We start from the raw sequence: 55,649 nt of genomic DNA on the forward strand, positions 1-55,649 counted from the left end.
CGTTCACCGTGTACGTCACCGACTCCGCGGGTGACGAACGCCGTCTGGGCCACCGCACCGCCCTCAGCCAGGGCGAACAGCGCGTGGTCGCCTACCTGGTGCTGTTCGCGGGGGCGGCCGCCCACTTCGACGCCCTCGCGGTCCGGGCGCCCTGGGCGCCTCGCCTGATCCTGTTGGACGACGCCTTCGCCAAGGTCGACGAACCCACCCACGGCAGGCTCCTCGGTCTCTTGGTCGAACTCGACCTCGACTTCGTGCTGACCTCCGAACGGGTCTGGGGCTGCTTCGCGAGCGTGCCCAGCCTCAACATCTACGAATGCCTGCGCGACCCCAACGTGCCCGGAATCGCGACCCTGCACTTCACCTGGGACGGCAGCCGGAGGAAACTGGTGGGGGTGTGATCCACGCCTCGTGTTGTAGGCATCACCAGCGGGCTTGATCCTTTCCTGCCCTAGTCTGCTGACGCAGGTTCTGAAACGGAGCGGGGTGGCGAAGGTGACTCGGGGACCCGAGGCGGGCGCGAACGGAGGACCGGACGGCCGGGGGGTCGCCCCCGGGGCCGACGACCCCACCACGAAGGGACTCCTGGAGGCGTTGGCGCGCTCCGGGGTGCCCTCACGGGTCCGATCCTGGGTCAACGCCGCCCTGTGGGGCGAGGACGCCCTGGAGGCCCTCCTGCGGGGCGAGCACTTCCCCGAGGCCGTTCCCGAGCCCCCGAGCGGTCCGCCGCCCGGTTCGATGCGTCGCGCCTACCTCACCGGCATCCGGGTCCAGGGTTTCCGCGGCATCGGTCGCCCGGCCGAACTCACCTTCCCGGCCGGCCCCGGACTCACCGTGATCGTCGGCCGCAACGGGTCCGGCAAGTCCAGCTTCGCCGAGGCCGCCGAAGCCGCCCTGACCGGTCGCAACCCCCGTTGGGACGCCATGCCCACGGGATGGCGAGACGGTTGGCGCAACCTGCACTACGACGAGCGCACAGAGGCCAGCGTCGACATCCACATCGCGGGGGACCACGGACCCACCCGGATCAGTCGCCGCTGGACCGGTGAGAGCGTTCGCTCCGCACGCGGCGAGGTCGTGCACCCCAACGGCGAGGTGTCGCCGCTGCGCACCCTCGACTGGGGCGAGAACCTGGTCCGCTACCGGCCCTTCCTGTCCTACGACGAACTCGGCCGTACCGTCACCGGTCGCGCCGCCGAGCTCTACGACACCCTCACCGCGCTCCTGGGCATCACCGGGCTCGCGGAGGCGGAGCGTCGCCTCGCCAAGGTCTGCGACGGCCTCGTCCGCCGCCGAGACCATCCCTCGCGCGCCCTGAGGCCGCTCCTGGAGGCGCTCGGCGCCTCCGCCGACCCTCGGGCGGCCCAGAGCGTACGGCTGCTCTCCGCGCCCGACATGGACCTGGACGCCCTGCGTCGACTGGCCGCCGACGACGGTCCCAGCGACCCGTCCCAACACGTCGTCATGCGCAGGCTGCGCCGGCTCAGCGTCCCCGAACGCGCCATCATGAGCGACGTCGTCAACGAGCTGCGGGGCGCCTCCATGGAACTGGCCATGGCGGCCGGTACCAAGGGCGACCACGCCCACGGGGTGGTCGAGCTCCTCGAACAGGCGTTGGAACACCACAAGCGCCATCCCACCGAGACCACCTGCCCCACCTGTGCCACCACCGGGGCGCTGGGGGCCGACTGGGTGCGGCGCGCCAACGCCCAACTGCGCGCGCTACGCCCCCAGGCCGCGATCACCTCGGCCGCCTACGAACGCGCCGACGTCGCCCGCGACCAGGCCCGGTTCCTGCTCTCCCCGATGCCCGGATGGCTCCCTCCGGAGAGCGAACTCGGTCAGCTGTGGTCGCTGTGGGAGTCCGGTTCCGACATCGAGGACCTCGCCGAACTCGCCGATCACATCGAGGACGTGGGCCGCAGGCTCCGCGCGGCGGCGGTCAGCGCGCGCCGGGACGCGTCCGAACGCCTGGAGGACCCCACCGACGGGTGGTCGGACCTCGCCGAACGGCTCTCCGCATGGTTGGACGACGCCCAGGACGCCATCAAGGCGAGCGAGTCCCTCTCGTACGCGGAGGCCGCGCTCGGACAGCTCACCGAGTACGCCCGGACGGTGCGCGCCGAACGGCTCGGTCCGGTCGCGGCCCAGGCCGAACAGGTCTGGTTCCGGTTGCGCCAGGAACGCCACATCGACCTGCAGGGCATGCGGCTCATCGGCCGTGGGGCCCGTCGCAGGGTCGAGGTGGACGTGTCCGTCGACGGGGTGGAGGACCAGACCAGCGCGCCCGGGCTGCTCAGCCAGGGCGAGTTCCAGGCACTGGCGCTGTCCATCTGCCTGCCGCGCACCCTCGTCGAGGGCAACCCGTTCGGGTTCCTGCTGCTGGACGACCCGGTCCAGGCCATGGACACCGAGACCGTGGAGGGGCTCGCCTCCGTTCTGGCCGAGGTGGGCCGACACCGGCAGCTCATCGTCTTCACCCACGACACCCGATTGTCGGACGCACTGCGCCGACTGGGGCTGGCCGCGGACATCCGCACGATCAACCGCGACGCCATGTCCAACGTCTGGCTTGCCGAGAACGGTGCCTGAGGGGCGCCGGGGCCCCTCGCGCGCGTGCACGGCGTCACATTCGGGCCGTTTTTCGAGGCTTGGAACAGGCTCTCGGGAAACCCGAGAAACCTGATCTGACCAGGGGTTACGTGATCCAGGTGCGGCCTCGGGCAAGCCGAGGGGAGGGGTCCCGGGCCTTCGATTTGGCAGACCACCCCTCAATCCCTGTATAGTCATGACCAGCGCAAGGGGGCAACACCCCCGGGGCGGACGAGAGAAAGTCCCACAGCGTGCCCCTTTAGCTCAGTCGGCAGAGCGTCTCCATGGTAAGGAGAAGGTCTACGGTTCGATTCCGTAAAGGGGCTCCACCACTTGATGAGGTTCCGGTCCACTCAGGTGGGCGGCCGGTGGAACTTCGCCGGCCGAAACAGGAGACATCCACGATAGGATGTCTCTGTTGTCTGATCGGGGCGGGGTAGCTCAGTCGGTAGAGCAAGCGGCTCATAATCGCTGTGTCGTCGGTTCAAGTCCGGCCCCCGCTACCAACCCACTGACCCCTGAGCGTCAAACTCAGGGGTCGTCGTGGGTCTCAGCAGTTTTTCACTGCGTCAAGGTAATGTCTCCAGCGAGAAAGGCACTCCGAAGTGGCTGCCACAGACGTGAGGCCGAAGATCACCCTGGCCTGCCAGGAGTGCAATCACCGGAACTACATCACGCGCAAGAACCGTCGGAACACCCCCGACCGTCTGACGATCAAGAAGTTCTGCCCGAACTGCCGCAAGCACAACGACCACCGCGAGACCCGCTAGGTCCCGCAAGAGGGTCGTCGTCCCAGGCAGGGAACGACAGCTTCTCGTAGACTCCAGCCCGGTGAGCCAATCGCTCACCGGGCTGTTCGTTGTCCAGGGGTCCTCTCCGCGACGGCGGCCGAGCCCCGACGTTTCCACATCCGAGAGGCAGAGCGTGGCGATCAACCCTGACTACCTCGGCCGGGAGTACCCCGCCCCCGAGACCTACGAGGTGACCCGCGGCAAGATCCGCGAGTTCGCCGAGGCCATCAACGACCTCAACCCGGTCTACCTGGACCGCGAGTCCGCGAAGGCCATGGGCCACCCCGACGTCATCGCCCCGCCCACCTTCCCGGTGATCCTGGGCATGGCCGGTTCCGCGCTGGCCATCGCCGACCCCGACCTGGGCGTCGATTTCTCCCGGGTCGTCCACGGCGACCAGAGCTTCCACTACGAGCGCCCGCTGTACGCCGGTGACGTCCTGAACACCGTCACCCGCATCACCGACATCAAGGCCCTGGGCGGCAACGAGCTGCTCACCCTGGAGACGGTGGCCACGGCGGCCGACGGCGAACACGTGGTGACGGCGGGCATGATGCTCGTCGTCCGGGGATCCTAGGAAGCGGGGATACGAGGATGAGCAGGCTCAAGTACGACGAGGTCGAGACCGGCGCGCTGCTGCCGGAGCGGACCTTCCCGGTCCGCCGCCTGGACCTGGTCCGCTACGCCGGTGCCTCCGGTGACTTCAACCTCATTCACTGGAACGAACGCTTCGCCAAGTCCGTCGGCCTGCCCGACGTGATCGCGCACGGCATGTTCACCATGGCCGAGGCCGGTCGGGTCATCACCGACTGGGCGGGGGACCCCGGCGGCGTCGTCGACTACTCGGTACGCTTCTCCGCGCCCGTGGTCGTCCCCGACGACGATGACGGCGCCGAGATCACCGTCGGCGGCAAGGTCAAGTCCAAGAACGACGACGGAACCGTCACCGTTGCGCTGACCGCCCGGTCCGGTGGCGCCAAGGTCCTCGCCAAGGCCACCGCCGTCGTCCGTCTCGCCTGACCCTCCAGAGAACGAAGAGGTACCACGCCCGTGTCCACGATGCTCGCCGACCACACCACGCTCGGTCTGGGTGGTCCAGCCAAGGCCTTTCACCCCGCAGCCACGACCGACGAACTGGTCCGCCTGGTCACCGACGCGGAGCGGGCCGGTGAACGGGTGCTCGTCCTGGGCGGCGGCAGTAACCTGGTGATCGCCGACGACGGCTTCCCCGGAACCGTGATCCTGGTCGCCTCCCAGGGGGTCACCCTGACCGAGGCCGGGACCGACCCGGAGACCGGTGAGACCGTCGTCCTGCTGCGCGCGGACGCGGGCGTGGACTGGGACCCCCTGGTCGAACGGGCCGTCGCCGAGGGCCTCAACGGCATCGAGTTCCTCTCCGGCATCCCCGGTCGGGTCGGCTCCACCCCCATCCAGAACGTCGGCGCCTACGGCCAGGACGTCGGCCAGACCATCCGTGAGGTGCTGGTCCTGGACCGCGCCACCGGTGACCTGGTGACCATGTCCAACGCCGACTGCGGGTTCACCTACCGGGACAGTTCCTTCAAGGGCCACGACCGCTACGTGGTGTGCGAGGTGGTCTTCGAACTGCGTCGCGCACCGCTCAGCCGTCCCGTGCGCTACGCCGAGGTCGCCCGCACCATGGGCGTCGAAGCGGGGGAGCGGGTGCCGCTGGAGAAGGCCAGGGAGGTCGTCCTGGGTCTGCGTCGGGGCAAGGGCATGGTGCTGGACCCGGCCGACCCGGACACCCGCAGCGCCGGTTCGTTCTTCACCAACCCGATCCTGTCGCCGGAACGGTACGCGGCCTTCCGTGAGCGCGCCCTCGAACGCCTGGGATCGGACGCCGAGATCCCCGGGCACCCCGACGACGAGGGCAACGTGAAGCTCTCCGCCGCCTGGCTGATCGACCGGGCCGGATTCACCAAGGGCTACGGCGACGGTCCCGCGCGGATCTCCGGCAAGCACACCCTCGCCCTGACCAACCCCGGTGGTGCGAGCACGGCCGACCTGCTCGACCTGGCCCGCGAGGTGCGCGCCGGGGTCGAGGCCGCCTTCGGGGTGCGCCTGGTCAACGAGCCGGTCATGGTCGGTGTGAGCCTGTAGGTCCGGCACCGCGCCCGATACGGCCTGGAGCGACGCTCCGAAGAAAGGAGTTGGGCGTTCCCAACTCACTTTTCCACCTCGCCGAATTGAACAATTCGCTGAATCAACGAATTGCCGATAAAAAAAGCCGCTGGTAATGTCGGCCGTGTCGAAGGGGAGTAGTCCCCAATGCGCGCGGTCGACATACTGGACCTTCCGTCCCGGCCGCGTGAGCCCAGCTCAGGCGGGCGGACGAGACCTTTGACCCGGTAGGAATCGACCGGGTTGAAGGGGCGTTCTCCGCCTCCTTCTGCCCAACCAGGACAGTTGGAGTAGCATGTCGGCTTTTCTCGCCGCTCTCGGTTTCAGCACGGTGGCCATCTTCATCGCGGAAATGGGTGACAAGACCCAGTTGGTCGCGATGTCCCTGGCCTCGCGCCACCGCGTCCTCACGGTCATCCTCGGCATCACCGCCGCCACCGCCGTGGTCCACCTGGGCAGCGTCTTCATCGCGGAGGTCCTCGGTGCGACCCTGCCCACCGACTGGCTCACCCTCGCCGCCGGTCTGGCCTTCCTCTTCTTCGGTCTGTGGACCCTGCGCGGCGACGAGATGACCGCCAAGGACGAGGAACGCGCCGCCTCCCGCCGGATCCGCTCCGCCTTCATGACCGTGGCCCTGATCTTCTTCGTCGCCGAACTCGGGGACAAGACCATGCTCGCCACCATCACCGTCGGCACCCAGCACCACTGGCTCCCGGTGTGGATCGGCTCCACGGTCGGCATGGTCGCCGCCGACGGGATCGCGATCGCCATCGGCGCCGTCCTCGGCAAGAAGCTGCCCGAGAGGGCGATCAGGATCGGCGCCGCGGTGCTGTTCTTCGTCGCCGGCGCCGCCATGCTCGCCCAGGGCGCTTGGGCCCTCCTCGCCTGACCCCGGCCATGGGCCCAAGCGCCGGCGGAGGAACCAGGGGAGCTAAACGGCGGGCGGAGCCGCCAGCCAGTCGTCCACGCCCGAGAGCATCTCCTTCTTCAACGAGTCCGGGGCGCCCGAACCACGGATCGACATGCGGGCCAGATCGGCGAGCTCGGGGTCGCCGAACCCGAACACCTCGCGGGCGATCCGGTACTGCTCCAGTAGACGGGGGCCGAACAACAGGGGGTCGTCGGTGCCCAGGGCGATCGGCACCCCCGCGTCGTAGAGCCTGCGCAGCGGCAGGTGGTCCACCTTCTCCACCACGCCCAGACCCACGTTGGAGGTCGGGCACACCTCCAGGGTGACCTCCTGGGTGGCGATCCGCTCCACCAGATACGGGTCTTCGATGGCCCGGACCCCGTGGCCGATGCGGTCGGCGTCCAGCTCGTCCAGGCACTCGCGCACGCTGAGCGGGCCGTTCAGCTCGCCACCGTGCGGGGCCGACAGCAGGCCGGCGCGCTTGGCGATCCGGAAGGCGGCCTCGAAGTCGCGCGCGCGACCGCGGCGCTCGTCGTTGTTGAGCCCGAACGAGACCACGCCCCTGCCCGCGTACTGGCGAGCGAGCCGGGCCAGGGCACGGGCGTCCAACGGATGCCGGGTGCGGTTGGCCGCCACCATGATCCCGATGCCCACACCGGTGGCCTCCGAGGCGACGCGGGCCGCGTCCAGGATGAGTTCCAGGGTGGCGGTGAGCCCGTCGAAGCGGGAAGCGTAGCCGCTGGGGTCGACCTGGATCTCCAGCCAGCCCGAACCGGCCTCCCGTTCGTCCTCGGCGGCTTCGAGCAACAGGCGGTACATGTCCTCTGGCCGCTGTAGGACCGAACGGGCGATGTCGTACAGGCGCTGGAAGCGGAACCAGCCGCGTTCGTCTGTGGCCCGCAGTTTGGGCGGCCACTCCTCGGCCAGGGCCTGGGGCAGGTGCACGCCCCGCCGCTCGGCCATCTCCACGAGTGTGTCGTGGCGCATGGACCCGGTGAAGTGCAGGTGCAGGTGGGCCTTGGGCAGCCGGTCCAACCGGCGGGCGCTGGTCGGTGTCTCCATGTCCCAAGCCTGCCGTATGAATCACACCGCGCGCACCGGGAACGGCGACAACCGCGCGACCCGCCCCGCACACGAGGGAGCCCCGGACCACCCGGTCCGGGGCTCCCTCGTCACATCCGCGTTCGCTACTCGGCCTCGGCCAGCAGGTTCTGCACGCGGGTCACGCCCTCGACGAGGTCCTCGTCGCTGAGCGCGTACGACAGACGCAGGTAGCCGGGGGTGCCGAAGGCCTCACCCGGGACCACCGCGACCTCGGCCTCCTCCAGGATGAGCTCGGCCAGCTCGGTGGAGGTCTTCGGGGCCCTGCCGCGGATCTTCTTGCCGAGCACGCCCTTCACCGACGGGTACGCGTAGAACGCGCCCTCGGGTTCCGGGCAGACCACGCCGTCGATCTCGTTGAGCATCCGCACGATGGTCCGGCGACGACGGTCGAACGCCTTCCGCATCTCGTCGACGGCGGTCAGGTCGCCGGAGAGGGCGGCCACGGCGGCGGCCTGCGACACGTTCGCGACGTTGGAGGTGGCGTGCGACTGCAGGTTGCTCGCGGCCTTGACCACGTCCTTGGGACCGATGATCCACCCCACGCGCCAGCCGGTCATCGCGTACGTCTTGGCGACCCCGTTGACGATGATGGTGCGGTCGGCGATCTCGGGGACCTCGACGGGCAGCGACGAGAACTCGGCGTCACCGTAGACCAGGTGCTCGTAGATCTCGTCGGTCAGCACCCACAGGCCCTGCTCGTTCGCCCACCGGCCGATGGCGCGGACCTGCTCGCGCGGGTAGACGGCGCCGGTCGGGTTGGACGGGGACACGAACACCAGCACCTTGGTGCGGTCGGTGCGGGCCGCCTCCAACTGTTCGATCGAGGCCAGGTAGCCGGTGCTCTCGTCGGTGACGACGTAGACGGGCACACCGCCCGCGAGCTTGATCGACTCCGGGTAGGTCGTCCAGTACGGGGCGATCACGATGACCTCGTCGCCCGGGTCCAGCAGGGCGGCGAAGGCCTCGTAGATGGCCTGCTTGCCACCGTTGGTGACCAGGATCTGGGCCGGATCGACCTTGTAGCCGGAGTCGCGCTCGGTCTTCTCGGCGATGGCCTTCTTCAGCTCGGGGAGGCCACCGGCCGGGGTGTAGCGGTGGAAGCGGGGCTCGCGGGCGGCGGCCACCGCGGCTTCCACGATGTAGTCGGGGGTCGGGAAGTCCGGTTCCCCCGCGCCGAATCCGATGACGGGTCGGCCATCGGCCTTCATGGCCTTGGCCTTGGCGTCCACCGCGAGGGTGGCGGACTCGGAAATGGCGCTGATACGTGCAGAGACACGGGGTCGATCAGTCATGTTCCCATGGTGTCATGCGCTCATCCACGACGTCGGGGGGAAGGTCACTTCCTCGGGCGGGGAAGGTCACCTCGGGTGTCCGGACCGGCGGAACCGGTTTGGTCGTGGGCCTCGGATAGGCGTACACTCGTTCGCGTCGGCCGGTTCGTTACGCAGGCGTCACACCTTCGAGGTTGTGCGACGACTCTCAGGACCGGCTATGGTGGGCAACGCAGTTTCCGCTAAGGGCAGTGGCTCAATTGGCAGAGCACCGGTCTCCAAAACCGGCGGTTGGGGGTTCGAGTCCCTCCTGCCCTGCAAGTCCGAGCGCGGATCGGGGTGGCGACCACGGTCGTCACCCCGCCGCGAGGGCAACGGAACTACAGGGGAATCAAGCAGCCCGCGACTCTAAGGACCCCAGGTGACTCAGACTGACGCCGACGCCAAGCCCGAGAAGGAGCCCAAGCGTCGTACCGGTCCGGTGACGTTCACCAAGCAGGTCGTCGACGAGCTGCGCAAGGTCCGCTGGCCCACGCGCAAGGAACTGACCACTTACACCATCGTCGTTCTGGTGTTCGTCGTGTTGGTCCTGGCCTACGTCTCCCTTCTCGACTTCGCCTTCGGTGAGGCCGTCACCTGGCTCTACAGCACCTTCGGTCGGCCCAGCGTCTAAGGCACGACCCATCCTCACAGGGACAAGGGCGCGTCAACTCCGCCCTGGAAGCCCTTCCTCGTCCGCGCGTTGGTCCCGCGTCGCCCTGAGAGACCGTAAGCTGGCAGAACTGGGTTCGACGCACGGCCTGTTCGGTGTGCGTCGCACGCACTAGCGAATCCGACGAGAGAAAGAGCAGCCGTGTCCGAGTCCCCACTGACCTCTGACGACTTCCCCGAAGAGGAGCCGGATCAGTCGTCGGCGGAAGAGACCGGCCTGGCGGGCGAGCCGACCCAGGACGCCGATGGCGACGTCCCGGGGTTCGCCGATGAGGCCGATGAGGTCGCTGAAGCCGACGAGAGTGCCGAAGAGGCCGAAGCCGAGCCCGAGTTGCCCCGCCTCGACCCCGTCGAGGAGTTCAAGAACGAACTCGTCCTGCTGCCCGGCGACTGGTACGTCGTGCACACCTACGCCGGCTACGAGAAGCGCGTCAAGGCGAACGTCGAGAGCCGTACCCAGTCCCTCAACATGGAGGAGTACATCTTCCAGGTCGAGGTGCCCGAGCACGAGGTCACCGAGGTCAAGAGCGGCAAGCGCCAGCAGGTCACCGAGAAGGTCCTGCCCGGCTACGTGCTCGTCCGCATGGACCTGACCGACGAGTCCTGGTCGGCCATTCGCAACACCCCGGGCGTCACCGGTTTCGTGGGCCTGTCCAACAAGCCCGCCCCGCTGAGCCTGACCGAGGTCGCCAAGCTCCTGGCCCCCGAGCCGGAGGTGGAGCCGGAATCCTCCCCGCAGGCCAAGACCGCGGGCGGCGAGGCCCGCTCCGACGTCGCCTACGAGGTCGGAGAATCCGTCACCGTCATGGAGGGTCCGTTCGCGACCCTGCCCGCCACCGTCAGCGAGATCAACGGCGACACCCAGAAGCTCAAGGTGCTCGTGTCGATCTTCGGTCGTGAGACCCCGGTGGAACTCTCCTTCAACCAGGTCGCCAAGATCTGACGTCGTGGGGTACATTCCACGACCAGCCCGGAGCACTGTCCGGGCGACGTAGACTTGGTGGGTCCACCCTCGACGAGGGCGGACCCACCGTCGCGTGTCACAGCAGGCCCAGCGGCCCGACGAACACGCGCCCGGCCCTTCCGGTCCCGACGGGCCGTGGCCCCCGCCTCGCGCGGGGAAGCCTCCTTCGGCAGCGGCACGAACGTGGCCCTTCGGCCCGAACGTGCCGTCAGGGAGGCAGGGGCCGGTACACAACGCAGATCAGGCAAAGGACCCGATATGCCTCCGAAGAAGAAACTCGCCGCACTCGTCAAGGTGCAGCTGCCCGCCGGTCAGGCGACCCCGGCGCCCCCCGTCGGTACCGCTCTCGGTCCGCACGGCGTCAACATCATGGACTTCTGCAAGCAGTACAACGCTGCTACGGAGGCCCAGCGCGGCAACGTCATCCCCGTAGAGATCTCCATCTACGAGGACCGTTCCTTCAGCTTCGTCACCAAGACGCCTCCGGCGCCCAAGCTGATCCTGAAGGCCGCCGGAATGGACAAGGCGTCCGGTGAGCCGGGCCGCAGCACCAGCGGTTCCATCACCGCCGACCAGGTCCGTGAGATCGCGCAGACCAAGCTGCCCGACCTCAACACCGACGACATCGAGGCCGCGACCAAGATCGTCACCGGTACCGCCCGTTCCATGGGCATCGAGGTCAAGTAGCTCCCGACCAGGGGTTGCTCGACGGCAAGAACCACAGTGGCAGGGCCATGCGCCGGCCCAAGGACCACACGTTCCCGTAGGAGAACAGAGTGAAGCGCAGCAAGAACCACCGCAAAGCCGCCAACCTGGTGGACCGCGACCGGCTTTACAGCCCCGCCGAGGCCGTGAAGCTGGCCAAGGAGACCAGCAACATCAAGTTCGACGCCACCGTCGAGGTGGCCCTGCGCCTGGGCGTCGACCCGCGCAAGGCCGACCAGATGGTCCGCGGCACCGTGAACCTGCCGAACGGCACCGGCAAGACCGCTCGGGTCCTGGTCTTCGCGACCGGTGAGCGTGCCGAGCAGGCTCGGGCCGCCGGCGCCGACATCGTCGGCGACGACGAGCTCGTCCAGAAGGTCCAGAACGGCTTCCTCGACTTCGACGCCGTCGTGGCCACCCCGGACCTCATGGGCAAGGTCGGTCGTCTCGGCCGTGTCCTGGGCCCCCGTGGCCTCATGCCCAACCCGAAGACGGGCACCGTCACCCCGGACGTGGCCAAGGCCGTGACCGACATCAAGGGCGGCAAGATCGAGTTCCGCGTGGACCGCCACGGGAACCTGCACTTCATCATCGGCAAGACCTCGTTCGACGAGCCCAAGCTGCTCGAGAACTACCAGGCCGCGATCGATGAGGTGAACCGCCTCAAGCCGTCCGCAGCCAAGGGCCGCTACATCAAGAAGGCCGTGGTCTCCACCACGATGGGCCCGAGCATCCCGCTCGACGCCTAAAGCCTTCCCGGGCCTTGTGTGAAGCATGAGAACGGCCCCCGCTCCTTCGGGAGACGGGGGCCGTTCCGTGTCTTGGTGGGGGAGTGGATCAGCCGATCTGCTCCTCGGCGGGAATCTCGAAGGAGGTCGACCCGATCTCGGAGAACTCCATCGTGACGTCGGCCTGGTCGTCGGAGAAGTCGATGCGCATCGGGAAGCCGTCATCGCTGACCGCCAAGGAGACGTCCAGTGTGCCGCTGACCGAGCCGAGGAGTTCGATGACCGCGAGCTTCTGCTCGGCGTCGAGGGCGTTGATCTCCTCTTCGGTCATGCTGCCTTGGAGCACGGTGGTCTCGATCCCGCCGACCTCCTCGGTTCCGGTCTCCTCGATCTGGTCGAGCGTGGCGAACGCGGCGACGAGGTCGGGCAGGGATTCGATGTCGAAGGCGTCGCTCGGGTTCTGTTCCATGGTGGACGCGTCCCCGCGGATCCAAGGGGCATCCCCTTGGAGACCGTACGTGTCGGCGACCAAGGGGTCCGAGCCCTCCTCGAAGATGACGATGTAGGTGCTCAGGTCTTCGGCGGTCACCCCGTCCGGCAGTTCACCGCCCATGGACATCAGCTCGAACATCATCTCGCCCATGAGAGGCATGGACATGGTGGCCTGCGTGGCCACCGGATCGTTCATCACCTCGTAGAGGATTCCCATCTCCACGTCGGGCGCCGTCATGTCGATGTCGAGGGTGTAGTTGGTGATCTCGGTGGTGCTGTCGAAGACCTGGGCCAGGAGATCCTTGGGGGACCCGCCGCCTTCCTCCTCCTGCTTCTCGGTGGAGACCGTGGTCTCCTCCTCTGCGGGGTCGTTGCCACATGCCGTGAGCATCAGGACGAGGGAGAAGGCTCCAGCGGAGAGCAGGGCCGGGGTGCGCGTCATGGGAAAGAATCACTTTCGCTATGGGGGAGTGGGCACGCTCGATGAGTGCGGACGCCCAGTTGGCCTCATGATCCCAGTGTCTTCGGACATTTCTCCTGTTGGGTGCGTGATCATCACCGAACGGTGATGAGGGTGCCGGCGATCACATCCTTTCCGCGTGGGAACGATGGTCGAGCACTCCCATTCGTCGGTTAGCATTGGGTCTTGCCGAAGACCGCTGGTCGTCACCCGCTCGGGTGACCTAAGGACCCACCTCGATGGGCGCCCGCGCAGGTGTCACCAGAGCTTTCCCGTTCCGGGTCCCGTGTGCCGAGCACACGGGCGGAAGAACGCGGACATGCCCCGTGCGCCTTGCGTTCGGGGCTTTTCTCGTGCTGACGCCGATCGTGGAAGTCCTTGGGATAAAACCAGCGTTCACTGTTGGAAGGAGTCCCATGGCGAGGCCGGACAAGGCAGCCGCGGTCGCCGAACTCGCGGACGAGCTCCGCGAGTCGAACGCCGCAGTGCTGACCGAATACCGGGGGCTCACTGTCGCGCAGGTTTCCGCACTGCGCCACAGCCTCGGTCAGAGCACGCGTTTTCGCATCGTCAAGAACACGCTGACCAAGATCGCGGTCAAGGAGGCCGGCGTCGACGAGCAGATCTCCGATCTGCTCGAAGGCCCGTCCGCCATCGCCTTCGTCCACGGGGACGTCGTCGAGGCCGCCAAGGGTCTGCGTGACTTCGCGAAGGCGAACTCGCCCCTGGTGATCAAGGGCGCTGTCGTCGACGGCAAGTCGATGAACGCCGAGCAGGTCACCAAGCTGGCCGATCTGGAGTCCCGAGAGGTTCTCCTCTCGAAGCTGGCCGGTGCGCTCAAGGCCAAGCAGGGCCAGGCCGCCGCCGTCTTCCAGGCGCTGCCCTCCAAGACTGTGCGTCTCGCGCAGGCTCTGGCGGACAAGCGCACCGAGGAAGCCGCTTAAACCTTTTGAACCACGGCGGGTGCCGACGGCGCCCGGCCATTGGCTCGCACGCTGTGCCGTTGGCGCGCGTGTCATGAGAGAAAGAGAGATCGCATCATGGCGAAGCTCAGCAACGATGACCTGCTTGCCGCGTTCGAGGAGATGACCCTTCTCGAGCTCTCCGAGTTCGTGAAGCTGTTCGAGGACAAGTTCGACGTCACCGCCGCCGCCCCGGCCGCCGTCGCCGTCGCCGCCCCCGGTGGCGCCGGTGCCGAAGAGGCCGCCGAGGAGCAGACCGAGTTCGACGTCGTCCTCGAGTCCGCCGGCGACAAGAAGATCCAGGTCATCAAGGAGGTCCGCGGCCTCACGAGCCTGGGCCTGAAGGAAGCCAAGGACCTGGTCGACAACGCTCCGAAGGCCGTGCTGGAGGCTGCCAGCAAGGAGAACGCCGACAAGGCCAAGGAGGCCCTTGAGGGCGCCGGCGCCACCGTCACCCTCAAGTAGTCCCTCGCGGGCCTCAGACGCCCGCTGGTCTACGCTGAGCGGCCGTTCCTCCCTTCGGGGAGGGGCGGCCGTTTTTTCGTGTCCGTGTCCATCCTCGGGTCGGGGTCGAAGGGCCCGGGCCCATGGGTGGCCGGTACGCGGGTCGAGCGGGAACGAACGTCCCCTTTGTCGTGGCGCGGCCGTGTCCGTGCCAGGACACGGGACTTCGGTGTGCGAAGCTGTTGCGGTCCCCGGGCCCTCGGACCAGGGGAAACCGGGAACGGAGGGGTACGCGTGTGCGAACTGTCCCTCGGACGCGATAATCTCCCGTCCCGGGAATCCTGACGGACCCGTTGGGGAGTGTTTACCCGCCTTGGGCGAGGGAATCCTTCCGGGTGTCCGTTGGCTCACAATCCCCCGTGGGGCCAGGGCAGGCGCGCTGTTTCACCCTGATGGTCCAGGGCCTTTCCCCCGGGGGCGTGTGCGGTGGCGTTCGGCGGCCACCGGGCTTGACGGATCGCCCTCCAGGGGTGATCCTGCCGGTGTCGTGAGTGGCGCCGTGGACCGTGAGTGGACAGCGGTGTAGTGTTCGGCTACACTGCTCTTTTGCGCTGCCCTTTGGTGATCCCTGTGTCGGTGAACGGCTTTTCGTCGTTTCCGTTTGTTACTCCGGAAGCTCCGACAATGCCCGCTCCCGCTCGAAGTGACCGTCTCAACCGCGTTGCGGCGGTCCTTCTCGTGACGGATCGTCTGGCGTGCGCGCTTCAACCGCCACAAGCCTTCGGAAGGACCCCTGTTGGCAGCCTCGCGCAACGCCTCCGCTAACGCCCTTGGTCCGCACCGCGTTTCTTTCGCCCGTATCCAGGAACCCCTTGAGGTTCCCAATCTTCTGGCCCTGCAGACCGAGTCGTTCGACTGGCTGCTGGGCAACGACACGTGGAAGACGCGGGGCGAGACGGCCCGCGCCGCCGGCCGCAAGGACGTTTCGGAGCAGTCCGGTCTCGAAGAGATCTTCGAGGAGATCAGCCCGATCGAGGACTTCTCGGGCACGATGTCCCTTTCGTTCCGTGACCACCGGTTCGAACCGCCCAAGTACTCCGAAGAGGAGTGCAAGGACAAGGACATGACCTACTCCGCCCCGATGTTCGTCACGGCGGAGTTCATCAACAACGACACCGGTGAGATCAAGAGCCAGACGGTGTTCATGGGCGACTTCCCGCTCATGACCGTCAAGGGCACCTTCATCATCAACGGCACCGAGCGCGTCGTCGTGTCCCAGCTGGTTCGGTCCCCGGGTGTCTACTTCGACACCTCCGTCGACAAGACCTCCGACAAGGACCTGTTCGGGTGCAAGGTCATCCCGTCCCGTGGTGCCTGGCTGGAGTTCGAGGTCGACAAGCGCGACTTCGTCGGTGTTCGCATCGACCGTAAGCGCAAGCAGGGCGTCACCGTCCTGCTCAAGGCCCTCGGCTGGACCACCGACCAGATCCTGGAGCGTTTCGGCCAGTACGAGTCGATCCGCAACACCCTGGAGAAGGACCCCACCGCGGGTACCGACGACGCGCTGCTGGACATCTACCGCAAGCTGCGCCCGGGAGAGCCGCCCACGAAGGAGTCGGCTCAGGCGCTGCTGGAGAACCTGTACTTCAACCCCAAGCGCTACGACCTGGCCAAGGTCGGTCGTTACAAGATCAACAAGAAGCTCGGCCTGGACACCGAGTTCACGCAGGGGACCCTCACCGAAGAGGACATCGTCTCCACGATCGACTACCTCGTCCGCCTGCACGCGGGTGAGGTCGAGAAGGAGACCGTCCTCGGCCTCCGTCCGATCGAGACCGACGACATCGACCACTTCGGCAACCGTCGCCTGCGCACCGTCGGCGAGCTCATCCAGAACCAGGTCCGCCTGGGCCTGGCCCGTATGGAGCGCGTCGTCCGCGAGCGGATGACCACCCAGGACGTCGAGGCGATCACGCCGCAGACCCTGATCAACATCCGTCCCGTCGTGGCCTCCATCAAGGAGTTCTTCGGCACCTCGCAGCTGTCCCAGTTCATGGACCAGACCAACCCGCTCGCGGGCCTGACCCACAAGCGTCGCCTCTCGGCGCTGGGTCCGGGCGGTCTCTCCCGTGAGCGCGCGGGCTTCGAGGTCCGAGACGTCCACCCGTCCCACTACGGCCGCATGTGCCCGATCGAGACCCCTGAGGGTCCCAACATCGGTCTGATCGGTTCGCTCGCCGCCTACGGCCGAGTGAACTCCTTCGGCTTCGTGGAGACCCCGTACCGCAAGGTCATCGACGGTAAGGTCTCCGACGAGGTCTACTACCTCACCGCCGACGAGGAGGACCTGTGCGTCATCGCGCAGGCCAACACCCCGTTGAACGCCGATGGGAGCTTCGCCGAGGCCGGTGTGCTCGTCCGTCGTAAGGGCGGGGAGTTCGAGCAGGTCAGCACCGACGAGGTCGACTACATGGACGTGTCGCCGCGCCAGATGGTGTCGGTGGCCACCGCCATGATCCCGTTCCTGGAGCACGACGACGCCAACCGCGCGCTCATGGGTTCCAACATGCAGCGCCAGGCCGTGCCGCTGCTGCGCGCCGAGTCGCCGTTCGTCGGCACCGGTATGGAGTACCGCGCCGCCACCGACGCCGGCGAGGTCCTCCTCGCGGAGAAGGCCGGTGTGGTCGAGGACGTCACCGCCGACTACGTCACCGTGATGGCCGACGACGGCACGCGCAAGACGTACCGGATGGGCAAGTTCCAGCGCTCCAACCAGGGCACCTGCTTCAACCAGCGCCCCATCGTCCACGAGGGCCAGCGGATCGAGGAGCGTCAGGTCCTCGCCGACGGTCCCTCCACGGACCAGGGCGAGATGTCGCTGGGCAAGAACCTCCTCGTGGCGTACATGTCCTGGGAGGGGCACAACTACGAGGACGCCATCATCCTCTCCCAGCGTCTGGTGCAGGACGACGTCCTCTCCTCGATCCACATCGAGGAGCACGAGGTCGACGCCCGTGACACCAAGCTGGGCCCGGAGGAGATCACCCGGGAGATCCCCAACGTCAGCGAGGAGGTCCTGGCCGACCTCGATGACCGGGGCATCATCCGGATCGGCGCCGAGGTCGTCGACGGTGACATCCTCGTCGGCAAGGTCACGCCCAAGGGTGAGACCGAGCTGACCCCGGAGGAGCGCCTGCTGCGCGCGATCTTCGGTGAGAAGGCCCGAGAGGTCCGCGACACCTCCCTGAAGGTTCCGCACGGTGAGACCGGCAAGGTCATCGGCGTGCGCGTCTTCAGCCGCGAGGACGGTGACGAGCTCGCGCCCGGCGTGAACGAGATGGTTCGCGTCTACGTCGCCCAGAAGCGCAAGATCACCGATGGTGACAAGCTCGCCGGTCGTCACGGCAACAAGGGCGTCATCGCCAAGATCCTGCCCCAGGAGGACATGCCCTTCCTGGAGGACGGCACTCCCGTCGACATCATCCTCAACCCGCTCGGTGTGCCCGGCCGAATGAACGTCGGTCAGGTCCTTGAGGTCCACCTCGGTTGGCTGGCCAAGAACGGCTGGTCCGTCGAGGGCACGGAAGAGGAATGGGAGAAGACGCTCCACGCGGTCGGCGCCTCGGAGGTCGAACCGAACTCGCGAGTGGCCACCCCGGTCTTCGACGGCCTGGAGGGCCCCGAGCTCAGCGGTCTGCTCAAGTCGGTCCGTCCGAACGCGGACGGCAACCGTCTCATCAACACCGACGGTAAGGCGCGTCTGTTCGACGGCCGCACCGGCGAACCCTTCGCCGAGCCGATCTCCGTCGGTTACAAGTACATCCTGAAGCTCCACCACCTCGTGGACGACAAGATCCACGCCCGCTCCACCGGTCCGTACTCCATGATCACGCAGCAGCCGCTGGGTGGTAAGGCACAGTTCGGTGGTCAGCGCTTCGGTGAGATGGAGGTCTGGGCGCTGGAGGCCTACGGTGCCGCCTACGCGCTTCAGGAGCTGCTCACCATCAAGTCCGACGACGTGGTGGGCCGCGTCAAGGTCTACGAGGCCATCGTCAAGGGCGAGAACATCCCCGAACCGGGCATCCCTGAGTCCTTCAAGGTGCTCATCAAGGAGATGCAGTCGCTCTGTCTGAACGTGGAGGTGCTGTCCAGTGACGGTATGTCCATCGAGATGCGGGACAGTGACGAGGACGTCTTCCGCGCCGCGGAAGAACTGGGAATCGACCTGGGTAGGCGTGAGCCGAGCAGTGTCGAAGAGGTCTAACTTCCGCATTCTTCGAGAGCAGGGGACGAATTAAGTGCTCGACGTCAACTTCTTCGACGAGCTGCGCATCGGTCTCGCGACGGCCGAGGACATCCGCCAGTGGTCGCACGGCGAGGTCAAGAAGCCCGAAACCATCAACTACCGGACCCTCAAGCCCGAGAAGGACGGACTCTTCTGCGAGAAGATCTTCGGTCCGACCCGGGACTGGGAGTGCTACTGCGGTAAGTACAAGCGTGTCCGCTTCAAGGGCATCATCTGTGAGCGCTGCGGCGTCGAGGTGACCCGCGCCAAGGTGCGCCGTGAGCGGATGGGCCACATCGAGCTGGCCGCTCCCGTCACGCACATCTGGTACTTCAAGGGTGTGCCCTCTCGCCTGGGCTACCTGCTGGACCTGGCGCCGAAGGATCTCGAGAAGATCATCTACTTCGCCGCCTACATGGTCACGTGGGTGGACACCGAGGGCCGTGAGCGCGACCTGCAGTCGCTAGAGGCTCGGATCTCGGTCGAGAAGCAGCACCTGGAGCAGCGTCGCGACTCCACCCTGGAGGAGCGTCACCGCAAGCTGGAGACCGACCTGGCCGAGCTCGAAGAGCAGGGTGCCAAGGGCGACGCGCGCCGCAAGGTGCGCGAGGGCGCCGAGCGTGAGATGCGCCAGCTGCGCGACCGCGCTCAGCGTGAGATCGACCGCCTCGACGAGGTCTGGAACCGGTTCAAGAACCTCAAGGTCCAGGACCTCGAGGGCGACGAGATGCTCTACCGCGAGATGCGGGACCGCTTCGGGAAGTACTTCCGTGGTGGCATGGGCGCTCAGGCCATCCAGGACCGCCTGTCCAACTTCGAGCTGGACGAGGAGGCCGAGAAGCTCCGGGAGACCATCCGTACCGGCAAGGGTCAGAAGAAGGCCCGTGCCCTGAAGCGGCTCAAGGTCGTCTCGGCGTTCCTCAACACCACCAACAGCCCCATGGGCATGGTGCTGGACTGCATCCCGGTCATCCCGCCGGACCTGCGTCCGATGGTGCAGCTGGACGGTGGCCGCTTCGCGACCTCCGACCTCAACGACCTGTACCGCCGTGTCATCAACCGGAACAACCGACTCAAGCGGCTTCTGGACCTGGGCGCGCCCGAGATCATCGTCAACAACGAGAAGCGGATGCTCCAGGAGGCCGTCGACGCGCTGTTCGACAACGGCCGCCGTGGGCGCCCGGTCACCGGTCCCGGTAACCGTCCGCTCAAGTCGCTGTCCGACATGCTGAAGGGTAAGCAGGGTCGGTTCCGTCAGAACCTGCTCGGTAAGCGAGTCGACTACTCCGGCCGTTCGGTCATCGTCGTCGGCCCGCAGCTGAAGCTGCACCAGTGCGGTCTGCCCAAGCAGATGGCCCTGGAGCTGTTCAAGCCGTTCGTGATGAAGCGTCTGGTCGACCTGAACCACGCGCAGAACATCAAGAGCGCCAAGCGCATGGTCGAGCGGTCCCGCCCGGTCGTTTGGGACGTCCTCGAAGAGGTCATCACCGAGCACCCGGTTCTGCTCAACCGTGCCCCGACGCTGCACCGCCTGGGCATCCAGGCCTTCGAGCCGCAGCTGGTCGAGGGCAAGGCCATCCAGATCCACCCGCTCGTGTGCACCGCGTTCAACGCGGACTTCGACGGTGACCAGATGGCCGTGCACCTGCCGCTGTCCGCCGAGGCCCAGGCCGAGGCGCGGCTGCTGATGCTGGCCACCAACAACATCCTCAAGCCGTCCGACGGCAAGCCCGTGACCATGCCCACCCAGGACATGATCATCGGTCTGTACTACCTGACGACGGAGAGGGCCGGCGCCGCGGGCGAGGGCCGTGCGTTCCGCTCGCCGTCGGAGGCCATCATGGCCTTCGACCTGGGCCACCTCGACCTGCAGGCGAAGATCCGCCTGCGGATCGCGGACGGAGCTCCCGCGCCCAAGGACTGGACCCCGCCCGAGGGCTGGGAACAGGGCGACGTGTACGTGCTGGAGACGACCCTGGGTCGGTACCTCTTCAACGAGGCCACTCCGGTCGACTACCCGTACGTCAACTTCCAGGTGGGCAAGAAGCAGGTCTCGACGCTGGTCAACGACCTCGCCGAGAACTACCCGAAGGTCCAGGTCGCCACGACCCTGGACGCCCTCAAGGACGCCGGTTACCGCTGGGCCACCCGGTCCGGTCTGACCATCGGCATCGAGGACGTCGTCGCGCCGCCGCAGAAGGGCGAGATCCTCGCCCGGTACGACGGCAAGGCCGACAAGCTGCAGCGCGAGTACGACCGTGGTCTGATCACCGACGATGAGCGCCGCAAGGAGCTCACGGAGCTGTGGACCGAGGCGACCGCCGAGGTCGCCAAGAACATGGAGGACAACTTCCCCGCCGACAACCCGGTGTGGATGATGGTCCAGTCCGGTGCGCGTGGTAACCCGATGCAGGTGCGCCAGATCGCCGGTATCCGTGGTCTGGTCTCCAACACCAAGGGTGAGACGATCCCGCGTCCGATCAAGTCCTCCTACCGTGAGGGCCTGTCCGTTCTGGAGTACTTCATCTCCACGCACGGTCAGCGCAAGGGTCTGGCCGACACCGCGCTGCGTACCGCCGACTCGGGTTACCTGACCCGTCGTCTGGTGGACGTCGCCCAGGACGTCATCGTCCGTGAGGTGGACTGCAACACCGACCGTTCCCTGTGGCACGAGATCGGTGAGAAGAACGCCGCCGGCGTCGTCGGTCGTAAGCACAACGTCGAGAACACCGGTTTCGGCCGTACCCTCGCCGAGGACGTGCTGGACGCCGACGGCAACGTGGTGCTGCCCGCCCTGTCCGACACCTCCGAGCAGAACATCGACAAGCTGGTCGCCGCCGGGGTCACCCGGGTGCGCATCCGCTCGTCGCTGACCTGTGAGGCGAAGATCGGCGTCTGCACCACCTGCTACGGCCGCTCCATGGCGACCGGCAAGCCGGTGGACGTCGGTGAGGCGATCGGTATCATCGCTGCACAGTCCATCGGTGAGCCCGGTACCCAGCTGACCATGCGTACCTTCCACATGGGTGGTTCGGCCGGTCTGGACATCACCCACGGTCTGCCCCGTGTCCAGGAGCTCTTCGAGGCCCGCATCCCCAAGGGTGTGGCCCCGATCTCCGAGATGGAGGGCCGGATCCGGATCGATGACACCGAGAAGAGCCGCAAGATCGTCGTCATCCCGGACGACGGCACCGACGAGATCGCTTACCCGGTCCCGATGCGTGCCCAGCTCCTGGTGACCGACGAAGACCACGTCAAGGTCGGTCAGCAGCTCATCCAGGGTGCGATCAACCCGCACGAGGTGCTTCGCATCCAGGGCCCGCGCGCGGTGCAGCAGCACCTCGTGTCGGAGGTCCAGGAGGTGTACAAGTCGCAGGGTGTGTCCATCCACGACAAGCACATCGAGATCATCGTTCGCCAGATGCTCAAGCGAGTGAACATCCTGGAGTCCGGCGACACCGAGCTGCTGCCCGGTGAGATGGTCGAGCGGCCCAAGTTCGAGCGCATCAACCGGCGCGTGGTGTCCGAGGGCGGCCAGCCCGCCGCCGGGCGTCCGGTCCTGCTGGGGATCACCAAGGCCTCGCTGGCCACGGAGTCCTGGCTGTCCGCGGCCTCCTTCCAGGAGACCACCCGGGTGCTCACCGAGAACGCGATCCACGGCAAGAGCGACCCACTGCTCGGCCTCAAGGAGAACGTGATCATCGGTAAGCTCATCCCGGCCGGTACGGGCATTCCGCAGTACCGGAACATTCGGGTCGAGCCGACCGAGGAGGCCAAGGCCTCGATGTACTCGGTGTCCGGCTACGAGGAGCCGAGTGAGTACACCTTCGGGCAGGGTTCGGGAGAGGCCGTGCCGCTGGAGGAGTACGACTTCGGGCCGTACAACCGGTAAGCAGCCGAACTGAACGTTGGCTGAGCTGACGGCGGCGGTCGGCCACCCCCATCACGGGGGGTGGCTCCGCCGCCGTTTCGTCGTTGTGGGTCGACACACCGCTGTGTTGACGGGGAGAGGGCGCCACGGCGCCGGCGGGAGAGCAGGCAAGTGAACGATAACGGGGGCGGAGAGCCGGGGAACCGGTCGTCCGGAGAGGACGCGGACTCCTGGTTCAAGCCCAGTGAGAACCGTTTCCGAACACAGTCCGATTACCAGGACCCCATGGACAATGAAGGGGCGGAGCCCGAGGGCGACGCCCCGAATGAAGCGGCCGCGGTCTTTCCCGACAGCGGCGGGTACTCGGGGCTGAGCACGTCGCGTCCGGCCCTGGTGGAGCCCTACCCTGACGCGCTGGGCGCTCCGCCCACACCCCCCGCGGTAAGCCCCGAGCCCCAGGGGCCGCCCGGCATCTCCTACCCGGGTGCGGGTAGTGGTGCCTATCAACCGGTGACACGTATCCCGGGTGAGCGTCCGCCCGCCTGGGAGTCTCCGAACACGTCCTCGACGCCGGTCGAGCCCTCGGTGCCGAACACGCACCCCGAGTGGGGTGCCCCGACCGGGGAGATCCCGGCCGGAGCCTCGGCTTCGCGAGTGCCGTCCTGGGAGCCGTCCACCGAACCCCGGGACCCCGCCGAGCCGCGGTGGCCCCGGCACGACGAGAACACGGTCTCCCCCTCGGAGAACGTGTCCTCCGAGGTCCCTCCCGGAGCGGAACCGTCGTGGGGCGTCGAGCCCGAGCGTGAGTTCGAGCGTGAGCCCGCTTGGGAGCCGGAGGAGGGCGAGAGCCGGACCGGAGGCTATCCGGGCATCGCCGCCAGCGCGCAGGTCCCGTTGCCGCCCGAGGAATCGGAGGAGAACGGTCCCGTTGCCGCCCAGGACTCCTGGGCGAATGAGGCGACCCCCGGTGCGCGGTCCGCGGACGTGTGGGCGGCCGACACCGCTGCCGCGGAGAACCCGGTGCCCCGGTACGACACCGATGGTCTGGACGATTGGACCCCGGGCCCGAGCCCCGTGCCGGATCGAGGGAGCACCGGTGCGGCCGAGCCCTGGGCCGGGTCCGAGCCGGAGCGTTGGCACGACCCCGCTCCCTCCTACCTGGAGGATCGCCGCCACGAGGCGTTCCCGGTCGAGGAGGCGGAGCGGCCCGGCGAAAGGTACACGGAGCCCTACGACGAGCTCTCCGCCCCTTCCAGGTACTCGATGCCCGCAGACGACGGGGGTCTGGGCACCGGCAGTGGCAACACCTGGGCGTTCGACCGCGACGACCCGCGGTTGCCGGACGTGGTCCGGGACGCCGAGCGGCGTCGTCGTGGCGAGAGCGGATTCGAGCCCACCGGTCTGGACGAGGTCGGTACCGAAGGGGACAACGGCCCCGATACCGGAGCACTGTCCGCGGCGGTGCCCTCATCCGAGGACCCGCTCGCCGCGATCGCGAACATGCAGTCGCGGGCCAAGGCCAGGGAGACCGAGGAACCGGGGGGATACGGCCCGGACCCGGTCGAGGAACCCTCCTGGAGCAGGGGCGCCGACAACGCCACCCGGATGTTCGGCTCACCCGCCTACGACGAGGAACCGTTGGGGTACGGGACCGGCACCGGACCCGCGATGCCCCACGACGAACTCGGGTTCGACGGTCGTGGCCTCGACGACTACGGGACGGCCGGCGCGCGTTCGATCGACCGTGCTCCGGAGGCGCCCGCGGGCGGTGACAGGAACATCGGCGGCTACGACGAACCGGCCTACTACGACCGTGGATACGCGGACCAGGGGTACATCGACCAGGGCCATCGGGAGCCGGGGTACCCGGAGCAGGGCTTCGGCGACCGGGCCTACCAGGAGCAGGCCTACGAGGACCGCGCCTACGGTGACCAGGGTTACGACGATCGGGTTCGGGACGAGCTCGGTTTCGACGACCGCCCCACCCCGCCCGTGGCCGGGCTCCCCTCCGACCTGGCGTCACCCTTCGGGTCCCACCCGCAGGGCCCCGCCGACGCCTGGAGCGACGCTCCGGACGACGGCCCGGAGCCCCGGTACGAGGCCGCGGAGGAACAGGTCGCCGAAGAGGGGGATCCCGAGTACGAGGACGGCTTCACCCCCGCCGACTACGGGATGACCGAACGTCCGAGGTCGAGCCGTCGCCGCCGTGACCGGATCGTTGAGGACTTCCCGGGCTTCGAGGACCGCCCCCTCGGGGGAGAGGCCGGCGACTCCTATCCCGGTTACGACAGCGTCGACTTCCTGGCCGACACCGATCCGGGTGCGATGCGGACCCTGTGGCTGGGCGTCGCCTCGCTGATCCCGTTCCTCGGTGTGATCACCGCGATCCTCGCGTTGTTCGTCACGGGACCCAGGGCCAAGAAGGAGATCCGGGGGTCGCGGGGGACCCTCGATGGACTCGGTCTGATCACGACCGGCACCGTATTCGCGGTGGCCGGCATCGTGGTGACGGTGATCTCCGTCGCGATCTTGGTGATTCTGTAGCCAGACGGCCGCTTTCGGGGGGAGAATGGGCCCTCCGGAAGCGGCCGTTCTCTTGTGAGGGCCCTCCAGCCACATTCCAGGGGAAACCTGGGGCGAAACGAGTCGGAGAGCGCGTAGACTAGGGGTGACCCACGGCTACGCGAGAACCGGTTCCGTTTGTTCTCGCTAACTCGCACACCGTTTTGACCGCCTGGTCTGGTAGCGGTAGCCTGTGTGATTGTGCCCGTGAGTCGACGGGTCACACATGTGCGCGGTGCCCCCAGTCCTTTTACGGGACGGATACGAGGCGCGCGGCGCATGTGAACCCCTCTCCTGCGAATCGGCCTCATGGCCGGGTGTGCTTCCGTTCCCGTGTTCGGGAACGAGGTCGACACGCCCGACTGCGGGGGTCGGGGAGTTTCGGGAAATTCAGCAGGTCAATAGCGATATCGGCTACGAGAACCGGCGTAGGTCACGAGGAAGACGGAGACGCGGTGCCCACCATCCAGCAGCTGGTCCGCAAGGGCCGACAGGACAAGGTCGCAAAGAACAAGACCCCGGCGCTGAAGGGGAGTCCGCAGCGTCGTGGTGTGTGCACGCGTGTCTACACCACTACGCCCAAGAAGCCGAACTCCGCTCTGCGTAAGGTCGCTCGCGTCAAGCTGAGCAGCGGCATCGAGGTCACGGCCTACATCCCCGGCATTGGTCACAACCTTCAGGAACACAGCATCGTGCTTGTTCGCGGTGGTCGTGTGAAGGACCTGCCGGGTGTCCGCTACCGAATTGTCCGCGGTTCGCTCGACACCCAGGGTGTCCGGGGCCGCAAGCAGGCCCGTAGTCACTACGGCGCCAAGAAGGAGAAGTAAGCATGCCGCGCAAGGGCCCGGCGCCGAAGCGCCAGCTCATCACCGACCCGGTTTACGGCTCGCCGCTCGTCACCGCACTGATCAACAAGGTGCTGCTCGACGGTAAGCGCTCCATCGCTCAGAGCGTCGTCTACGACGCCCTCGAGGGCGCTCGTGAGAAGACCGGTCAGGACCCGCTCGTCGTTCTGAAGCGAGCTCTGGACAACGTCAAGCCCGCGCTTGAGGTCCGCAGCCGCCGTGTCGGTGGCGCGACCTACCAGGTTCCGGTCGAGGTTCGCGCCTCCCGGTCCACCACGCTGGCCCTGCGCTGGCTGGTCTCCTACTCGCGTCAGCGTCGTGAGAAGAGCATGACCGAGCGTCTGATGAACGAGCTCGTCGACGCCAGCAACGGTCTCGGTGCGGCCGTCAAGAAGCGTGAGGACACGCACAAGATGGCCGAGTCGAACAAGGCCTTCGCCCACTACCGCTGGTAAAGCGGCTGGACCTGAACAGACCGAAGGACGAGCCTCATGGCTAAGACATTGCTAGACCTTGAGAAGGTCCGCAATATCGGCATCATGGCCCACATCGACGCGGGCAAGACGACGACGACCGAGCGGATCCTCTACTACACCGGTGTCAACCACAAGCTCGGCGAGACGCACGATGGCGCCTCGACGATGGACTGGATGAAGGAAGAGCAGGAGCGGGGTATCACCATTACCTCGGCTGCGATCACCACCCAGTGGAACGACACCACCATCAACATCATCGACACGCCCGGCCACGTCGACTTCACGGTCGAGGTCGAGCGGTCGCTGCGTGTGCTCGACGGTGCCGTCGCGGTGTTCGACGCCAAGGAAGGCGTCGAGCCCCAGTCGGAGCAGGTCTGGCGTCAGGCCGACCGCTACGGCGTTCCCCGTATCTGCTTCGTCAACAAGATGGACAAGATCGGGGCCGAGTTCCAGCGTTGTGTCGACATGTTCCGTGAGCGCCTCGGCGCGAACGCCATGCCGATCCAGCTGAACATCGGTGCGGAGAGCGACTTCCAGGGCGTCATCGACCTCGTGAAGATGAAGGCCTACCTCTGGAGCGCCGAGACGCCGCTGGGCGAGATGTACGACACCGTCGACATCCCGGACACCCACGTCGAGGCCGCTCGCGAGGCTCGCGAGTCCTTCATCGAGACGCTGGCCGACGCCGACGACGAGATCATGGAGATGTACCTCGAGGGCCAGGAGCCCACCGAGGAGCAGCTCGTCACCGCGATCCGTCGTGCCACCATCGCCGGCACCGCCGTGCCCGTGGTCTGCGGCACCGCGTTCAAGAACAAGGGCGTGCAGCCCCTGCTCGACGCGGTCATCGCCTACCTCCCCTCGCCCATGGACGTCGAGGCCATCGAGGGCCACGACCCCAAGGACGAGACCGAGGAGACCAAGCTCCAGCGCAAGCCGAGCGTGGACGAGCCGTTCTCCGCCCTGGCCTTCAAGGTCGTCAGCGACCCCCACCTGGGCAAGCTCTCCTACGTGCGGATCTACTCCGGTGTCCTCCAGGCCGGTACCCAGGTGCTGAACAGCATCAAGGGCCGCAAGGAGCGCATCGGCAAGGTCTACCGGATGCACTCCAACAAGCGCGAGGAGATCCCCAGCGCCGGTGCCGGCGACATCGTCGCCGTCATGGGTCTGAAGGACACCACCACCGGTGAGACGTTGTGCGACCAGGCGTCGCCCATCGTCCTGGAGTCCATGACCTTCCCGGCTCCGGTCATCGAGGTGGCCATCGAGCCGAAGACCAAGAGCGACCAGGAGAAGCTGGGCATCGCGATCCAGCGCCTGGCCGAGGAGGACCCCTCCTTCCAGGTGGCCACGGACGACCAGACCGGTCAGACCGTGATCTCCGGCATGGGCGAGCTGCACCTTGAGGTGCTGGTCAACCGCATGCGTGACGAGTTCAAGGTCGAGGCCAACATCGGTAAGCCCCAGGTGGCCTACCGCGAGACCATTCGCAAGAAGGTCGAAGGTCACGTCTACACCCACAAGAAGCAGACGGGTGGTTCGGGCCAGTTCGCCAAGGTCAAGATCGACCTTGAGCCGCTGCTGTCCGAGGACGGTGTCGCCTCCGGCTACGAGTTCGTCAACTCCGTCACCGGTGGCCGTATCCCGCGGGAGTACATCCCCTCGGTCGACGCCGGCTGCCAGGAGGCCGCTGAGCTGGGCGTTCTCGCGCACTACCCGCTCGTCGGCATCAAGGTGTCGCTGACCGATGGTCAGTACCACGACGTCGACTCCTCGGAGATGGCGTTCAAGACCGCCGGTTCGATGGCCTTCAAGGAGGCCGTCCGGCTGGCGAAGCCGGCTCTCCTGGAGCCGGTCATGGCCGTTGAGGTCACCACTCCTGAGGAGTACATGGGCGACGTGGTCGGCGACCTGAACTCTCGCCGTGGACAGATTCAGTCCATGGACGAGCGTTCCGGTGTCCGACTGGTCAAGTCCCTCGTGCCCCTCTCGGAAATGTTCGGCTACGTGGGTGACCTTCGTAGCCGCACGCAGGGTCGAGCCAACTACTCGATGGTGTTCGACTCCTACGCGGAGGTTCCGTCCGCTGTCGCCACGGAAATCGTGGCGAAGGTTCGCGGCGAGTAGTCGCGAACAACTAACCCGGCTGTTCCCCGTGCCCGCGGGGTTGGACCACAGTCAGATAGATCTGTACGTCTAGGAGACTTCCAGTGGCGAAGGAAAAGTTCGAGCGGACCAAGCCGCACGTCAACATCGGCACCATCGGTCACATTGACCACGGCAAGACCACGCTGACCGCGGCCATCACCAAGGTGCTGCACGACGCGTACCCGGAGCTGAACCCGTTCACTCCGTTCGCGGACATCGACAACGCTCCCGAGGAGCGCGAGCGCGGTATCACCATCTCCGTGTCTCACGTCGAGTACCAGACCGAGGCGCGTCACTACGCCCACGTCGACTGCCCCGGTCACGCCGACTACGTGAAGAACATGATCACGGGTGCGGCCCAGATGGACGGCGCGATCCTGGTCGTCGCCGCCACCGACGGCCCGATGCCGCAGACCAAGGAGCACGTGCTCCTGGCCCGCCAGGTCGGTGTCCCGGCCATCGTCGTCGCCCTGAACAAGTCCGACATGGTGGACGACGAGGAGATCTTCGAGCTCGTCGAGCTCGAGGTCCGTGAGCTGCTCAGCGAGTACGAGTTCCCCGGTGACGACACCCCCGTCACCAAGGTCTCCGCTCTGAAGGCGCTTGAGGGCGACGCCACGTGGGGCCAGGCCATCCTGGAGCTCATGGGCACCGTGGACTCCCACATCCCCGAGCCCCAGCGTGACACCGAGAAGCCCTTCCTCATGCCGATCGAGGACGTCTTCTCGATCACCGGTCGCGGCACCGTCGTCACCGGTCGTATCGAGCGCGGTATCGTCAACGTGAACGAGACCGTCGACATCGTCGGCATCAAGGAAGACAAGCAGACCACCACCGTCACCGGTGTTGAGATGTTCCGCAAGCTGCTCGACCAGGGCCAGGCCGGTGACAACGTCGGTCTGCTCCTGCGCGGCATCAAGCGCGAGGACGTCGAGCGTGGCCAGGTCGTCATCAAGCCCGGCACGACCACCCCGCACACGCAGTTCGAGGGTCAGGTCGTCATCCTGTCCAAGGACGAGGGTGGCCGCCACACGCCGTTCTTCAACAACTACCGCCCGCAGTTCTACTTCCGCACCACCGACGTCACCGGCGTCGTGACGCTGCCGGAGGGCACCGAGATGGTCATGCCCGGTGACAACACCGGTATGACGGTCCAGCTCATCCAGCCGGTCGCCATGGAAGAGGGCCTGAAGTTCGCCATCCGTGAGGGTGGCCGGACCGTGGGCGCGGGTCGCGTCACCAAGATCCTCAGCTAGTACACACGCCGGGGTGGTCCCAACCGGAACCACCCCGACGTGGCGGGTGGGCCGCGGAGACGCGGCCCACCCACCACATTGACAAGACGTCATCGGGCTCTGTGACGGTGACGCACCGCAGGGGCAAGCCCTGTTGCGGTTTCTCAAGGGAATAGGGGCTCAAGGCCAAGAAGCCGGCGGATTCCGCCGACGGGCCTGGGCTTCTGTGACCGGAACTGCTCACCGTTACGGACACTGAAGCGAAGGACGAACAGGCCATATGGCGGGACAAAAGATCCGCATTCGGCTAAAGGCCTATGACCACGAGGTCATCGACAGCTCGGCGAAGAAGATCGTTGAGACCGTGACGCGAACTGGCGCACAGGTCGCGGGCCCGGTGCCGCTGCCGACGGAGAAGAACGTTTACTGCGTCATCCGATCGCCGCACAAGTACAAGGACTCGCGCGAGCACTTCGAGATGCGCACTCACAAGCGGCTGATCGACATCATCGACCCGACCCCGAAGACGGTCGACTCGCTCATGCGACTCGACCTCCCGGCCGGCGTTGACATCGAGATCAAGCTTTAAGGACGCACTGACATGGCCACCAAGCAGATCAAGGGAGTTCTGGGCGAAAAGCTCGGCATGACCCAGGTCTTCGACGACGCGGGCAAGATGGTTCCCGTGACCGTCCTGAAGGCCGGTCCGTGCGTCGTGAGCCGCATCCGGACTCCGGACACCGATGGTTACTCCGCCATCCAGCTCGGCTACGGGCAGATCAACCCGCGCAAGGTCAACAAGCCCCTGGGCGACTACCTCCGCGCGCACGACCTGACCCCGCGCCGTCACTACGTCGAGGTCCGCACCTCCGACGCCTCCGAGTACACGCTCGGCCAGGAAGTCGACGCGGCCACGTTCGAGATCGGCCAGAAGGTCGACGTCACGGGCAAGAGCAAGGGTAAGGGCTTCGCCGGTGTGATGAAGCGTCACGGCTTCGCGGGCCTCTCGGCCTCACACGGTACGCACCGCACCCACCGCTCGCCCGGCTCCATCGGCGGCTGCGCCACGCCCGGCCGCGTTTTCAAGGGCATGCGGATGGCCGGGCGCATGGGCAACGTGCGCAAGACCGTCCAGAACCTGACCGTTCACTCCGTGGACGCGGAGAAGGGCCTCATCCTGGTCAAGGGTGCGGTGCCCGGTCCCAACGGCGGTCTGGTGCTCGTCCGCACCGCTGTGAAGGGGGACAAGTAAGCCATGACCCAGATCGAGGTCAAGAACCCTGAGGGCGGCTCCAAGGGCAGCGTCGAGCTTCCCGAGAGCGTCTTCGCCCAGCAGGTCAGCATTCCGCTGCTGCACCAGGTCGTGAACGCCCAGCTGGCCGCAGGCCGTCAGGGCACGCACGCCACCAAGACCCGCGGCGAGGTCCGCGGTGGTGGCAAGAAGCCCTACCGCCAGAAGGGAACCGGTCGCGCCCGTCAGGGTTCGATCCGCGCCCCGCAGTACACCGGTGGTGGCGTCGTTCACGGCCCCCAGCCGCGTGACTACAGCCAGCGGACCCCGAAGAAGATGAAGGCCGCCGCCCTGCGTGGTGCCCTCACCGACCGGGCCAACCACGGCCGCATCCACGTCGTCGGCCGGTTCGTGGCCGATGACGCGGACACCAAGCTCACGCAGACCGCCCTCAAGGCGCTGCGCCAGGTCACCGAGTCCGACAAGGTCCTCGTCGTCCTGGCTCGTGAGGACGAGCACAACCGGCGCGCCCTGCGCAACCTCGAAGAGGTCCACATCCTCGACGCGGACCAGGTGAACACCTACGACGTCCTGTACTCGGACGACGTGGTCTTCACCGAGGCGGGCTACGCCGAGTTCCTGGCCCACGCGGCCGGTACCTCGAAGGCCGCTGAGTCCGAGGAGGACGACCAGTGAGGATCGCCGACCACCGGGACATCATCGTCGAGCCGGTGATCTCCGAGAAGAGCTACGGGCTCATGGACGAGAACAAGTACACGTTCATCGTTCGCCCGGACGCCAACAAGACCCAGATCAAGATCGCGATCGAGAAGATCTTCGAAGTGAAGGTCACCGGCGTGAACACGATCAACCGGAAGGGCAAGCGCAAGCGCACCCGCTTCGGTTTCGGGAAGCGTCCTGACACGAAGCGCGCGATCGTCAGCCTCGCCGAGGGTGACCGCATCGACATCTTCGGTCAGTGACCTTTCGGGTCTGACCGCTGTACATCAAGTAACACGTAAAGGAATGCGCGAAGAAGATGGGCATTCGTAAGTACAAGCCGACGACGCCGGGTCGTCGCGGCTCCAGCGTGAGCGACTTCGTCGAAATCACGCGTTCGGAGCCGGAGAAGTCCCTGGTCCGTCCGCTTCACTCCAAGGGCGGTCGTAACGGCCACGGCCGGATCACCGCTCGTCACCAGGGTGGCGGTCACAAGCGCGCCTACCGCGTGATCGACTTCCGTCGCCACGACAAGGACGGCGTGCCGGCCAAGGTCGCTCACATCGAGTACGACCCCAACCGCACCGCTCGCATCGCCCTGCTCCACTACGTGGACGGTGAGAAGCGCTACATCCTGGCGCCCGCCGGCCTCTCGCAGGGCGACAAGGTCGAGAACGGCCCCCAGTCCGACATCAAGCCGGGCAACTGCCTCCCGCTGCGCAACATCCCCACGGGTACGTTCGTGCACGCGGTCGAGCTGAAGCCGGGCGGCGGTGCCAAGCTGGGCCGCTCCGCCGGATCGCAGATCCAGCTCCTGGCCAAGGAGGGCGGCTACGCCACGCTGCGTATGCCCTCCGGTGAGATGCGCCTGGTGGAGATCTCCTGCCGCGCCACGGTCGGCCAGGTCGGCAACGCCGAGCAGTCCAACATCAGCTGGGGCAAGGCCGGCCGCTCGCGGTGGAAGGGCAAGCGCCCGACCGTCCGTGGTGTGGTGATGAACCCGGTCGACCACCCGCACGGTGGTGGTGAGGGCAAGACCTCCGGTGGTCGTCACCCGGTCAGCCCCTGGGGCAAGAAGGAAGGCCGGACCCGGGCCAAGAACAAGGCCAGCGACAAGCTGATCGTGCGGCGTCGGCGTAGCGGTAAGAAGAAGCGGTAAGGAGCACGTCTGATGCCACGTAGCCTTAAGAAGGGCCCCTTCGTGGACGGCCACCTCATCAAGAAGGTGGAGTCACAGAACGAAAAGGGGACCAAGAACGTCATCAAGACGTGGTCCCGGCGGTCCATGATCGTCCCGGAGATGATCGGTCACACGATCGCCGTCCACGACGGCCGCAAGCACATTCCGGTGTTCGTGTCGGAGTCGATGGTCGGCCACAAGCTCGGTGAGTTCGCTCCCACGCGTACTTTCCGTAGCCACGTCAAGGACGACCGCCGTAGCCGCCGTTAGCGGTTGCAGCAGTTGTAAGAACAATGTTCTCCATGGTGAGTGGAGAAGATATTTTCCGTGAGCGAGGGAAAAGCGATGGGAACGAGGGCACAGGCGCGGTTCGTCCGCGTTACGCCCCGCAAGGCTCGCCGGGTGGCGGACCTTATTCGCGGGTTGCCCGCTGACGAGGCGCAGGCGGTGCTCCGGTTCGCTCCCCAGTCGGCGAGTGAGCCCGTTGGCAAGGTGCTGGACAGCGCCATCGCCAACGCCGAGCACAACGACAAGCTGGACCGGGAGAACCTGGTGGTCGAGCGTGTCTGGGTGGACGAAGGTCCGACCCTGAAGCGTATTCGCCCGCGAGGCTTCGGCCGGGCCTTCCGTGTCACCAAGCGTACGAGCCACATCACCGTGGTCGTCGCCGAGGACGCGCGTGCCTCGTCCAAGACGAAGGAAAGGACCCGATAGTGGGGCAGAAGATCAACCCGCACGGGTTCCGCCTCGGCATCACCACCGACTTCAAGAGTCGCTGGTACGCCGACAAGTCCTACAAGGACTACGTCAAGGAAGACGTCGCGATCCGTCGGATGCTGACCCGTGGCATGGAGCGCGCGGGCATCTCCAAGGTCGAGATCGAGCGCACCCGTGACCGTGTCCGCGTGGACGTCTACACCGCCCGGCCGGGCATCGTCATCGGCCGCCGCGGCGTGGAGGCCGACCGGATCCGTACGGACCTCGAGAAGCTGACCGGCAAGCAGGTGCAGCTGAACGTCTTCGAGGTGAAGAACCCGGAGATCGACGCGCAGCTCGTCGCCCAGGGCGTCGCCGAGCAGCTGAGCAGCCGCGTGGCGTTCCGCCGCGCGATGCGCAAGGCCATGCAGAGCGCGATGAAGAGCGGTGCCAAGGGCATCCGTATCCAGTGTGGTGGTCGTCTGGGTGGGGCAGAGATGTCCCGCTCGGAGTTCTACCGCGAGGGTCGGGTCCCGCTGCACACGCTTCGCGCCGACATCGACTACGGCTTCTTCGAGGCCCGGACGACGTTCGGTCGCATCGGTGTGAAGGTGTGGATCTACAAGGGCGACGCCCCTGTGACCCGCGCCGAGCGTGAGGCCGCTCAGGCCGCGCAGCGCACCGCCGGTGGCGGTCAGCGCCGCGAGCGTCCGCAGCGCCGCCGTCGCGGTGGCCCCGCGGGTGGCGGTCAGACCGAAGCCAAGGCCGGCGCCTCCGCCGAGGCCCCGAAGACCGAGGGGAGCTGACAAGTGCTTATTCCTCGTAAGGTCAAGTACCGCAAGCAGCACCACCCGGACCTTCGTGGCAAGGCCAAGGGCGGGACCCGGGTCACCTTCGGTGAGTACGGTATCCAGGCTCTTGAGTCCGCTTACGTGACGAACCGTCAGATCGAGTCCGCTCGTATCGCCATGACGCGTCACATCAAGCGTGGCGGCAAGGTGTGGATCAACATCTTCCCGGACCGTCCGCTGACCAAGAAGCCCGCCGAGGTCCGCATGGGCTCCGGTAAGGGTTCGCCCGAGTGGTGGGTCGCGCCGGTCAAGCCCGGTCGCGTGATGTTCGAGCTGTCGGGCGTGCCCGAGGCGGTGGCCAAGGAGGCCATGAGCCGTGCGATGCACAAGCTCCCGATGAAGTGCAAGTTTGTTAAGCGTGAGGGGGAGTGATGGCGAAGTCCGTGACTGCCCATGAGCTGCGCGACCAGTCCGTCGAGGACCTGGTCACCAAGCTCAAGGAAGCCAAGGAAGAGCTCTTCAACCTCCGCTTCCAGGCCGCCACCGGCCAGCTCGACAACCACAGCCGTCTTCGCACGGTCAAGCGCGAGATCGCGCGGATCTACACGGTCATGCGCGAGCACGAGCTGGGCATCGTCCCGCTGTCTGGTGAGTCGGCTGAGGAGACGAAGGAAGCAGCCGAATGACTGAGAACCAGACCGCGGCCCGTAACGACCGCAAGACGCGTGAAGGCCTCGTCGTCAGCGACAAGATGGATAAGACCGTCGTCGTCGAGGTCGAGGACCGCGTCACGCACGCCCTGTACGGCAAGGTCATCCGTCGGACGACCAAGTACAAGGCCCACGATGAGGCGAACTCCTGTGGCGTCGGTGACCGGGTCCTCATGATGGAGACCCGGCCGCTCTCCGCGACGAAGCGTTGGCGCGTCGTGGAGATCCTGGAGAAGGCTAAGTAACCCCGGCCTGTCGGCGGCCGACACCAGTTGTCGGCCGCCGTCGCGAGGGGTGAGACCACCTAGCCGTGCGGCAGTGGACCGCACGCATCACATCAGGAGCAGACGTGATTCAGCAGGAGTCGCGACTCAAGGTCGCCGACAACACGGGTGCCAAGGAGATCCTTACCATCCGTGTTCTCGGTGGCTCGGGTCGGCGCTACGCCGGGATGGGCGACACCATCGTCGCCACGGTGAAGGACGCCCTGCCTGGCGCTGGAGTCAAGAAGGGCGACGTCGTCAAGGCCGTTATCGTGCGCACCGCCAAGGAGCGCCGCCGGCCCGACGGCTCCTACATCCGCTTCGATGAGAACGCTGCCGTGCTCATCAAGGACGGTGGGGACCCGCGAGGCACCCGCATCTTCGGCCCGGTGGGCCGTGAGCTGCGTGACAAGAAGTACATGCGCATCATTTCGCTGGCGCCGGAGGTGCTCTAAGCGATGAAGATCAAATCTGGCGACGAGGTCATCGTTCTCGCCGGCAAGGACAAGGGTGCCACGGGGAAGGTCGTCAAGGCCCTTCCCAAGGAAGACCGTGTCATCGTCGAGGGCGTCAACCTGGTCAAGAAGCACAGGAAGGCCAACCCCGCCGGTGGCGAGCAGGGAGAGGTCGTCACCAAGGAGGCCACCATCCACGTGAGCAACGTTGCGCTCGCTGAGGACGGTAAGGCCACCCGGGTCGGCTACCGCTTCGAGGAGGACGGAACCAAGGTTCGCGTCTCCCGCCGCACCGGTAAGGACATCTGATGACGGTTACCAACGACATCACCGCCCCTCCGATGCCGCGGCTCAAGGAGAAGTACCGCAACGAGATCGTTGCGGGCCTCAAGGACGAGTTCGGCATCGAGAACGTCATGCAGATCCCCGGTCTCACGAAGATCGTGGTGAACATGGGCGTCGGCGAGGCGGCTCGTGACGCGAAGCTCATTCAAGGCGCGATCGCCGACCTGTCGGCGATCACCGGGCAGAAGCCGAAGATCAACCGGGCCAAGAACTCCATCGCGCAGTTCAAGCTGCGCGAGGGTCAGCCGATCGGCGCCAGCGTGACGCTGCGCGGCGACCGGATGTGGGAGTTCCTCGACCGGCTGCTCTCCCTGGCCCTGCCCCGTATCCGGGACTTCCGTGGCCTTTCCCCGAAGCAGTTCGACGGGAACGGGAACTACACCTTTGGTCTGACCGAGCAGGTCATGTTCCACGAGGTGAACCCGGACAAGGTCGACAGGCAGCGTGGGATGGACATCACCGTCGTCACCACCGCCACCATCGACGACCAGGGCCGCAGCCTGCTCAAGCGGCTCGGTTTCCCGTTCAAGGAAGCCTGAGGGGTTAACCATGGCTAAGAAGTCCCTGATCGCAAAGGCGAACCGGAAGCCGAAGTTCGGCGTTCGGGCGTATACTCGATGCTCGCGGTGCGGTCGCCCGCGTGCCGTCTTCAAGAAGTTCGGCCTGTGCCGTATCTGCTTCCGCGAGATGGCGCACCGGGGCGAGCTGCCCGGCATCACCAAGTCGAGCTGGTAGTTTCCGGCAGGGCCGACCAAGCGCGTGAGCGCGGTCGGCCCCCGGAGACGCCACCTTCCCGGTGGCTCGACGCAGGAACCGTCGTCCTCCACGACGGAGTTCGACGGGAAGCGAAATTCATTCACCAGGGCACGGCAGTCCCACGGGGACAGCGGTGCCCACGACCACGCCGAAGGTCCGTTTGTGCACTTCACGGGGGAAACCTCGCGGAAGGCAGGCTCTGGGAAAGGCCCGCACTCGGAAACCGCGGTGAGGAAGGGCCAGTCGGCCATGACAATGACCGACCCGATCGCAGACATGTTGACTCGTCTGCGTAACGCGAATTCGGCTTACCACGACACCGTGACGATGCCGTTTTCCAAGATCAAGGCGCACATCGCCGAGGTCCTCCAGCATGAGGGCTTCATTCAGGGGTGGCGGACCGAGGAGGCCACTGTCGGCCAGAGCCTCGTCCTGGAGCTGAAGTACGGCCCCACGCGTGAGCGCTCCATCGCGGGCATCCGCCGGGTGTCCAAGCCCGGTCTCCGCGTGTACGCGAAGAAGGACAACCTTCCTCGCGTTCTGGGTGGCCTCGGTGTGGCCATCATTTCGACGTCCGGCGGCCTGATGACTGACAAGCAGGCCAAGAAGCGTGGCGTGGGCGGCGAAGTCCTCGCTTACGTCTGGTAATAGGGAATAGGGAGAGACGAAAAGCATGTCGCGTATCGGTCGACTGCCGCTCTCGGTCCCCAAGGGCGTCGAGGTCACGATTAACGGGCAAGACGTCACTGTCAAGGGGCCGAAGGGCGAACTGAAGCACACGATCACCGAGCCCATCACCGCCTCCTTCGAGGATGGTGTGGTCACGGTGTCGCGTCCCGACGACAAGCCGGAGAACCGGTCGCTGCACGGTCTGAACCGTGCGATGATCGCGAACCTCGTCGAGGGTGTCTCCAAGGGCTACGCCAAGACTCTGGAAATCCACGGCGTGGGTTACCGGGTGCAGGCTCGCGGCTCCAACCTGGAGTTCTCGCTGGGCTACAGCCACCCCGTCGTGGTGGAACCGCCGGAGGGCATCTCCTTCCGCGTGGAGAAGCCGACGATCCTTCACGTCGAGGGCATCGACAAGCAGCTGGTGGGCCAGGTCGCCGCGAACATCCGCGGACTGCGCAGGCCTGACCCGTACAAGGCCAAGGGCGTGCGCTACCAGGGTGAGCACATCCGCCGCAAGGCCGGAAAGGCTGGTAAGTAGGCATGGGCATCACCGTGAGCCGCAAGCGCACCGCGAAGGCCACCACCGCTCGCAAGCGTCGCCAGTTCCGGGTGCGCAAGAAGGTCGTGGGCACCGCCGAGCGTCCCCGTCTGGCCGTCTTCCGCTCCTCCAAGCACATCGTCGCGCAGGTCATCGACGACACCAAGGGTCACACCCTGGTCGCCGCCTCCAGCGTCGAGTCGGATGTGCGTGGCGCCGAGGGCACCAAGTCCGACAAGTCCGTGAAGGTCGGTGAGCTCGTCGCGCAGCGCGCGAAGGACGCCGGCATCACCAAGGTCGTCTTCGACCGTGCCGGTAACCGGTACGCCGGCCGCATCGTGAAGCTCGCCGAGGCGGCGCGCGAAGGCGGGCTGGAGTTCTGATGACCGTTGTACAGGCCGAGAACAACCACGAGAAGAGGAACCACTGATGGCTGCAGCACCGCGGCGCGGCGCCGGTGGCGAGCGGCGTGATCGCCGTGACGATCGCCGCGGCGGCGCCGCAGACAAGGGTGTCTCCTACATCGAGAAGGTCGTGACCATCAACCGGGTCGCGAAGGTCGTCAAGGGCGGCCGTCGCTTCTCCTTCACCGCGCTCGTCATCGTCGGTGACGGTAACGGCATGGTGGGTGTCGGTTACGGCAAGGCCAAGGAAGTCCCGGCCGCCATCGCCAAGGGCGTCGAGGAGGCGAAGAAGAGCTTCTTCCGCGTCCCCCGCGTCCAGGGCACGATCACGCACCAGATCCAGGCCGAGGATGCCGCGGGTGTCGTCCTGCTGCGTCCCGCGGCCCCGGGTACCGGTGTGATCGCCGGTGGTCCGGTCCGCGCCGTCCTGGAGTGCGCCGGTATCCACGACGTCCTGAGCAAGTCGCTCGGTTCGTCCAACCCGCTCAACATCGTGCGAGCCACGGTGGCCGCTCTGAAGGGCCTCAACCAGCCCGAGGAGATCGCCGCCCGTCGTGGTCTGCCGATCGAGGACGTCGCCCCGGCCGCCATGCTGCGCGCTCGTGCTGAGGCGAAGGCAGGAGCCTGATCATGGCAAAGATCAAGATCACGCAGACCGGCTCCAAGATCGGTGGCAAGGAGAAGCAGCGCGCTGCTCTCCAGTCGCTGGGTCTGGGCCGGATCGGTAAGTCCACCGTCCGTGAGGACCGCCCTGAGGTTCGCGGGCAGATCACGATCGTCTCGCACCTCGTCACTGTCGAGGAGGTCGCAGAATGAGCGACTACAACCCCGACGAGCCGCTCAAGCTCCACCACCTGCGTCCCGCCCCGGGTGCCAACAAGTCCAAGATCCGCAAGGGTCGTGGCGAGGCCTCCAAGGGTAAGACCGCCGGTCGCGGTACCAAGGGCACGAAGGCTCGTAACACCGTTCGGCCCGGTTTCGAGGGTGGGCAGATGCCCCTCATCCGCCGGGTCCCGAAGCTCAAGGGCTTCAGCAACGCCTTGTTCAAGACGACCTACCAGGTCGTCAACCTGGACAAGCTGAGCGAGCTCTACCCCGAGGGTGGCGAGGTCACCGTCGAGGGTCTGGTCGCCAAGGGCGCGGTTCGCAAGAACCAGCCCGTCAAGGTGCTGGGCACCGGTGAGATCACCGTCGCCGTGCAGGTGAGCGTCAACGCGCTCTCCTCCTCGGCGAAGGAGAAGATCACCGCCGCCGGTGGCACCGTCACCGAGCTGTAGGGGTTTTCCCTACGATGCGCGTTTGGGGGCGTCCGCCCGGCAGGATCCGCGAGGATCGGCTGGTCGGGCGCCCTCACGCGTTGTGAGTGTTGATCGTTATGGCTCACGAACCCTGCTGTTGGGTGATGGCTGTTACAGTGCCATCTGTTTGAGCTCCCCGCTTGACGTAATGTGAGTACTTCCGAGCAATGGGCGACGTGCCTGTTGCTGACGTTCTACGACGATTCAGGATCGGCCGCGATGTCTGGAACCCGTTCCGCCGCCGAAGCCGCGCAGGAGGAGACGTGCTAGGTGCGTTCGTTCGTGCATTCCGCACGCCCGACCTGCGCAATAAGCTGCTGTTCACACTGTTCATCCTGACGCTGTTCCGCCTGGGATCGGTGATCCCGGCGCCGGGCATCGACTCGGCGGCGATCAGGGAACAGATGGAGACCATCACCACAGCCGACCAGTCCGGCGTCTACGCCCTGGTCAACCTGTTCAGTGGTGGCGCGCTTCTGCAACTGGCGGTGTTCGCGCTCGGGGTCATGCCGTACATCACCGCGAGCATCATCATCAACCTGCTGACGGTGGTCATCCCCCGCCTGGAGTCCCTCAAGAAGGAGGGCCAGGCCGGTCAGGGCAAGATCACCCAGTACACCCGCTATCTCACGCTCATGCTGGCGGTGCTGCAGGCGACCAGCATCGTGGCCATGGCCCGCACCGGTGCGTTGTTCCAGAACTCCATCCCGGTCTCGTCCTACATGCCCAACCAGGACATCATGACGATGGTGACCATCGTCTTCACGATGACCGGTGGCACCGTGATCATCATGTGGATGGGCGAGCTCATCACCGAGCGCGGTGTCGGCAACGGTATGTCGCTGCTCATCTTCACCCAGGTCATCGCGGTCTTCCCGTCCTCGATCATGGGTCTGTACGAAGAGCGTTCCGTCTGGATCTTCACCATCATCTGCATCGCGGGTCTGGCCCTGATCACCGCCGTGGTGTTCATGGAGCAGGCCCAGCGCCGTATCCCGGTGCAGTACGCGAAGCGCATGGTGGGTCGGCGGATGTACGGGGGTAGTTCCACCTACATCCCGTTGAAGGTCAACCAGGCGGGCATCATCCCCGTGATCTTCGCCTCCTCCCTGCTGTATCTCCCGCAGTTGATCGTGGGTCTTCTGGGACAGGAGTCCACCCATCCGGTGGCGCAGTTCTTCCAGACCTACTTCCTCACCGGCACTCACCCCGTCTACATGGCGACCTTCTTCGTCATGATCGTCGGCTTCGCGTTCTTCTACGTGGCGATTACCTTCAACCCCACCGAAGTCGCCGACAACATGAAGAAGTACGGTGGGTTCATCCCGGGTATCCGACCAGGGCGTCCGACCGCCGAGTATCTCGACTTCGTGCTCACTCGGCTCACGACTCCCGGCTCTCTGTACCTGGGTGTGATCGCTCTCCTGCCGATGGTCGCTCTCGGCGCCACCGGCGCCGACATGAACTTCCCCTTCGGCGGGACGAGCATCCTGATCATGGTCGGTGTCGGGCTGGACACGGTGAAGCAGATCGAGAGTCACCTCCAGCAGAGGAACTACGAAGGTTTTCTGCGATAAATGCGAGCTGTATTGGTGGGGCCGCCTGGGGCCGGTAAAGGCACCCAGGCCCAGATCCTCGCGGAAGAGCTGTCGATCCCGAAGGTGTCCACCGGTGACATCTTCCGGGCCAACGTCAGCGGTGGTACCGAACTCGGCAAGAAGGCCAAGGAGTTCATGGACCGTGGCGACCTCGTCCCCGACGAGATCACCAACGCCATGGTCAAGGACCGACTGGCCAAGGGCGACGCCACGGCGGGCTTCCTGCTCGACGGGTTCCCGCGCAACGTCCCCCAGGCGGAGACGCTCAAGGGGATGCTCGCCGACCTCGGCTCGAACCTGGACGTCGTCCTGGAGCTGAGGGTCGACGAGGAGGAGGTCGTCAAGCGGCTTTCCGGTCGTCGTTCCTGCCCAGAGTGCGGTCGGGTGTACCACGTCGAGTACGACGCCCCGAACGTGGCGGGTAAGTGCGACAACGAGGGCGCCGAGCTGTACCAGCGCGAGGACGACCGCGAGGAGACCATCAGGCACCGCCTGAAGGTCTACCGCGAGCAGACCGCGCCGCTGGTCGAGTACTACTCCGGTGAGGGTCTGCTGGCCACCATCTCCGCCACGGGCCCCGTGGCGGAGGTGACGGCGCGCGCGAAGGCGGCCATCGCCGAGAAGAGGTCGGCCACCTGATGTTCGGCAAGGCCGATCCCGACGTGCAGATCAAGACGCCGGAACAGATCGCCAAGATGAGGGCGGCGGGCCAGGTCGTGGCCGACGCCCTGGACACCCTCCGGGCCGCGGTGCGGCCCGGAGCGTCCACCCTCGAACTCGACTCGATCGCCGAGAAGGTGATCCGGGGCGCCGGGGCCATCCCGTCGTTCAAGGGCTACCACGGCTTCCCCGGCTCGATCTGCGCCTCGGTGAACGAAGAGGTCGTGCACGGCATCCCCAGCTCCGAGCGTGTGCTGGCCGACGGGGACATCATCTCCATCGACTGTGGCGCCATCCTCGACGGCTGGCACGGCGATTCCGCGGTCACGATCGCGGTGGGCGAGGCCCGTTCCGAGGACCTGACCATGATGGACGTGTGCGAGGAGTCCATGTGGCGGGGGATCGCCGAGATGGTCCCGGGCAAGCGCCTCGGGGACATCGGTCACGCGATCGGCGGCCACATCTCGCAGAACGGTGGCTACGGCAACGTGCGCGAGTACGGCGGCCACGGCATCGGCACGCAGATGCACATGGACCCGCACGTGCTCAACTACGGCAAGCGCGGCAAGGGCATGCGTCTTCGCGAGGGCATGTGCCTGGCGATCGAACCGATGACCACGCTGGGCAAGCACGACGTGGTGGAACTCGACGACGGATGGACGGTCGTGACGAAGGACGGCCGTCGTGCCGCCCACTTCGAGCACACCGTGGCCATCACCGCGGATGGTCCGATGGTGCTGACCGCACGCGAGTCCAACCGCGATAAAATCGACGCGATGGGGTTCGTCCAGCCGACCTGGTGACGGCGGGCCCACCCCCGCGTCCCGTCGGAATCCGGCGATGGGGTGGCGACCACTCACCGGTGCAAAGGCGAGGTACGAACAGTGTCCGACCCGGGGCCTTCCATACGAACCTCCGACTCCGAACGTGATCAGGTGGCGCGGCTGCTCCAGGAACACTTCGCTCAGGGGCGGCTGGACCACGAGGAGTTCACCGAACGCCTCGGTCGGGCGTACAAGGCCAAGACGGCGGACGACCTCGCCGGGGTGACCGCGGACCTTCCCGAGAGGGATGTCGTGGAGACCAAGAGCCCGGTGGGCTTCGATATGGGTGTGGCGGCACCTCCGCTGCGCCTGCGAGACCCGGCCCTGATGGTCCCGTGGTGGCTCTACGGTGGCGTCAACATCCTCTGCTTCACCATCTGGCTCATCCTGTACCTGACCACCGACGCGTCGTATCCGTGGTTCCTGTGGGTGCTGGCGCCCTGGGGAATCCTGATGCTCGTGGTGACGTTCGGGGTCCTGGCCGCCCAAAGAGGCGGCCCGGACCCCGAAGACCCTGTCGCTTAGCGCCGCCGCTAGCGCTTTGGCGTGTTCGGGCGCCAAATAAGTCAGGAACCTTCGGCGCCTTTGGTGGGATAGCGAAAAGCGTGCTATCCCACCGCCGGCCCCTCCAGAACCCTGACGGCGCCCGAACGGTAACCCCCGATGGCCGAGGGACTGGGATGTCCTTCAGGGCGGGTGTTTCGTCCGGTGAGGCGGAGCGTGTAGGCTGCTCTGCTCTCGTGTCGAGAGCACTTGCCGGAAGGGGATAGACTGTCACTGCCCATACGCGGGCTGTTGGGTCAGTCTGCCTTCTTTGTGCCACGTCTTCTTATCGACGTAAGCCTTGCAGTTGGCCTGGACTTCCAGTGTGTTCCGGCGTCGGTGACGCGGTGTATCCGTGGTCGCCGGGGCCGTCGCGTCATGCGAGGGACCACTCAGGTCGCGTCGGGTCGTCCTGATCAACCAAATCGATGAGCGAGGCGTGGAGGACATGGCAAAGAAAGACGGCGCCATCGAGATCGAGGGTTCCGTTGTCGAGTCCCTACCCAACGCTATGTTCAAGGTAGAGCTCGATAACGGGCACCAGGTTCTTGCCCACATCAGCGGCAAGATGCGGATGAACTACATTCGTATTCTTCCCGACGACCGTGTCGTCGTGGAACTGAGCCCGTACGACCTCACGCGCGGGCGCATCGTTTACCGCTACAAGTAGCCCGTCCGGGGCCGAACGGCCCGTGACTGGTGATGTGATGAGTTCGGAGTCACCATGAAGGTCAAGCCGAGCGTGAAGAAGATCTGCGCGAAGTGCCGCGTGATCCGCCGTAACGGCCGGATCATGGTCATTTGCTCGGACCCGCGGCACAAGCAGCGCCAGGGCTGACCAAGCCCCGGTTCGCCGGCCGCGACTTCCGTGTCGCACCGGACCCGGGTAGGGGAGTTCCTCCTCGACCGGGCCCACGAAACAACGAAAAACCTGTTCCGATCTCCCGCCCGTTGGTGGTGGGGGAGAACCCTCGGTCGGAGGCCGGGGCCTCGTCGATTGGGCGACGAGAGGAAGGAACGGGTCAGACCTCCGCACATGCATGGATGGAGTCTCGCCCACATGGCACGTATTGCCGGCGTAGACCTCCCCCGCGACAAGCGGGTGGAGATTGCTCTCACGTACGTTTTCGGGGTTGGTCGCACTCGCGCCCTCGAAACCCTGAAGAACACCGGTGTCGACGGGAACACGCGCGTCCACCAGCTGTCCGAAGAGGACCTGGTCAAGCTGCGCGACTGGATCGACGCCAACTACCAGGTCGAGGGTGACCTGCGACGCGAGGTCCAGGCCGACATCCGTCGCAAGATGGAGATCGGTAGCTACCAGGGCATCCGTCACCGTCGTGGTCTCCCGGTGCGTGGTCAGCGCACGCAGACCAACGCCCGTACCCGTAAGGGCAAGAAGAAGACCGTGGCCGGCAAGAAGAAGGCCAAGAAGTAGTCCGCCTCGGACCTGTCGACCGCGTCCGAGAAGTAATCAACGGACCGATGATCTCTGGGAGTTTCACGCATGCCGCCTAAGGGCCGTCAGGGTGCCGCGCGCAAGGTGCGCCGCAAGGAAAAGAAGAACATTGTCCACGGGCACGCTCACATCAAGAGCACGTTCAACAACACGGTCGTCAGCATCACCGACCCGACCGGTGCCGTGATCTCGTGGGCCAGCTCGGGTCAGGTCGGCTTCAAGGGGTCGCGTAAGTCCACCCCCTACGCCGCCCAGATGGCCGCCGAGGCCGCCGCGCGTCGTGCTCAGGAGCACGGCGTCCGTAAGGTCGACGTCTTCGTGAAGGGCCCGGGCTCGGGCCGCGAGACCGCCATCCGTTCGCTGCAGGCGACCGGCCTTGAGGTGGGCTCCATCCAGGACGTCACCCCGGTTCCGCACAACGGCTGCCGCCCGCCGAAGCGCCGCCGCGTCTGAGTCGGCACCGGCGCCCGCGTCTCCTACCCGCGGGCGCCTCGTGGTGCGGTTCGCCTCCACCCTGGTGGGGTGAGGGGCGGACCGGGTAGGAATCCGAACAGGGGACACCGCCGACCGGGCGGTGTCCATCCGGTGGCCGTCAAATAGCGGTCGGCCATGTGGAAGGGAAGACACGGACCATGTTGATCGCACAGCGTCCGACGCTCACCGAGGAGACCATCTCCGAGTGGCGTTCGAAGTTCGTCATCGAGCCGCTGGAGCCGGGTTTCGGCTACACCATCGGTAACTCGCTCCGGCGTACGCTGCTGTCCTCCATCCCCGGCGCGGCTGTCACCAGCATCCGCATCGAGGGCGTCGAGCACGAGTTCACCACCGTGCCCGGTGTCAAGGAGGACGTCACGGAGATGATCCTCAACCTCAAGGGCCTTGTCGTCAGCTCCGAGCACGACGAGCCGGTTCTGATGTACCTGCGCAAGCAGGGCCCTGGCGTGGTGACCGCCGCGGACATCGCTCCGCCGGCCGGTGTCGAGGTGCACAACCCCGACCTGCACATCGCCACGCTCAACGGCAAGGGCAAGCTGGAGATGGAACTGACGGTCGAGCGCGGCCGCGGTTACGTCTCGGCGACGCAGAACAAGCAGCAGGGCCAGGAGATCGGTCGTATCCCGATCGACTCCATCTACTCGCCCGTGCTGCGTGTGACCTACAAGGTCGAGGCCACCCGTGTCGAGCAGCGCACCGACTTCGATCGCCTGATCGTCGACATCGAGACCAAGCAGGCCATCCGTCCCCGTGACGCAGTGGCCAGCGCGGGCAAGACCCTGGTCGAGCTGTTCGGTCTGGCGCGAGAGCTCAACGTCGACGCCGAGGGCATCGACATGGGCCCGTCGCCGACGGACGCCGCCCTGGCGGCCGACCTGGCGCTGCCGATCGAGGACCTCAACCTCACGGTTCGTTCCTACAACTGCCTCAAGCGTGAGGGCATCCACAGCGTTGGCGAGCTGGTTGCCCGCTCTGAGCAGGACCTTCTGGACATCCGGAACTTCGGTGCCAAGTCCATCGACGAGGTCAAGCAGAAGCTCGTCGACATGGGCCTGTCCCTGAAGGACTCCCCGCCCGGATTCGACCCCGGCACCGCGGCCGACTCCTTCGGCTCCGAGGACGACGAGGGTGAGTCCTTCGTCGAGACGGAGCAGTTCTAGACCTTCGTCGCCCAATGGTCCCCGGCCGAGTGCGGCCGCGGACCGCATCACTAGGAGAACGAAAACATGCCCACGCCTACCAAGGGCGCCCGTCTGGGTTCCGGGCCCGCGCACGAGCGGCACATCCTGGCGAACCTGGCCACCTCGCTGTTCCAGCACGGCCGTATCCGCACCACGGAGGCCAAGGCCAAGCGCCTGCGTCCGTACGCCGAGAAGCTCATCACTCTCGGCAAGCGCGGTGACCTGCACGCCCGTCGTCAGGTGCTCACCAAGATCACCGACAAGTCGATCGTGCACGAGCTCTTCACCGAGATCGGTCCGCGCTTCGAGAACCGCCCCGGTGGTTACACCCGCATCACCAAGATCGGTCCGCGCAAGGGCGACAACGCCCCGATGGCTGTCATCGAGCTGGTCGAGGCGCTGAGCGCCCCCGCCGCTCCGGCCGCCGCTGCCGCCCCGGTCGAGGAGACCCCTGAGGCTCCCGCCGAGGAGACCGTCGAGGCCAAGACCGAGGAGGCCCCCGAGGCCGCCGAGGAGAGCGCCGAGAGCAAGTAGGGTGCCCGTGCGTGGCCGGCAGGCCCGCGCGAAGCCCTCGTGAGTGCCCGACCCTTGTGGGGGTCGGGCACTTCTCTTTTGTCCGGACCGGGGTGGCCGGCGAGGTGGAACGGATGGGGATGGACGAGAACGAGACCGTCCGGCTGCGGCTGGACATCGCCTACGACGGAACGGACTTCTCCGGTTGGGCGACCCAACCGACCCGTCGGACCGTGCAGGGTGAGCTGGAGTCGGCGCTGGCCAAGGTGCTGCGGCTCCCGGAGGCGTCGGTGACCTGCGCGGGACGCACCGACGCGGGGGTGCACGCCCGCGGTCAGGTAGCGCAGATCGACGTGCCGAGCGGGACCTGGGAGAACGAGGGTGAGCGTGTGCTGCGCCGGTTGGCCGGGGTCCTGCCCAAGGACGTTCGGGTCAACGCCGTGCGTGTGGCCCCGCCCGGGTTCGACGCCAGGTTCTCGCCGCTGTTCCGCCGCTACGTGTACCGGGTGAGCGACGCGCCCTACGGTGTGGAGCCGTTGCGCCGCCGGGACGTGCTCTGGCACCGGCACCCGTTGGACGTGGACCGGATGAACGAGGCGGCGGCCCTGCTCGTCGGGGAGCACGACTTCGCGGCCTTCTGCAAGAAGCGGGAGGGCGCCACCACGATCCGCGAGCTGTTGAGGCTGTCGTGGGTGCGCGAGGAGGAGTACGTTCTGGCCGGCACGATCCAGGCCGACGCGTTCTGCCACAACATGGTCCGCGCGCTCGTGGGCGCGCTCCTGGCGGTCGGGGACGGCCGTCAGGGGGTGGCGTGGCCGGGACGGATCCTGGGCGCCGCCGTGCGCGATTCGTCGGTGCACGTGGTCGGTCCCCAGGGGCTGAGCCTGGAGGAGGTGCGCTACCCGGCCGACGAGGAGTTGGCCGAGCGCGCCACCCTCACCCGACGCGTCCGTGAGCTGCCCTGCAAGGGGCACACGGGGTAGACCCCTAGTACGTGAGACGGCGCCACCCTCGATCCACGATCCGTGGACGAACGGGGTGGCGCCGTCTCGTGTTCGAGCACCTCAGATCAGGAACGGTCCTCGACGAGCTTGTCGTAGGCGACGTCGATGAAGCCGTCGCCGATGTCGCGCAGTTCGGTGGCGTCGGTCTCCTCGTCGCCGCTGCCGTCGCTGTTGGCCGACAGGGAGAAGAGCAGGTAACGGCCCCACTGGCCGCTGCTGCCGTGGCCTCCGGAGTAGCCCAGGCGTTCGGCCGGGCTGCCCTCCTCGCCGGGCAGACCGGCGAACCACTGGGCGCCGACCAGGTCCTGCGCGGACAGGGCCTCCTCGGCCTCGGTGTCGCCGGGCATGGCGGCGACACCGACGGTGACCGCGTGGTTCTGGTCCTCGCTCAGGTAGGAGGCGCGCACCAGCTGGCGGCACTCCTGGGAGCCGAGCACCTCGCCGTATTCGCCGTGGGTGCCACTGGCGCAGTCCTCGGTGTCGTCGACCGCCACACGGGTGAACGTCCCCTGGCCCTCGACCTCCACCTCTTCGGGGAAGAGGGCCTCGGCGGCCAGGCTGCCCGGGTCGCCGCCTTCGTCGGCGACGGTGGCGGCGTCGCCGCCACCACCGCCGAGGCCGCCGCTGGCGAACAGGAACACGCCGCCGCCGACCACGAGCAGCAGGACGGCGAAGCCGACGCCCATCAGCACGTTGCGCTTGTTGGAACCGGTGGGACGGCGGTCGTCGTAGCCGTCGTCGTAGTAATCGTCGTAGTCGTCGTAGGAGGCGTTCTGGACGTCGAACTGGGCCGTGTCCGCGCCGGCGTCCTCGGGCACCTCGTCGCGGTAGAGCGGGCGGGCCGCGGCACCGGCGCTCGGGCCGGGAACCGCGTTCATGTTCTGGGTGGCGCCCATGGCGTCGGGTGGGAAGACCGGCTCCTCCTTGGGGGGAGCCGGAGGGAGCGCGCCGGGAGGCGGCGGGCCCTGCTGGTACATGGGCGGTCGGCCCGGGCCCGTTCCGGGACGGCCGCCGGTGGGCATGTTCGGTGGCGGGCCCTGAGGGTGCCCAGGGGGCATTGGGGGGCCGCCCTGGGGTCCGGGCCCCTGGGGAGGCCTGGGAGGCATCTGGGGGCCGCTCTGCGGTCCTTGGGGCGGTGGGCCGGGCGGCATGCCGTGCGGTGGGACCGGGCCGCCTGGAGGCATGGGTTGCCCCGGGCCGCCCGGGCCGCGCGGCCCGGGCGGAGGTCCGCTCTGAGTGATATGTCCCATTCCGGGCTGGCCGCCGGTGGGCATGTTCGGTGGCGGGCCCTGGGGAGGACCCGGAGGCATCTGCGGGCCGGGGCCGGGCGGAGGCCCGGGCGGTCTTTGGGGGCCGCCCTGCGGGCCCTGGGGATGCTGCGGCCCGGTCGGGACGCCGGGCTGCGGCGGCGGGGGCGGGAACCCCTGCGCCGGCGGCGTGCCGTGCTGTTGCCCGGGGCCCGATGTGGAAGGCTGTCCCTCAGAAGGGGATCGGGGTCCTCCGAGCAGGTCCTGGCCTTCGCCGTCCGGTGGGAGGGGGCGTCCGTCGGAACCGTGATGAGGCGGGTTCGGATGCGTACTGATGGGAGTCTCCGAATGCTCTGAGGGTGGGACTGGTCCGCGGTTCGCCGTTTTCCCGCGCTTGTGGCGTCCGTATGGGGTCGGCGACCGTGACGGGCGTCTCCAAGGAACACGTCGTCGCCCGTCATATCGGGCTGAGACCGGCCTTTCGGAGCCAGGGTAACCAACCCGCGGCCGGGGGCAGGACGAAGCACTCCCGACAACGGGCATAATAAAAGGCGGAGAGGTCACGGATGTGAACCCGTCCCGGCGCTTTCCCGCCAAGACGATGATCCCACCGGTCGACCCGGCGCTTGCTTTGACCTGCGTTAGGGTGGGCGGGTAGGATATTTCGTCGTTGTGCGTTGAGTTGCCGTGGGCCCCAAAACTCCCGAAGTTGGGTGCCGATCCACGCACCATCGTCTGCGCACTCACGACCGGGTCGTCCTGATTGGACATGGGACATCCGGCCAACGTAACAGCCCCGCAACATGAGGGCTGTTTCCGGCCCCGCACCCGTTGGGGTGTTCCGTAATACGAGTCCACCATCCCGTTCGGGATGGGGCAGCCGAATGAAGAGCGAAGGCGAACGATCGTGCGTACATACAGCCCCAAACCAAGCGATGTCCAGCGTCAGTGGCACGTTGTCGACGCTACCGATCTCGTGCTCGGGCGTATGGCGAGCCAGATCGCCACGCTGCTTCGGGGAAAGCACAAGCCCTACTACGCGCCCCACATCGACACCGGCGACTTCGTCATCGTCGTGAACGCCGACAAGGTCGCGCTCACCGGTAACAAGCTCGAGCAGAAGCGCGCCTACCGCCACTCCGGTTACCCCGGTGGTCTGCGTTCGGTCGCCTACGCCGACCTGCTGGAGAAGAACCCCGAGCGGGCCATCGAGAAGGCCATCAAGGGAATGCTGCCCAACGGCACCCTTGGTCGTCAGATGGCCAAGAAGCTCAAGGTGTACGCCGGTCCTGAGCACCCGCACCAGGCCCAGCAGCCGGTCCCGTTCGAAATGACCAAGATCGAGCAGCCCGCGTAGGCGTTCGCAGACTTTCACAGGAAACACGAGGTTAACCGTGGCCGAGCCCACCGGCATCGAAGACGTCGCCCAGGATTTCGCCGAGAACCCGGAGGAGTTCCCCTCCGAGTACACCAGCGAGTCCGATGAGCAGACCGCCGCTTACGTTCCCACCGCGTCCGGCCCGAGCGCCGGCACCGGCCGTCGCAAGAAGGCCGTGGCCCGAGTCCGGATCACCCCGGGCGCCGGCGAGTGGAAGATCAACGGTAAGCCGCTTGAGGCCTACTTCCCGGACAAGGTCCACCAGCAGACCATCAAGGACCCCTTCACCTCCCTCGGGTTCGACGGCGCCTACGACGTCTTCGCCCGTCTGGACGGTGGCGGCCCCAGCGGACAGGCCGGCGCCCTGCGTCACGGCATCGCCCGCGCCCTGGCCTCGCTGGACCCGGAGAACAACCGCCCGACCCTGAAGAAGGCCGGTTTCCTCACCCGTGACGACCGCGAGGTCGAGCGGAAGAAGGCCGGTCTGAAGAAGGCGCGCAAGGCTCCGCAGTTCTCCAAGCGCTAATGCTCATGCGCCGGCACACGCTCGGCTGAGCTTTCGCCCGTACGTCGTCTCCGCAACAGGGGGCGGCGTACGGGCTTTTGTTTTTCGTCGGTGGCGCTCTCCGCCACGCTGAACTTCACAGGTGCCGGAAGCCCGGTGCCGCTTTCGAAAGGGGCTGACGCCTGTGGCACGGCTGTTCGGAACTGACGGTGTACGTGGTCTCGCGGGGCGTGACCTGACCGCCTCGCTCACCCTGGACCTGTCCATCGCGGCGGCGCGCGTCCTCACCCGGGCCGAGGGCGACCGGCGCCCGCTGGCCGTAGTGGGCCGTGACCCGCGGGCCTCCGGTGAATTCCTGGAGGCCGCGGTGGTGGCCGGGCTGGCCAGCACCGGCGTGGACGTCGTCAAGGTGGGCGTGCTGCCCACCCCCGCGGTCGCCTACCTCACCGGTGCTTTGGAGGCCGACTTCGGGGTGATGCTCTCGGCGAGCCACAACGCGGCCCCGGACAACGGGATCAAGTTCTTCGCCCAGGGCGGCCAGAAGCTCGCGGACGCCCTGGAGGAGGAGATCGAGGGCATGATGGGTGTGCCCTCCACCCCCGCCGTGGGCGAGGAGGTCGGCCGGGTCACCGAGTCCCACGACGGCGCCGAGATGTACACCCGGCACGTCCTGAACTCCCTGCCACACGGACTGGAGGGCCTGAAGGTCGTCGTGGACTGCGCCAACGGCGCTTCCAGCGCGGTCGCCCCCGAGGCGTTGCGTCGGGCGGGCGCCGAGGTCATCGCCATCGGTGACGCCCCCGACGGCCACAACATCAACCAGGGCTGCGGTTCCACCAGCCTGGCCACGCTCCAGGAGGCGGTCCGTCTGCACGGTGCCGACGCCGGCATCGCCCATGACGGTGACGCCGACCGTTGCCTGGCCGTGGACGCCGACGGCGACGTGGTCGACGGAGACCAGATCCTGGCGATCCTGGCCACCGAGGCCAAGGAGGCCGGACGACTGACCGAGGACACCCTCGTGGTGACGGTCATGTCCAACCTGGGACTCAAACTCGCCATGCGGCGCGAGGGCATCAACGTGGTGGAGACCGCGGTGGGTGACCGCTACGTGCTGGAGGAGATGAAGCGCGGCGGGTTCGGCCTGGGCGGTGAACAGTCCGGTCACGTGATCCTGCTGGATCACGCCACCACCGGCGACGGGCTCCTCACCGGTCTGCACCTGCTGGCCGCCATGGCCCACCACAAGCAGGGCCTGGCCGAGCTGTCCAAGGTCATGACCCGGCTCCCGCAGGTGCTCATCAACGTGCCCGACGTGGACAAGGACCGTGCGGCCGACTCCGAGGAGCTGGCCGCCGCCGTGCGCGAGGCCGAGACCGAACTGGGGGAGACCGGCCGCGTGCTGATCCGTCCCAGCGGCACCGAGCCGAAGGTCCGCGTGATGGTGGAGGCACCCGCACAGGAACAGGCCACCGCGGTCGCCGAGCGGCTCGCCGGAGTGGTGCGTTCCGCCCTCGGCTAGAGGAACACTGCAAGTCGTCCCTTCCGGGGATTTTTCGGGTTTTCGCGCGCATCCGGGCACAGAGCGGTCCGGGTGCGCGTTTTCGTTCGTGTTGATGCGGCTCCGTCCGAGGAGCGGCCGCCTAGGGTCAGTGGAGTGAAACGGTCATGACGACGAACGCGCGCTATGGGCACTCGCTGACGATCGGTGTGGACATCGGTGGCACGAAGGTCGCCGCGGCCGTGGTGACACCGGGCGGGCGGGTACTGGCGCGGTTGCGCACCCAGACCCCCGAACGCAGCAAGAACCCCGCCGTGGTGGAGGACACGATCGTCTCGGTCGTTTCGGAGCTGCGCCGGGAGTACACCGTGCGGGCCGTGGGCGTGGGCGCCGCGGGGTTCGTCGACGAACGAAGATCCAAGGTCCTGTTCGCCCCGCATCTGTCATGGCGGGAGGAACCGCTCAGGGACACCCTGTCGGTGCGCCTGGGCCTGCCCGTGGTGGTGGAGAACGACGCCAACGCCTCGGCCTGGGCCGAGGTGCGCGCGGGCGCCGCCCTAGGCGTCGACGAAGTGGTGGTCGTGAACCTGGGCACCGGGATCGGCGGGGCGATCGTCTCGGAGGGTCGGTTGCGCCGGGGACGCTACGGTCTGGCCGGTGAGTTCGGACACATGACGGTGGTGCCCGGTGGGCACCGTTGTGAGTGTGGAAACCGGGGCTGTTGGGAGCAGTACGCCAGCGGCAACGCCCTCACCCGGGAGGCGCGCGAACTGGTGGTGGCCGAGTCGCCGGTGGCCGAGGCGTTGCGCCAGGAGGTGGGCGGTGATCCGGGCCTGATCACCGGGTCGTTGGTCAGCGAACTGGCGCGTAAGGGTGATCGAGCCTGCCGGGAGCTCATGGAGGAGACCGGAACCTGGCTCGGGGTGGGGCTGGCCAATCTGGCGGCGGCCTTCGACCCGGAGCTGTTCGTGATCGGCGGGGGAGTGTCGGAGACCGGTGGATTGTTGCTCGACCCGGCGCGGCGGGCCTTCGCCAAGGGGCTGACCGGACGCGGGTATCGACCCGAGGCCCGGGTGGTCGCGGCGGCCCTGGGCAACGAGGCGGGTGTGATCGGAGCGGCCGACCTGGCCAGGGAGGCTCTACCCCGCGCCCGCCGGGGCCTGCGCCAACGTCGCCTGGGGGGCCCGCCCAAGCGGCGGTGATCTAACGGCGACCGGTCAGCGCCTTCACGTCGATGTCGATGGTGAAGGGTACGTCGAGCTTGAGCCGTTCCCTGGCGATGGTGATCGGCACGTACCGGGGCTCTCTGGTCCCGTCGAGTTCGTACACGTGGATCGCGGGACCGGTGTCCTCGGGTTCGACCCGCCAGAAGTGCGGGATGCCCGCCGCCGCGTACTTCATCGGCTTGGTGGTGCGATCCCGTTCCCGGGACTCCGCGGAGACGATCTCGACCACGAGGAGGACGTCTTCCGGGGGAATGTGGGTGTCCTTCTGCCAATCACCCTCATCCTTGTCACGGTAGACGACGAGGTCTGGTTCAGGGCGCTGGTGGGAACCCAGTTTCATGGTCATCTCGGCTAGGACGTCGATGTCTTCCGGAGCCATGGACCGGAGTTCGTACGCCAGGTTCATCATGGTTCGGGAGTGGAACTTGGTCTGAGGGGAAAGCAAGACGAGCGCTCCGTCGATGAGTTCCATCCGAGGTACCCCCGGCGGAAGGTTGTCCATGTGGTCGGCGGTCCAACCCCCGGGCGGGGTGAGGAACCAATCGGGGAGCGGCTCGGCCATCGAATCCTCCAGGGTCGATTCCTGAGGCCACTCTAGTGTCGCCGTTCTTCGCATGAGGGGAAGGTAGCGCTCCGTGACGACACTCGTGGGTTCTTCGTTCATGTCCGTCTGCGGGGGGACGCGGCCGGTCCCGGTATTACTCACGATTAACCGAACCCGGTTCTAGTGCGTGGGTCACATCCTCGGTAGAGTTCGGCACATGGATCTCAACGGAATCTCCGCCCTCGTTTCGGGCGGCGCGAGTGGCCTGGGTGAGGCCACCGCCAAGGAACTCGCCTCCGCCGGTGCCACCGTCGTCATCGCCGACCTGAACGCCGAGCGCGGCGAGGCGATCGCCAAGGAGATCGGTGGCGTCTTCGTCTCCACCGACGTCTCCCAGGAGGACCAGGTCAAGGCCGCCGTCCAGGCCGCCGCCGACACCGGCAAGCCCTTCCGCGTCGCGGTGTCCTGCGCCGGCATCGGCTGGGCCACCCGCACGGTGGACCGGAACGGCAACCCCCACGACCTGGACAGCTACCAGAAGGTCATCCAGGTCAACCTGATCGGTACGTTCAACGTGCTGCGCCTGTCCGCGGCCGAGATCGCCAAGACCGAGCCGATCAACGAGGACGGCGAGCGCGGCTCGATCCTCAACACCGCCTCCCTCGCCGGTATCGAAGGCCAGATCGGTCAGATCGCCTACTCCTCGTCCAAGGGCGGCGTGATCGGCATGACCCTCCCGGCCGCGCGCGACCTCGCGGCCGTCGGCGTCACCGTGAACACCATCGCCCCCGGCATCCTGGAGACGCCCATCTACGGTGACGGTCCCGGTTCGGAGGAGTTCAAGCAGAAGCTGGCCGCCCCGGTCCCCTTCCCCAAGCGTCTGGGCACCGCCGCGGAGTTCGGCAAGCTGGCCCGGACCCTGCTGGAGGTCAGCTACGTCAACGGTGAGGTCGTCCGGATCGACGGCGCCCTCCGCATGCCCCCGAAGTAGGAGGACGACGTGTCCGACGAGGTTCTCTACACCGCCGAGGACGGCATCGCCGTCATCACCATCAACCGGCCCAAGGCCAAGAACGCCGTCAACGCCGCGGTCGCCGCCCGGATCGCCGAGGCGCTCGACGACATCGACGCCCGCAAGGACATCTCGGTCGCCATCATCACCGGCGCCGGGGGCACGTTCTGCGCCGGCATGGACCTCAAGGCCTTCATGAAGG

General features: G+C 66.9%; 63 protein-coding genes and 3 tRNA genes (2 of these 66 cut by a window edge). 61 read left to right on the plus strand and 5 right to left on the minus strand.

The window, feature by feature from the left end; translation table 11 throughout:
• The 9 genes from ACWGKS_RS17960 to ACWGKS_RS18000 all read left to right on the plus strand — a co-directional run.
• On the plus strand, positions 1–401 hold the end of the coding sequence (locus tag ACWGKS_RS17960) for a TIGR02680 family protein (protein ID WP_452523258.1). 4,171 nt of this gene lie to the left of the window's left edge; 401 of the gene's 4,572 nt are visible here — the last part of the coding sequence; the start codon falls outside the window, past its left edge; the stop codon is at positions 399–401.
• 85 nt (positions 402–486) lie between these two features.
• Positions 487–2,592, plus strand: a complete 2,106-nt coding sequence (locus tag ACWGKS_RS17965; RefSeq protein WP_358506819.1) for an AAA family ATPase — start codon at positions 487–489, stop codon at positions 2,590–2,592.
• Positions 2,593–2,845: 253 nt separating this feature from the next.
• A tRNA-Thr gene (locus ACWGKS_RS17970) sits at positions 2,846–2,921 on the plus strand.
• 101 nt (positions 2,922–3,022) lie between these two features.
• Positions 3,023–3,098: transfer RNA gene (locus ACWGKS_RS17975), tRNA-Met, on the plus strand.
• Positions 3,099–3,197: 99 nt separating this feature from the next.
• Complete coding sequence (gene rpmG, locus ACWGKS_RS17980; protein ID WP_026117477.1) at positions 3,198–3,362, plus strand: 50S ribosomal protein L33; 165 nt, start codon at positions 3,198–3,200, stop codon at positions 3,360–3,362.
• Between the two features lie 154 nt (positions 3,363–3,516).
• Complete coding sequence (locus ACWGKS_RS17985) at positions 3,517–3,960, plus strand: MaoC family dehydratase N-terminal domain-containing protein (protein WP_067597708.1); 444 nt, start codon at positions 3,517–3,519, stop codon at positions 3,958–3,960.
• A gap of 17 nt (positions 3,961–3,977) precedes the next feature.
• Positions 3,978–4,403 (plus strand): MaoC family dehydratase, encoded by a 426-nt coding sequence (locus tag ACWGKS_RS17990; protein WP_358506817.1) that lies wholly within the window; start codon positions 3,978–3,980, stop codon positions 4,401–4,403.
• Between the two features lie 39 nt (positions 4,404–4,442).
• A complete protein-coding gene (locus ACWGKS_RS17995) occupies positions 4,443–5,504 on the plus strand; it encodes a UDP-N-acetylmuramate dehydrogenase (protein WP_358506855.1) in 1,062 nt (353 codons plus the stop codon).
• 316 nt (positions 5,505–5,820) lie between these two features.
• Positions 5,821–6,414, plus strand: a complete 594-nt coding sequence (locus ACWGKS_RS18000; protein WP_358506815.1) for a TMEM165/GDT1 family protein — start codon at positions 5,821–5,823, stop codon at positions 6,412–6,414.
• A gap of 42 nt (positions 6,415–6,456) precedes the next feature.
• On the opposite strand, the gene ACWGKS_RS18005 is transcribed toward ACWGKS_RS18000, so the two are convergent.
• Positions 6,457–7,497 carry an adenosine deaminase gene (locus ACWGKS_RS18005; protein ID WP_452456353.1) on the minus strand — a complete coding sequence of 347 codons (1,041 nt, stop codon included), beginning with the start codon at positions 7,495–7,497 and terminating at the stop codon, positions 6,457–6,459.
• Positions 7,498–7,622: 125 nt separating this feature from the next.
• Complete coding sequence (locus tag ACWGKS_RS18010) at positions 7,623–8,831, minus strand: pyridoxal phosphate-dependent aminotransferase (protein ID WP_358506812.1); 1,209 nt, start codon at positions 8,829–8,831, stop codon at positions 7,623–7,625.
• Between the two features lie 224 nt (positions 8,832–9,055).
• Here ACWGKS_RS18010 and ACWGKS_RS18015 point away from each other — a divergent pair.
• From ACWGKS_RS18015 to rplA, 5 genes are all read left to right on the plus strand, one after another.
• Positions 9,056–9,128: transfer RNA gene (locus tag ACWGKS_RS18015), tRNA-Trp, on the plus strand.
• A 103-nt stretch (positions 9,129–9,231) separates the two neighbouring features.
• Positions 9,232–9,483, plus strand: coding sequence for a preprotein translocase subunit SecE (gene secE, locus ACWGKS_RS18020; RefSeq protein WP_358506810.1), 252 nt, complete (start codon positions 9,232–9,234; stop codon positions 9,481–9,483).
• A 180-nt stretch (positions 9,484–9,663) separates the two neighbouring features.
• Entirely contained in the window at positions 9,664–10,464 is an 801-nt protein-coding gene (nusG, locus tag ACWGKS_RS18025) for a transcription termination/antitermination protein NusG (protein WP_358506808.1), read from the plus strand.
• Positions 10,465–10,743: 279 nt separating this feature from the next.
• Positions 10,744–11,172: a 50S ribosomal protein L11 gene (gene rplK / locus ACWGKS_RS18030; RefSeq protein ID WP_358506806.1), complete on the plus strand. Its 429-nt coding sequence runs from the start codon at positions 10,744–10,746 to the stop codon at positions 11,170–11,172.
• Positions 11,173–11,261: 89 nt separating this feature from the next.
• Positions 11,262–11,939, plus strand: a complete 678-nt coding sequence (gene rplA / locus ACWGKS_RS18035) for a 50S ribosomal protein L1 (RefSeq protein ID WP_358506804.1) — start codon at positions 11,262–11,264, stop codon at positions 11,937–11,939.
• A gap of 88 nt (positions 11,940–12,027) precedes the next feature.
• Here rplA and ACWGKS_RS18040 read toward each other — a convergent pair whose 3' ends face one another.
• Complete coding sequence (locus ACWGKS_RS18040) at positions 12,028–12,852, minus strand: hypothetical protein (RefSeq protein ID WP_358506802.1); 825 nt, start codon at positions 12,850–12,852, stop codon at positions 12,028–12,030.
• 434 nt (positions 12,853–13,286) lie between these two features.
• Here ACWGKS_RS18040 and rplJ point away from each other — a divergent pair, with 434 nt between their 5' ends.
• The 41 genes from rplJ (at position 13,287) to truA (ending at position 48,013) form a co-directional block, all read left to right on the plus strand.
• Positions 13,287–13,814, plus strand: a complete 528-nt coding sequence (rplJ, locus tag ACWGKS_RS18045; RefSeq protein WP_358506800.1) for a 50S ribosomal protein L10 — start codon at positions 13,287–13,289, stop codon at positions 13,812–13,814.
• Positions 13,815–13,910: 96 nt separating this feature from the next.
• Complete coding sequence (gene rplL / locus ACWGKS_RS18050; protein WP_358506798.1) at positions 13,911–14,297, plus strand: 50S ribosomal protein L7/L12; 387 nt, start codon at positions 13,911–13,913, stop codon at positions 14,295–14,297.
• 775 nt (positions 14,298–15,072) lie between these two features.
• Positions 15,073–18,540 (plus strand): DNA-directed RNA polymerase subunit beta, encoded by a 3,468-nt coding sequence (gene rpoB / locus ACWGKS_RS18055; protein ID WP_358506796.1) that lies wholly within the window; start codon positions 15,073–15,075, stop codon positions 18,538–18,540.
• A gap of 34 nt (positions 18,541–18,574) precedes the next feature.
• Positions 18,575–22,453 (plus strand): DNA-directed RNA polymerase subunit beta', encoded by a 3,879-nt coding sequence (locus ACWGKS_RS18060; RefSeq protein ID WP_358506794.1) that lies wholly within the window; start codon positions 18,575–18,577, stop codon positions 22,451–22,453.
• A 264-nt stretch (positions 22,454–22,717) separates the two neighbouring features.
• Entirely contained in the window at positions 22,718–24,976 is a 2,259-nt protein-coding gene (locus tag ACWGKS_RS18065; protein WP_358506792.1) for a hypothetical protein, read from the plus strand.
• A gap of 473 nt (positions 24,977–25,449) precedes the next feature.
• On the plus strand, positions 25,450–25,821 hold the full coding sequence (gene rpsL / locus ACWGKS_RS18070; protein WP_014912437.1) for a 30S ribosomal protein S12: 372 nt from the start codon (positions 25,450–25,452) through the stop codon (positions 25,819–25,821).
• 2 nt (positions 25,822–25,823) lie between these two features.
• Complete coding sequence (gene rpsG, locus ACWGKS_RS18075) at positions 25,824–26,294, plus strand: 30S ribosomal protein S7 (protein ID WP_067597751.1); 471 nt, start codon at positions 25,824–25,826, stop codon at positions 26,292–26,294.
• A gap of 36 nt (positions 26,295–26,330) precedes the next feature.
• Positions 26,331–28,442, plus strand: a complete 2,112-nt coding sequence (fusA, locus tag ACWGKS_RS18080) for an elongation factor G (protein ID WP_358506790.1) — start codon at positions 26,331–26,333, stop codon at positions 28,440–28,442.
• Between the two features lie 83 nt (positions 28,443–28,525).
• Positions 28,526–29,719, plus strand: coding sequence for an elongation factor Tu (gene tuf / locus ACWGKS_RS18085; protein WP_358506788.1), 1,194 nt, complete (start codon positions 28,526–28,528; stop codon positions 29,717–29,719).
• A gap of 259 nt (positions 29,720–29,978) precedes the next feature.
• On the plus strand, positions 29,979–30,287 hold the full coding sequence (gene rpsJ / locus ACWGKS_RS18090; RefSeq protein ID WP_014908366.1) for a 30S ribosomal protein S10: 309 nt from the start codon (positions 29,979–29,981) through the stop codon (positions 30,285–30,287).
• A gap of 12 nt (positions 30,288–30,299) precedes the next feature.
• Complete coding sequence (gene rplC, locus ACWGKS_RS18095; protein WP_358506786.1) at positions 30,300–30,950, plus strand: 50S ribosomal protein L3; 651 nt, start codon at positions 30,300–30,302, stop codon at positions 30,948–30,950.
• A 3-nt stretch (positions 30,951–30,953) separates the two neighbouring features.
• Positions 30,954–31,625, plus strand: a complete 672-nt coding sequence (gene rplD, locus ACWGKS_RS18100; RefSeq protein ID WP_358506784.1) for a 50S ribosomal protein L4 — start codon at positions 30,954–30,956, stop codon at positions 31,623–31,625.
• Positions 31,622–31,912: a 50S ribosomal protein L23 gene (rplW, locus tag ACWGKS_RS18105; RefSeq protein ID WP_067597766.1), complete on the plus strand. Its 291-nt coding sequence runs from the start codon at positions 31,622–31,624 to the stop codon at positions 31,910–31,912. Before rplD ends, rplW begins: the two co-directional genes overlap by 4 nt.
• Positions 31,913–31,968: 56 nt before the next feature.
• Complete coding sequence (rplB, locus tag ACWGKS_RS18110) at positions 31,969–32,808, plus strand: 50S ribosomal protein L2 (RefSeq protein ID WP_358506782.1); 840 nt, start codon at positions 31,969–31,971, stop codon at positions 32,806–32,808.
• Positions 32,809–32,820: 12 nt separating this feature from the next.
• On the plus strand, positions 32,821–33,099 hold the full coding sequence (gene rpsS, locus ACWGKS_RS18115; protein WP_067597773.1) for a 30S ribosomal protein S19: 279 nt from the start codon (positions 32,821–32,823) through the stop codon (positions 33,097–33,099).
• A 75-nt stretch (positions 33,100–33,174) separates the two neighbouring features.
• On the plus strand, positions 33,175–33,543 hold the full coding sequence (gene rplV / locus ACWGKS_RS18120) for a 50S ribosomal protein L22 (protein WP_067597776.1): 369 nt from the start codon (positions 33,175–33,177) through the stop codon (positions 33,541–33,543).
• Positions 33,543–34,331 carry a 30S ribosomal protein S3 gene (gene rpsC, locus ACWGKS_RS18125; protein ID WP_067597779.1) on the plus strand — a complete coding sequence of 263 codons (789 nt, stop codon included), beginning with the start codon at positions 33,543–33,545 and terminating at the stop codon, positions 34,329–34,331. Before rplV ends, rpsC begins: the two co-directional genes overlap by 1 nt.
• Before the next feature lie 3 nt (positions 34,332–34,334).
• A complete protein-coding gene (gene rplP, locus ACWGKS_RS18130; protein WP_067597781.1) occupies positions 34,335–34,748 on the plus strand; it encodes a 50S ribosomal protein L16 in 414 nt (137 codons plus the stop codon).
• Positions 34,748–35,002 carry a 50S ribosomal protein L29 gene (gene rpmC, locus ACWGKS_RS18135; protein WP_067597784.1) on the plus strand — a complete coding sequence of 85 codons (255 nt, stop codon included), beginning with the start codon at positions 34,748–34,750 and terminating at the stop codon, positions 35,000–35,002. Before rplP ends, rpmC begins: the two co-directional genes overlap by 1 nt.
• The gene (gene rpsQ / locus ACWGKS_RS18140) at positions 34,999–35,271 is read left to right on the plus strand and encodes a 30S ribosomal protein S17 (RefSeq protein ID WP_304074789.1); all 273 of its coding nucleotides are present in this window, start codon (positions 34,999–35,001) and stop codon (positions 35,269–35,271) included. Before rpmC ends, rpsQ begins: the two co-directional genes overlap by 4 nt.
• Positions 35,272–35,375: 104 nt before the next feature.
• The gene (rplN, locus tag ACWGKS_RS18145; RefSeq protein WP_067597790.1) at positions 35,376–35,744 is read left to right on the plus strand and encodes a 50S ribosomal protein L14; all 369 of its coding nucleotides are present in this window, start codon (positions 35,376–35,378) and stop codon (positions 35,742–35,744) included.
• A 3-nt stretch (positions 35,745–35,747) separates the two neighbouring features.
• On the plus strand, positions 35,748–36,053 hold the full coding sequence (gene rplX / locus ACWGKS_RS18150; protein WP_358506778.1) for a 50S ribosomal protein L24: 306 nt from the start codon (positions 35,748–35,750) through the stop codon (positions 36,051–36,053).
• Positions 36,053–36,628 (plus strand): 50S ribosomal protein L5, encoded by a 576-nt coding sequence (rplE, locus tag ACWGKS_RS18155; protein WP_067597796.1) that lies wholly within the window; start codon positions 36,053–36,055, stop codon positions 36,626–36,628. The genes rplX and rplE overlap by 1 nt, the downstream gene beginning before the upstream one ends.
• A 10-nt stretch (positions 36,629–36,638) precedes the next feature.
• On the plus strand, positions 36,639–36,824 hold the full coding sequence (locus ACWGKS_RS18160; protein WP_067597799.1) for a type Z 30S ribosomal protein S14: 186 nt from the start codon (positions 36,639–36,641) through the stop codon (positions 36,822–36,824).
• Between the two features lie 270 nt (positions 36,825–37,094).
• Positions 37,095–37,493, plus strand: a complete 399-nt coding sequence (gene rpsH, locus ACWGKS_RS18165) for a 30S ribosomal protein S8 (protein WP_067597865.1) — start codon at positions 37,095–37,097, stop codon at positions 37,491–37,493.
• 25 nt (positions 37,494–37,518) lie between these two features.
• Positions 37,519–38,055, plus strand: coding sequence for a 50S ribosomal protein L6 (rplF, locus tag ACWGKS_RS18170; protein WP_067597802.1), 537 nt, complete (start codon positions 37,519–37,521; stop codon positions 38,053–38,055).
• 2 nt (positions 38,056–38,057) lie between these two features.
• Positions 38,058–38,438, plus strand: a complete 381-nt coding sequence (rplR, locus tag ACWGKS_RS18175) for a 50S ribosomal protein L18 (protein WP_067597805.1) — start codon at positions 38,058–38,060, stop codon at positions 38,436–38,438.
• Between the two features lie 46 nt (positions 38,439–38,484).
• Positions 38,485–39,087 carry a 30S ribosomal protein S5 gene (rpsE, locus tag ACWGKS_RS18180; RefSeq protein ID WP_358506775.1) on the plus strand — a complete coding sequence of 201 codons (603 nt, stop codon included), beginning with the start codon at positions 38,485–38,487 and terminating at the stop codon, positions 39,085–39,087.
• A gap of 2 nt (positions 39,088–39,089) precedes the next feature.
• Positions 39,090–39,275 carry a 50S ribosomal protein L30 gene (gene rpmD, locus ACWGKS_RS18185; RefSeq protein ID WP_017603897.1) on the plus strand — a complete coding sequence of 62 codons (186 nt, stop codon included), beginning with the start codon at positions 39,090–39,092 and terminating at the stop codon, positions 39,273–39,275.
• Positions 39,272–39,736, plus strand: coding sequence for a 50S ribosomal protein L15 (rplO, locus tag ACWGKS_RS18190; protein WP_358506773.1), 465 nt, complete (start codon positions 39,272–39,274; stop codon positions 39,734–39,736). Before rpmD ends, rplO begins: the two co-directional genes overlap by 4 nt.
• Before the next feature lie 284 nt (positions 39,737–40,020).
• A complete protein-coding gene (gene secY, locus ACWGKS_RS18195; protein WP_358506771.1) occupies positions 40,021–41,334 on the plus strand; it encodes a preprotein translocase subunit SecY in 1,314 nt (437 codons plus the stop codon).
• Positions 41,335–41,994 (plus strand): adenylate kinase, encoded by a 660-nt coding sequence (locus ACWGKS_RS18200; RefSeq protein ID WP_358506769.1) that lies wholly within the window; start codon positions 41,335–41,337, stop codon positions 41,992–41,994.
• Positions 41,994–42,818 carry a type I methionyl aminopeptidase gene (map, locus tag ACWGKS_RS18205; RefSeq protein ID WP_358506767.1) on the plus strand — a complete coding sequence of 275 codons (825 nt, stop codon included), beginning with the start codon at positions 41,994–41,996 and terminating at the stop codon, positions 42,816–42,818. The genes ACWGKS_RS18200 and map overlap by 1 nt, the downstream gene beginning before the upstream one ends.
• 81 nt (positions 42,819–42,899) lie before the next feature.
• Positions 42,900–43,364: a DUF1707 SHOCT-like domain-containing protein gene (locus tag ACWGKS_RS18210; RefSeq protein WP_358506765.1), complete on the plus strand. Its 465-nt coding sequence runs from the start codon at positions 42,900–42,902 to the stop codon at positions 43,362–43,364.
• Between the two features lie 466 nt (positions 43,365–43,830).
• On the plus strand, positions 43,831–44,052 hold the full coding sequence (infA, locus tag ACWGKS_RS18215; RefSeq protein ID WP_013156135.1) for a translation initiation factor IF-1: 222 nt from the start codon (positions 43,831–43,833) through the stop codon (positions 44,050–44,052).
• A 54-nt stretch (positions 44,053–44,106) separates the two neighbouring features.
• Complete coding sequence (rpmJ, locus tag ACWGKS_RS18220; protein WP_013156136.1) at positions 44,107–44,220, plus strand: 50S ribosomal protein L36; 114 nt, start codon at positions 44,107–44,109, stop codon at positions 44,218–44,220.
• Between the two features lie 222 nt (positions 44,221–44,442).
• Entirely contained in the window at positions 44,443–44,820 is a 378-nt protein-coding gene (gene rpsM, locus ACWGKS_RS18225) for a 30S ribosomal protein S13 (protein ID WP_358506763.1), read from the plus strand.
• A 69-nt stretch (positions 44,821–44,889) separates the two neighbouring features.
• Positions 44,890–45,294, plus strand: a complete 405-nt coding sequence (rpsK, locus tag ACWGKS_RS18230; protein ID WP_067597829.1) for a 30S ribosomal protein S11 — start codon at positions 44,890–44,892, stop codon at positions 45,292–45,294.
• Between the two features lie 179 nt (positions 45,295–45,473).
• Entirely contained in the window at positions 45,474–46,496 is a 1,023-nt protein-coding gene (locus ACWGKS_RS18235) for a DNA-directed RNA polymerase subunit alpha (RefSeq protein WP_067597831.1), read from the plus strand.
• Between the two features lie 66 nt (positions 46,497–46,562).
• Positions 46,563–47,051 (plus strand): 50S ribosomal protein L17, encoded by a 489-nt coding sequence (gene rplQ, locus ACWGKS_RS18240; RefSeq protein WP_358506760.1) that lies wholly within the window; start codon positions 46,563–46,565, stop codon positions 47,049–47,051.
• A gap of 119 nt (positions 47,052–47,170) precedes the next feature.
• The gene (gene truA / locus ACWGKS_RS18245) at positions 47,171–48,013 is read left to right on the plus strand and encodes a tRNA pseudouridine(38-40) synthase TruA (protein WP_358506758.1); all 843 of its coding nucleotides are present in this window, start codon (positions 47,171–47,173) and stop codon (positions 48,011–48,013) included.
• Between the two features lie 86 nt (positions 48,014–48,099).
• Here truA and ACWGKS_RS18250 read toward each other — a convergent pair whose 3' ends face one another.
• The gene (locus tag ACWGKS_RS18250; RefSeq protein ID WP_452456351.1) at positions 48,100–49,056 is read right to left on the minus strand and encodes a hypothetical protein; all 957 of its coding nucleotides are present in this window, start codon (positions 49,054–49,056) and stop codon (positions 48,100–48,102) included.
• Between the two features lie 1,132 nt (positions 49,057–50,188).
• Here ACWGKS_RS18250 and rplM point away from each other — a divergent pair.
• The 4 genes from rplM (at position 50,189) to ACWGKS_RS18270 (ending at position 53,867) form a co-directional block, all read left to right on the plus strand.
• On the plus strand, positions 50,189–50,638 hold the full coding sequence (gene rplM / locus ACWGKS_RS18255) for a 50S ribosomal protein L13 (protein WP_067597868.1): 450 nt from the start codon (positions 50,189–50,191) through the stop codon (positions 50,636–50,638).
• Positions 50,639–50,675: 37 nt separating this feature from the next.
• The gene (gene rpsI / locus ACWGKS_RS18260; protein WP_067597871.1) at positions 50,676–51,185 is read left to right on the plus strand and encodes a 30S ribosomal protein S9; all 510 of its coding nucleotides are present in this window, start codon (positions 50,676–50,678) and stop codon (positions 51,183–51,185) included.
• 163 nt (positions 51,186–51,348) lie between these two features.
• The gene (gene glmM / locus ACWGKS_RS18265; protein ID WP_358506756.1) at positions 51,349–52,686 is read left to right on the plus strand and encodes a phosphoglucosamine mutase; all 1,338 of its coding nucleotides are present in this window, start codon (positions 51,349–51,351) and stop codon (positions 52,684–52,686) included.
• 146 nt (positions 52,687–52,832) lie between these two features.
• Positions 52,833–53,867 carry an ROK family glucokinase gene (locus ACWGKS_RS18270; protein WP_358506753.1) on the plus strand — a complete coding sequence of 345 codons (1,035 nt, stop codon included), beginning with the start codon at positions 52,833–52,835 and terminating at the stop codon, positions 53,865–53,867.
• Position 53,868: 1 nt separating this feature from the next.
• On the opposite strand, the gene ACWGKS_RS18275 is transcribed toward ACWGKS_RS18270, so the two are convergent.
• Complete coding sequence (locus tag ACWGKS_RS18275; protein WP_358506750.1) at positions 53,869–54,453, minus strand: Uma2 family endonuclease; 585 nt, start codon at positions 54,451–54,453, stop codon at positions 53,869–53,871.
• A gap of 199 nt (positions 54,454–54,652) precedes the next feature.
• Between ACWGKS_RS18275 and ACWGKS_RS18280 the strand changes: the two genes are divergently transcribed.
• On the plus strand, positions 54,653–55,426 hold the full coding sequence (locus ACWGKS_RS18280) for an SDR family NAD(P)-dependent oxidoreductase (RefSeq protein ID WP_358506747.1): 774 nt from the start codon (positions 54,653–54,655) through the stop codon (positions 55,424–55,426).
• 9 nt (positions 55,427–55,435) lie between these two features.
• Positions 55,436–55,649, plus strand: the beginning of a protein-coding gene (locus tag ACWGKS_RS18285) for a crotonase/enoyl-CoA hydratase family protein (protein WP_358506744.1). It continues 551 nt past the right edge of the window; 214 of the gene's 765 nt are visible here — the first part of the coding sequence; the start codon lies at positions 55,436–55,438; the stop codon falls past the right edge of the window.

This window comes from Nocardiopsis sp. NPDC055879 (assembly GCF_053615935.1).

Coding starts and splice junctions, on each gene's coding strand:
- ACWGKS_RS17990 (WP_358506817.1), top strand. CDS start 3,978: ATGAGCAGGCTCAAGTACGACGAGGTCGAGACCGGCGCGCTGCTGCCG.
- ACWGKS_RS18010 (WP_358506812.1), bottom strand. CDS start 8,831: ATGACTGATCGACCCCGTGTCTCTGCACGTATCAGCGCCATTTCCGAG.
- ACWGKS_RS18200 (WP_358506769.1), top strand. CDS start 41,335: ATGCGAGCTGTATTGGTGGGGCCGCCTGGGGCCGGTAAAGGCACCCAG.
- rplO (WP_358506773.1), top strand. CDS start 39,272: ATGAGCGACTACAACCCCGACGAGCCGCTCAAGCTCCACCACCTGCGT.
- ACWGKS_RS18275 (WP_358506750.1), bottom strand. CDS start 54,453: ATGGCCGAGCCGCTCCCCGATTGGTTCCTCACCCCGCCCGGGGGTTGG.
- rplK (WP_358506806.1), top strand. CDS start 10,744: ATGCCTCCGAAGAAGAAACTCGCCGCACTCGTCAAGGTGCAGCTGCCC.
- rpmD (WP_017603897.1), top strand. CDS start 39,090: ATGGCAAAGATCAAGATCACGCAGACCGGCTCCAAGATCGGTGGCAAG.
- ACWGKS_RS18250 (WP_452456351.1), bottom strand. CDS start 49,056: ATGCCCACCGGCGGCCGTCCCGGAACGGGCCCGGGCCGACCGCCCATG.
- ACWGKS_RS18005 (WP_452456353.1), bottom strand. CDS start 7,497: ATGGAGACACCGACCAGCGCCCGCCGGTTGGACCGGCTGCCCAAGGCC.
- truA (WP_358506758.1), top strand. CDS start 47,171: ATGGACGAGAACGAGACCGTCCGGCTGCGGCTGGACATCGCCTACGAC.
- rplB (WP_358506782.1), top strand. CDS start 31,969: ATGGGCATTCGTAAGTACAAGCCGACGACGCCGGGTCGTCGCGGCTCC.
- rpsJ (WP_014908366.1), top strand. CDS start 29,979: ATGGCGGGACAAAAGATCCGCATTCGGCTAAAGGCCTATGACCACGAG.
- rpsE (WP_358506775.1), top strand. CDS start 38,485: ATGGCTGCAGCACCGCGGCGCGGCGCCGGTGGCGAGCGGCGTGATCGC.
- rpmJ (WP_013156136.1), top strand. CDS start 44,107: ATGAAGGTCAAGCCGAGCGTGAAGAAGATCTGCGCGAAGTGCCGCGTG.
- fusA (WP_358506790.1), top strand. CDS start 26,331: ATGGCTAAGACATTGCTAGACCTTGAGAAGGTCCGCAATATCGGCATC.
- infA (WP_013156135.1), top strand. CDS start 43,831: ATGGCAAAGAAAGACGGCGCCATCGAGATCGAGGGTTCCGTTGTCGAG.
- rplV (WP_067597776.1), top strand. CDS start 33,175: ATGGGAACGAGGGCACAGGCGCGGTTCGTCCGCGTTACGCCCCGCAAG.
- rplJ (WP_358506800.1), top strand. CDS start 13,287: ATGGCGAGGCCGGACAAGGCAGCCGCGGTCGCCGAACTCGCGGACGAG.
- ACWGKS_RS18065 (WP_358506792.1), top strand. CDS start 22,718: ATGGACAATGAAGGGGCGGAGCCCGAGGGCGACGCCCCGAATGAAGCG.
- ACWGKS_RS18270 (WP_358506753.1), top strand. CDS start 52,833: ATGACGACGAACGCGCGCTATGGGCACTCGCTGACGATCGGTGTGGAC.
- rplC (WP_358506786.1), top strand. CDS start 30,300: ATGGCCACCAAGCAGATCAAGGGAGTTCTGGGCGAAAAGCTCGGCATG.
- ACWGKS_RS18235 (WP_067597831.1), top strand. CDS start 45,474: ATGTTGATCGCACAGCGTCCGACGCTCACCGAGGAGACCATCTCCGAG.
- rplL (WP_358506798.1), top strand. CDS start 13,911: ATGGCGAAGCTCAGCAACGATGACCTGCTTGCCGCGTTCGAGGAGATG.
- rpmC (WP_067597784.1), top strand. CDS start 34,748: ATGGCGAAGTCCGTGACTGCCCATGAGCTGCGCGACCAGTCCGTCGAG.
- ACWGKS_RS18280 (WP_358506747.1), top strand. CDS start 54,653: ATGGATCTCAACGGAATCTCCGCCCTCGTTTCGGGCGGCGCGAGTGGC.
- rplE (WP_067597796.1), top strand. CDS start 36,053: ATGACGGTTACCAACGACATCACCGCCCCTCCGATGCCGCGGCTCAAG.
- ACWGKS_RS18160 (WP_067597799.1), top strand. CDS start 36,639: ATGGCTAAGAAGTCCCTGATCGCAAAGGCGAACCGGAAGCCGAAGTTC.
- map (WP_358506767.1), top strand. CDS start 41,994: ATGTTCGGCAAGGCCGATCCCGACGTGCAGATCAAGACGCCGGAACAG.
- ACWGKS_RS18040 (WP_358506802.1), bottom strand. CDS start 12,852: ATGACGCGCACCCCGGCCCTGCTCTCCGCTGGAGCCTTCTCCCTCGTC.
- rpsG (WP_067597751.1), top strand. CDS start 25,824: ATGCCGCGCAAGGGCCCGGCGCCGAAGCGCCAGCTCATCACCGACCCG.
- rplR (WP_067597805.1), top strand. CDS start 38,058: ATGGGCATCACCGTGAGCCGCAAGCGCACCGCGAAGGCCACCACCGCT.
- rplF (WP_067597802.1), top strand. CDS start 37,519: ATGTCGCGTATCGGTCGACTGCCGCTCTCGGTCCCCAAGGGCGTCGAG.
- ACWGKS_RS17995 (WP_358506855.1), top strand. CDS start 4,443: ATGCTCGCCGACCACACCACGCTCGGTCTGGGTGGTCCAGCCAAGGCC.
- ACWGKS_RS18000 (WP_358506815.1), top strand. CDS start 5,821: ATGTCGGCTTTTCTCGCCGCTCTCGGTTTCAGCACGGTGGCCATCTTC.
- rplD (WP_358506784.1), top strand. CDS start 30,954: ATGACCCAGATCGAGGTCAAGAACCCTGAGGGCGGCTCCAAGGGCAGC.
- rpsK (WP_067597829.1), top strand. CDS start 44,890: ATGCCGCCTAAGGGCCGTCAGGGTGCCGCGCGCAAGGTGCGCCGCAAG.
- rpsH (WP_067597865.1), top strand. CDS start 37,095: ATGACAATGACCGACCCGATCGCAGACATGTTGACTCGTCTGCGTAAC.
- rplQ (WP_358506760.1), top strand. CDS start 46,563: ATGCCCACGCCTACCAAGGGCGCCCGTCTGGGTTCCGGGCCCGCGCAC.
- rpsQ (WP_304074789.1), top strand. CDS start 34,999: ATGACTGAGAACCAGACCGCGGCCCGTAACGACCGCAAGACGCGTGAA.
- rpsM (WP_358506763.1), top strand. CDS start 44,443: ATGGCACGTATTGCCGGCGTAGACCTCCCCCGCGACAAGCGGGTGGAG.
- rpsS (WP_067597773.1), top strand. CDS start 32,821: ATGCCACGTAGCCTTAAGAAGGGCCCCTTCGTGGACGGCCACCTCATC.
- rplX (WP_358506778.1), top strand. CDS start 35,748: ATGAAGATCAAATCTGGCGACGAGGTCATCGTTCTCGCCGGCAAGGAC.